The organism is Comamonas sp. Z3, assembly GCF_008121565.1.
GTDB classification, from domain to species: Bacteria; Pseudomonadota; Gammaproteobacteria; order Burkholderiales; family Burkholderiaceae_C; genus Comamonas; species Comamonas brasiliensis.
The window spans coordinates 339,712-395,382 of the sequence record NZ_VOQU01000007.1 but is presented as its reverse complement, the minus strand read 5'-3'; the positions used below and the strand labels follow the sequence as shown (position 1 = coordinate 395,382).

Genomic DNA, 55,671 nt, shown 5'->3' with positions numbered 1-55,671 from the left:
TCGATGCTGCTGTTTGTCCTGGGAGTGTGTCTGACGGCGCTCGGGCATGGCATGTGCATGCTTGCCGGCATGAGCATGGTCGGCCGTCTTGCGGGGCCTGACAACCGGGCAGGGCTGCTGTCCACCTATCAGACCATAGGCTTGCTCGGCTCCATGCTGCCCATGCTGGTCGTGGGCTGGATTGCCGACCGCTGGAGCATCACGCTGGCCGTGAGCTTGTTTGCCTGTTTTGTCATGCTGTTGGCTACCCTGTTGGGACTGGCATTCGCGCGACACCCGCGCATACGGGAGGCTGCGGACTGAGGCAGGGCTTGCAGATAGTTTCTGTAAATAACAGAAAATAACATTCATTAATTAAATGTCACAAATTTGGATAAATTTGTCCTACAGGGATGCGGGAAAAGTTCGTATCCGGGCCAAAATGGGGACTGGTTACAGTTAATAGTCATGTTTTTGCAAGCATTAAGGGAGAAATCGATATGACCACTATGTTCAAGCGCTCCGCTCAAGTTCTGGCCATTACCGCCTTGGCCTTTGGCTTGGCTGCCTGCGGCAAGTCCGAAGACAAGACCGCTGGCCAGAAGCTCGATTCCGCCATTTCCCAGACCGAGAAGGCTGCGGAAAATGCAGGCACCAAGATTGAAGAAGGCACGGCCAAGGCCGGCGATGCGGCTGCCGATGCACTGGCCAAGGCTGGTGAAGCTGCTGGCGCTGCTGTGGACAAGGCTGGCGAGAAGATGGAAGAGGGCGCTGCCAAGGCAGGTGCTGCCCTGGATGACGCAGGCATCACCGCCGCCGTCAAGACCGACCTGATCAAGGCCCCGGAAATCAGTGCGCTGCAGATCAATGTGGACACCAAGGCCGGCGCAGTGACCCTGACCGGCACCGTGCCCAGCGAAGCCGTCAAGACCCAGGCCGGCGATATCGCCAAGGCCGCCAAGGGCGTGACCTCGGTCAACAACAATCTGACCGTGAAGGCTGGTTGATCCCTTTCGGCCTGCATCTCGCATGAAGCCAGAGCGCGCAAGCCCTCTGGCTTTTTTGTGCTCGCATGGCACTAAGATCAGGGCATGACCCAAGCCGACCACAAGCTTTCCACCCATCTGATTCACCATCCCTACAAGGCTCCCACGGACTTCGAAGGCCCGCAGCCGGCCGTGCACAAGGCTTCGACCGTGTACTTCGAGAACGTGCAGGCCATGCGCGAACGCCGCTGGCTGGACAAGAGCAGCTACACCTACGGCCTGCATGGCACGCCCACGACCTATGCCCTGGAAGAGCGTCTGGCTTCGCTGGAGGGGGGCCTGCAATGCCTGCTGGTGCCCAGTGGACTGGCCGCGATTGCCACGGTGTCGCTGGCGCTGCTGAGGACGGGCGACGAGGTACTGGTTCCCGACAACGTCTACGGCCCCAACAAGACCCTGACCGAAGGCGAGCTGGCCCATTTCGGCATCGGCCACCAGTACTACGACCCCATGAGTGTCGAAGATCTTGCGGCCAAGATCACGCCCGCCACCAAGCTGGTCTGGCTGGAAGCTCCGGGCTCGGTGACCATGGAGTTCCCGAATCTCGTCGAGCAGGTGCGCCTGTGCCGGGCCAGGGGCGTGACCATGGTGCTGGACAACACCTGGGGCGCGGGCCTGGCGTTTCGCCCCTTCGACCTGCTGGGCGATGGCAGTCTGGGCGTCGATGTCACGGCCCATGCACTGACCAAGTACCCCAGCGGCGGCGGCGATGTGCTGATGGGCAGCATCATCACGCGCAACCAGCCCCTGCATATGCGCATCAAGCTCGCGCACATGCGCCTGGGCCTGGGCGTGAGTGGCAACGATGCCGAGGCCGTGCTGCGCAGCCTGCCCAGCATCGGCCTGCGCTATCACGCACAGGATCGCTCGGCACGCCAGCTGGCACAGTGGCTGGCCACCCACAGTGCGGTGGCGCAGGTCTTGCACCCCGCCATGGCTGACGCCCCGGGCCATGCTTACTGGAAGCAGCTGTGCGCACAAGGCCAGGGCCAGGATGGCGTGGCTGCCGGTTTGTTCAGCGTGGTCATCGACGAACGTTTTGACCAGGCGGCCGTGGACCGCTTCTGCGACAGCCTGCGCCTGTTCAAGCTGGGCTACAGCTGGGGCGGGCCGGTGAGTCTGGTCGTGCCCTACGAGCTGCCCGAGATGCGCAGCCGTGCCACACCGCATATCAAGGCGGGGACCGTGGTGCGCTTTGCCATCGGCCTCGAAGACGCGACCGATCTGCAGGCCGATCTGGCCCAGGCGCTGCTGAAGGCTTTTGGTTGATGCTATTGAGATGAGAGCTTCTAGCGCCTGCTGATCATTGATTTCAAGGTTATTTTTTATTGAAATCAAGTATGGATGGCTGCTATAAGCTCTTATTTTTATAGTGAAGACCTATGCTTGGGCATGCGGGCTTTCCGCAATGCAGATTCAGGGTCGAGCGGGTAACTTGTTCCTGTCAGCTGCCGCCACCCAGGCGCGGCACGGGCGACAAGGAGGGTCTCGCATGCAAGCTTCCCCTGTTTCCGAAGTCAAGGCCGAGTCCGGCAATCTGCAGATTCTGCAGCTGCGCTGGAGCGAGCCCTGGCAGTGGCTGCTGCTCGGTTTGCGCGATGTGCGGCGCGCACCCATCATTGCGCTGTTCTACGGCCTGTGCTTCTGGGGCATGGCGCGGCTGCTGGCCTGGGTGTTCCGCTCCAGTCCCGAATATGTGATGTCCATGGCCAGCGGCTGTCTGCTGGTCGGACCCTTCATGGCCATGGGCCTGTACTACGTCAGCAAGCAGCAGGAGCAGGGCAAGCCCGTGCTGCTGTCGGAGTCGCTGACCTGCTGGGACCGACACCTGGCCAGCATGGGCATGCTGGTCATGGTGTTGATGGTGCTGGAGATGCTCTGGGGGCGCGCCGCCATGGTGGTGTTCGCCATCTCGTTCGACACCGGCATGCCCAGCACGGCAACCTTGCTGCAGACCCTGCTGCGCCCCGAGAACTGGGAGTTTCTGCTGGGCTACAGCGCGGTTGGCGGGATATTTGCGGCCCTGGTGTTTGCCAGCATGGTGGTTTCGCTGCCCACGATTCTCGATCTGGATACCGATGCGTTGACGGCCTGTATCACCAGCATGCGTGTGGTGGGCGCCAACACGGGCGTGATGCTGCTGTGGGGGCTGATCATCACCGTGTTGATCGCGGCCTCGCTGCTGTTCTACAGTGTGGGTCTGATCGTCATCGGGCCGCTGCTGGGCTGTGCCAGCTGGCATGCGTATAAAGCCAGCGTCCGCGCCGAAAGCAAGGAGGCCGCTGCCTGAGGCGCAATGAGGGGGATGCCATGGAGTTCTGGAACTGGTTGAAAAAAGTCTTCTCGTCTCAGTCCGGCGTGCCGGGGCGCAGCGCCGACTCGCAGCTGGCATGGACTTCGGCGAGCAGCCGCGAAGACGGCAGCGACGTCTTCAACGACAGCTATTTTTGTGGCGCGGGCAGCGGCGAGGGGGCCTGCAGCACGGATGGCGGCGATTCCGGTGGTGATGGCGGAGGCGGCGGCAGCGACTGAGGCCGCGCGGGCACCGCCTATTTCAGCAGCGGCCTGAGCTTGGGCCAGACATTGGCCAGCATCTGGGGCTGCGCCTGGGCATTGGGGTGAATCCGGTCGCTCTGAAACCACTGCTCGGCATCCGCCGCATCGCCGATTCCCGACAGCAGAAACGGCACCAGCGGCAGCTTTTGCGTGTCGGCAACCTTCTTGAACATGCCGGCGAACTGCTCGGTGTAGGTTGCTCCATAGTTGGGAGGCACCTGCATTCCCACCAGCAGTACCTGGGCTCCGGCTTCCTTGGCGGCCTTGATCATGACTTCCAGATTCTGCTGCGTGCTCTGCAGCGCCAGACCGCGCAATGCGTCGTTGCCGCCCAGCTCCAGAATCACGATGCCGGGTTCATGCTGCCTGAGCAGCGACGCCAGGCGCGCTCTGCCGCCAGCCGTGGTCTCGCCGCTGATGCTGGCATTGACCACCTTGCGCGGGTTTTTTTCATCATTCATGCGCTGCTGCAGCAACTGAACCCAGCCCTTGCCGCGCGTCAGTCCGTACTCGGCACTCAGCGAATCGCCCAGCACCAGCACCGGGCCGGATTTAGCTCCGGGCGCGGCCGCCGCTGCAATGTCGCAAGCCCCCGAAATGGCGAGCGTCAGAGCAACAGCGATACAGTGACGACGCTGCAGTGCAAACTGCGGGCTGCGATCCTTGACGTTTTTGCTATCCAATTGATTCATGTCCACAACTCTTGCCATTCCTTTGATTGCCGTTGAGCAACTGTCCAAATCGGTGAGCGATTCCACAGGCGTGCTGGATATTTTGCGGGATATCAATCTGAGCTTCACGGCCGGTGAAACTGTTGCCATTGTCGGTGCCTCGGGCTCGGGTAAAAGCACTTTGCTGTCGATTCTGGCCGGCCTCGATACCCCCAGTCACGGCACGGTCCGGCTGCTGGGCCAGGATTTGTTTGCACTCAGCGAGGACGACAGGGCGGCGGTGCGGGCCCAGAAGATGGGTTTTGTATTCCAGAGCTTTCAGTTGCTGGGCAATCTCACGGCACTGGAAAACGTCATGCTGCCGCTGGAGCTGGCGGGGCAGCGCGATGCGAGGGCGCGCGCCGCGCAGATGCTGGAGCGCGTGGGCCTGGGTCAGCGCCTCAATCACTATCCCAGGCTGATGTCGGGCGGCGAGCAGCAGCGCGTGGCCCTGGCGCGCGCCTTTGTGGTGGAGCCTGCCGTGCTGCTGGCCGACGAGCCCACGGGCAGCCTGGATTTCGCCACGGGCCAGACCATCATGGAGCTGATGTTTGCGCTCAACCGCGAGCGCGGCACGACACTGATCCTGGTCACGCATGACCGCGAGATAGCTGCGCAATGCGAGCGCAGCATCACCATCGAGGCCGGTCGCGCAGTCTAGGAAGCAAAAAGGCCTGTGTGATCACAGGCCTTCTTTCATCTGGCGCTTATCAGAAAAGCGCTTGCAGCTATCAAATCAATGGCTTTCGAGAGGCAGGCCTCATATGCGTGCCACTTCCAGTCCGGCCTTGCGTTCGGCGGCGCGGCAGGCGGCGGCGGTGAACAGCACGTCGGTCGAGGAGTTGAGAGCCGTCTCGGTAGAGTCCTGAATCACGCCGATGACATAGCCGACACCCACCACCTGCATGGCCACATCGTTGGGGATGTTGAACAGGCTGCAGGCCAGCGGAATCAGCAGCAGCGAGCCGCCTGGAACGCCCGAGGCACCGCAGGCGCAGACTGCGGAGACCACGCACAGCAATATGGCTGTGGGGATGTCCGCGCTGATGCCCAGCGTATGGGCTGCGGCCAGCGTCAGCACGCTGATGGTCACGGCCGCACCGGCCATATTGATGGTGGCGCCCAGCGGAATCGAGATGGTGTAGGTGTTCTCGTCGAGCCCGAGCTTCTGGGCCAGGGCCAGATTGACGGGAATGTTGGCGCCCGAGCTGCGCGTGAAAAAGGCGGTTACCGCGCTCTCGCGCAGGCAGGTCAGCACCAGCGGGTAGGGGTTGCGGCGAGTCTGGGTCCAGACAATGGCGGGGTTGACCACCAGGGCCACAAACACCATGCAGCCGACCAGCACGGCCAGCAGATGGGCATAGTCCTTGAGTGCATCCAGTCCGCCCGAGGAGAAGGTGGCGACCACCAGTCCGAATATGCCAAAGGGGGCCAGACGGATCACGCCTTGAATCACGCGGGTGATGGCGTCGCCGAAGTCCTCCACCATGGTGCGGGTGCTGGGGCTGGCGTGGCGCAGTGCAATGCCCAGTGCGATGGCCCAGGCCAGAATGCCGATGTAGTTGGCATTCAGCAAGGCATTGACGGGATTGTCGAACAGGCTCTGGACGACGGTGCTCAGCACCTGGCTGATCTCGCCGGGCACGCTCTGGACTTTGGGCGCTTCACGAAAGTGAATCACCGAGGGGAAGATGGCGCTGGCCGCCACGGCCACGCAGGCCGCCGCCAGCGTGCCGATCACGTAGAGCCAGAGCACGGGCTTGATCTGCGTTTCCTGGCCCGGGCGGTGGCTGCTGATGGCCGCCATGACCAGCAGCAGCACCAGCACCGGTGCCACGGCCTTGAGGGCGGCAATGAACAGGCCGCCCAGCAAGGCTGAGGGCTGGGCGGCAGCTGGCCATAGCCAGGCCACCAGGCCGCCCAGAATCAGGGCAATCACAATCTGCAGCACCAGGCTGGTGCGGTTGAACCAATCGAGCAAGGCTTTGAGCATGCTGGGTATTCGTTAAGGGATTGGAAGGGGATGCAGGCGCGCCAATCTCGTCATGCCGGGCATGAAGAGACCCTGTGCGCGAATGCAGGGGGAGCTGCAGGGCAGGCCTGCTGCCAGTCTTTCTGGGCGGCTGCGCAGCTTCATGTAAAGACTTGCACTCGGCACAAGCCATGCCGGTTCTGCCTGATGAAGCGGGTGCCGCCCGTTGGGGGCGCAGTGTAGCGGCAATGAAAAACCTCAGCTGCCAACCCAGACATGGCCCTGCGAGTCCCAGGTCTGCCGCAAACGCCGGGATAATACGGCCCCATGTCGTCCCCCAAAGTTCTTTTCGGCTTTCACGCCGTCGGCGTGCGTCTGAAGACCGCCCCTCAATCCATCATCGAAGTCTATTTCGAGGCTTCGCGCCGCGATGCGCGCATGCGCCAGTTTCTGGAGCGCGCCAAGGAGGCCGGGGTGCGTCTGATCGAGGCCGATGCCCTGCGCATTGCCAAGCTCGTCGGCTCGCATGGTCACCAGGGTGTGGCAGCACGTGTGGAAGAGGTCAAGGACACACGTACGCTCGACGAGCTGCTCGATGACCTGGAAGATGAAGGCGTGAAGGCCCCGCTGCTGCTGGTGCTCGACGGCGTGACCGACCCTCACAATCTGGGCGCCTGCCTGCGTGTGGCCGATGGTGCAGGCGTGCACGCCGTGATCGCCCCCAAGGACCATGCGGCCGGCATCAACGCCACCGTGGCCAAGGTGGCCAGCGGTGCGGCAGAGACCGTGCCCTACTTCATGGTCACCAATCTGGCGCGCACGCTCAAGGAACTCAAGGAGCGCGGCATCTGGATCATCGGCACCAGCGGCGATGCCGACAGGCATCTCTACCAGATGGATCTGACCGGCCCGACGGCGCTGGTGCTGGGGGCCGAGGGCGATGGCATGCGCCAGCTGACCCGCAAGACCTGCGATGCACTGGTCGGCATCCCCATGCAAGGTGCGGTGGAAAGCCTGAATGTGTCCGTTGCCAGTGGTGTGTGCCTGTATGAGGCATTGCGCCAGCGTCTGGCAGCAGCGGTGGCGATCAAGGCCTGAGCAGGCTAGCCAGGCCGCTGAAAGCGAAAGCAAGGCGCGACTGCGACAGCGGTGGCGCCTTTTTTGCGGGCGGCCGATCCGTTCTCAGGCGGCCGGCAGATCGGCCGGGGTCGTGCAGCCCGGGTGCAGCATGCGCTGTACGGTGCGTGCCAGCTCGCCAATATCCATGGGCTTGCTCAGTACGACATAGCGGCATTCCCGGGCCTGCGGCAGTTCGGCCTCTTCGCTGCTGGTCATGAGGACGAGCGGAATGAGAATCTGCTTGCGGGCCAGCTCCTGCTGCATGTTCGCAATGTTCAAAGGAGCCGGGAATTCATCGGCGGCAATGATGAGGTCCACCTTCATGCCGCTGTTGATATAGCGCAGCGCGACTTCGGGCAGGTAGGCGGTCACGACCTGGTAGTCCAGTCCGTACAGCACCTGGGCCATGGCATTGCGCGCGGCCAGGTCCGGCTCGATGAGCAAGATCGTTTCCTGCCGGCCTGCCGGGGTAGCCGCTTGCGGGACCTGCGCAGCAGCCGGCTGTGCACGCGGGAAGTACAGGCTCACGATGGTGCCCAGGCCCTGGGTGCTTTCGACTTCGATCAGGCCCTGGACATGGTCCATGAAGTTCTTGACCATGGGCAGGCCCAGGCCCGCGCCCTTGCCCTCGGGCTTGGTGGTGAAGAACATGTCGAAGATGCGGGCCTTGATCTCTTCACTCATGCCCATGCCGTTGTCTGCCACGCTGACCATGACATAGTCGCCCGCATGGCCGGCACGCTTGAGCAGCACGTTCTCTGCGGTCAGCGTGATCTGGCCATGTTCTTCGGTGGCATCGCGCGCATTGATGCAGAGATTGATCAGCGAGTTCTCGAAATACAGCTTGTCCACGCTGATGGGCCAGATGCTGGACGCCATGTGCAGCTGCAGTTCAGCGTTCTGGCCGACGGCCTTGCTCAGCAGAGGCTCCAGATCCTGTACCAGCGCACGGGGGTCGGCAGCGGCCAGCTGCATGGATTTGCGGCTGCTGAACCCGGTCAGATGCGATGCCAGGCTGCCCGCTTTCTGAATCGTGTTGAGGATCACGTCCACATGCTCGAGCTGCTCGGGCTCGCCCAGCTGCTTTTCCAGCATGCCGGCATGCAGGCCGGTGATGAAAAGCAGGTTCTTCATGTCGTGCGCAACACCGGCAGACAGCTGGTTCACCATGCCCATTTTCTGGGCCTGTGCGAGGTAGGTTTCAGCCTGATCCAGCGCTTGCTGTTTGAGCCTCAGCTGGTGGCTCAGCGTGGTGATCTGGTCGCGCAACTGGTTCTCGGACTGCCGGATGCTGTCTATGCCCAGATTGGCGCCGACCCAGTAGAGAATTCTGCCCTGCGCATTCTTGACCGGAGACAGCGACGAAAAAAACCAGTGGAACTGGCCGTCATGGCGCTTGATGCGCAGCCGGTATCCCGTCGGCTTTTCGGTGATCAGGGCACGCGACAGCCCGGTGTTGACGGCGGCCAGATCGTCGGGATGCACGATGTCGATCCAGATGCCTTCGCGCAGGCTCAGCGGGCGTACCTCCCGGTAGGCATACTCCTGCAGGGCCTGGTTGAACCAGGTCACTTCTCCATGGGGGGTGGCCATCCAGATCTGATAGGGGAGGTGATCCAGAAAGGCCTCGAAGCGGTTGACATGGCCCAGCCCGAGTTCGTCATCGGGCTCATGCGATGCGGTCTCGGCCTGCAATACATAGCACTGCACTGCGGGGCGCATTCCATCGTCCGGAATCGGTGAGAAATGCCAGAGCCCGGCGAGACCGGGCAAATGGGTCGTGGTTTCCCGGCCTGTTTCCATGCACTGGCCGACAGCCTTCCTGGCCGACTCGAACATCGCCAGCCCCTGCGTGGCAGGGGATTGAATGCCGGCTTGCAGCAGCCGCTGCATTGCGGGGTTGGCAAAGCGAAGTTCCAGCGTTCTGGCATCAACAACAGCCCATGCCAATGCTGCAGGCAGCATGGCTTGCTGAAGTGCGAACAATCGGCCCGATTCGTTCATGTGCTGGTGTGGTGCAATATCAGGCAGGGCAAACGCTCTGCACAGTGATTCAAGTATTCCACGTTGCAACTTGATTTTTGGGGTCATTGCCTTGGTTCAAGCACTTATTGACAATTCTTCGGCCTCCTTGGGTGCGATTGCCTGCGTGCGCCGCTGGCTGGGCGAGGCGCAGCGGCTGACCGTGCTTACCGGGGCCGGCGTCAGTGCCGAATCGGGAGTACCTACTTTCAGGGACACGGAAAACTCTTACTGGTCCCGGTTCAAGCCCGAGGAAATGGCCAGCGAGGCGGGGTATCGCCGCGATCCGGCTCATGTCTGGCGCTGGTACCAGCACCGGCGATCCCTGCTTGCCAGGGCGGCTCCCAACGAGGGACATCTGGCGCTGGCGCGCTGGGCAAGGCAGCATCCCGGGCAGATGACGCTCGTCACGCAGAACGTGGATGGGCTGCACCAGCAGGCGGGCAGCGAAGAGGTGCTGAGTCTGCATGGTGAGCTGAGCAGGAATCGCTGGCTGAATCGCCGCTGTGCGTCATGCGATCTCGAGCATGCTGTCCCTGGCGAGCCGCCGCATTGTGCCGCCTGCGGCAATTTGCTGCGGCCTGCGGTCGTCTGGTTCGGCGAGTCTTTGCCTGGCCAGACCTGGGCCAGGGCAGAGCAGGCGGCAGAGCAATGTCAGCTGATGCTGGTGATAGGCACATCGGGCGCCGTCTACCCGGCCGCAGGTCTGGCCAAGATTGCCAGGCGCAACCGGGCCCGCGTGGTCATTGTCAACCCGCATGCCAGCGAGCTGGACCCGGTGGCTGATCAGATGATCGCGATGCCGTCGGCGCTGGCGCTGCCCTTGCTGCTGGCAAGTCCCGAGGATGGCTTGCAGCCGGGACAGCCCTGCTGACTCCTGCCTCTACTAGACCCAGCCCAGCGCACCCAGCGCCGCACCGGCAGCCAGCAGCCACAGCAGATGAATGCGGGTGCGCCATACCAGCAGGGTGCACGCAAGGCTCAGCAGCCATAGCTTCCAGTCCTTGCCTGGGCTGCCGCTGGCGCTGCCCAGCAGCCAGCCAGTCGCCAGCAGCAGTCCGATCACCAGCGGAGCCATGCCTTGCTTGAAGGCACGCACGCCGCGCTTGTCACGGTTGCGCTGGCCCCAGCGCGAAGCCTGCCAGGTCAGCAGCGAACTGGGCAGCAGAATGCCCACCATGCATACGGCAACACCGAGTGCACCCAGGCCCCAGGCAGCAGGGCCGGTGCCTCCACCTGCATTCAGTCCCACGTTCCAGCCCAGCAGGGCGATGAACAGCACGTTGGGGCCGGGGGCTGCCTGGGCAATGGCGATGGAACTGGTGAACTGGGTTTCCGACAGCCAGTGGTTGCCGTCGACCAGATAGCGGTGCATATCGGGCGCGGCGGTGATGGCGCCACCCACGGCCATCAACGACAGCGTCAGGAAGTAGACAAGCAGATGCAGCCAGTCCACGGTCTGCAGATCGATCACCAGGGTGTTCATTCCAGGCTCCGATAGGTCAGCACGCAGCCGGTCGCGCCCACCAGCAGCAAGGCCCAGAACAGCGGCAGGCGCAGCACGGCAACCAGCACAAAGGCGGCAATGGCCAGCCCTGCGCAATACCATTTGCCCAGCGGGTGTTTGCGCAGCGTGCCGGCCAGCTTGAGGCCCATGCCTGCGACCAGTCCCGCCGCCACGGCACCCATGCCGCGCAGGGCGCCGGCCACGGCCGGATTGGCCGCGAACTGGGAATAGACCAGAGTGAGGCTGATGACCACCAGCATGGGAAAGGTCAGCATGCCGCACAGCCCCACGAGGGCACCGCGCCAGCCGAAGTAGCGTTCGCCCAGCATGATGGAAAGATTCACCACATTGGGGCCGGGCATGATCTGCGCCACGGCCCAGTCCTCCATGAACTCCTCATTGCTCAGCCATTGGCGCTTTTCGACCAGTTCGCGCTGCACCACGGCCAGCACGCCGCCAAAACCCTGCAAGGCCAGAAAGGTCAGCGACCAGAAAAGTTCGCTCAGATGGGCTGGGCGTGGCCGCTGGGCTTGCGGCAAGGATGGTGGGGCGGGTGCGCTCATTGAAACGGCCTTGGGGCCTCTGGAGAAAGTGATGGCGATCAGCCGTGGATGCTAATGCGGGCGCCTCTGCCCGGATAGCTGCCAGCCATCTCCAGTCGAGAAGGGCGTATCGACCACTTTGATGGCTCCCGTTGCCGTATCGCGACGCCGGCTGTGATCAGAGGTCGCCCAGTATCTGTTCCAGATCGGCGTCGTCGGCATCGGCCTCCAGGCGCAGGCTGCCCTGTATGTGATCCAGATGGCTGAGCATCAGCTGTTCTGCCAGCTCGCCATTGCCCGCGACAATGGCATCGACCACGGCTTCGTGCTCGTCCACCAGGCAGCAGGTGTTGACTGCCGACTCATACAGCGAGATCGTCAGGCAGGTCAGCGTGGACAGTTCGCGCATGCTGCGCAGAAGCGCGGAGTTGCCGGCCAGCTCCGCCAGCAGCACATGAAACTCGCCGGACAGCCGCACCGTGGCTCGCTTGTCGGAGTTGGCGCGAGCATCGCGCTCCTGCTTCAGATGGGCCTGCAGACGACGGATCTTGCCATTGTCCATGTGCAGGACGAGGCGGCGCACAATGCCCGGCTCTATCAGCCGGCGTGCTTCGAAGACGTCCAGTGCCTGTTCGATGCTGGGTTTGGCGACAAAGGCTCCGCGTTGCGGGAACAGCTCCACCATCTGGTCGCGTGCCATGCGGGCCAGCACCTCGCGTACGCGAGCCCGGCTGGTGTTGAAGATATTGGCCAGCCGGTCTTCGCCGAGTTTGGTTCCCGGCAACAGGCGATGCTCATGGATGGCTGTGGCAATGCGGGCGGCCATTTCATCCACGGTAATTTCGGATCGAGATGTATTGCTTCGATTGTTCACTTTTGTAGTGCTTTTTGTCGACATGCTGCTGAATTCTAGTGTCACACAGCATGCCGGCTTGCATCATCTCGATGGAGGTTATCCCGCAGCCGCGTGTTCAGGGTAGCTGGCTAAAGAGCTGGGTGAGGCCCGGGGGAAGATTCCTGAACTCCTTGCGCGGCGGCTTGGCAAAGCTGCCGGCGCGTGCCGCTGCGGGTGCCAGCGAGACCAGGCTTTGCGCGTGGTTGACGGCGCTGGAGACGCCATCGACGGCCGGCACCGGCAAGCGCTGCTTGATGGAGCGTGCCAGGCCGGCCAGCGGTGCGCCGGCAATGATCAGGACGTCGGCGCCATCTTCGCTGACCGCTGCTTCGCACAAGGCCTGCAGGCGTGCTGCATGATCGTCCTGTACGCTGGCAATGTCCCGCAGAGGCTCGTCCAGGCAGCGAATGCTGGCCAGCCGGTCCATGAGTCCGTTGCGCTCGACCATGTCTCGGTACCAGGCGGTGATGCGCCTGGAGATGGCAATGATGGAAAAGCGCTTGCCCAGCATGCATGCGCTCATGAGCGCGGACTCGGTCATGCCCAGCACGGGAATGTCCAGGGCCTCGCGCAGGCCTTCGAGACCGGGGTCGCCAAAGGCCGCCAGGATGACGGCGTCATGCCGCGCGGCATGGGTGGCTGCCAGCTCGGCCACCGCGTAGGCGGCAATCATGGCCTCGAAGCGCGTCTCTATATAGGCCACACCCATGGGGGCGGTCAGCATGGTGATTTCCGTACCCGGAGCAGCGGCCAGCCTGGCCTCTTTCTCTATCAAGCAAGTGACGCTCTCGGAGATATTGGGATTGATGATCAGCAGTTTCATGGTGTGTGCTCCGGTTCAGAAGCGGGGTGCGGGTCGCTTGGGCAGCAAGGTGGGGGCGCCACGCTGCAGGAATCGTCCCTGGCCGGCTCTGGCCTGGAATCTCTCGCCATCCCAGACGATCTGGCCGCCCGACAGGGTCAGGCAGGGCCAGGCCTTGAGCAGTTGGCCTTCGTAGGGAGTATGGTCCACGTTGTGATGCAGGTCGCGGTTGCGGATGGTGCGCTCGCCCTCCTGCCAGACGACCAGGTCGGCATCGGCACCTATGGCGATGCTGCCCTTGCGCGGGTGCAACCCATAGACCTTGGCCGGGTTGGTGGAGGTCAGCTCCACGAAGCGGTTGAGTGTCATGCGTCCCGCCAGCACGCCATGGGTGTAGAGCAGGGACAGGCGGGTCTCGATGCCCGGGATGCCGTTTGGAATATGGCTGAAGGACACTTCCTGGCCACCCGGCTTTTTGCCTTCCGGGGCGTCGTAGTTGAATGGCGCATGGTCGGATGAGAATACGGTGAAGAGCCCGTCGTTGAGACCGTTCCAGATGACCTCCTGGTTGGCCTTGTCGCGTGGCGGCGGGCTGCATATGCACTTTGCGCCTTGGTAGCTGTCGTCCAGGCCCAGGTCTTCTGCGCTCAGGAACAGGTATTGAGGGCAGGTCTCGGCCATGATGTTCATGCCATGGGAGCGTGCCCAGCGGATCTGCTCGACGGCCTCGCGGCCCGAGACATGGACGATGAGGATAGGCACATCGGCCAGCTCCGAGAGTGCGATGGCGCGGTGCGTGGCCTCGCGCTCCACCAGCATGGGGCGAGAGACCGCGTGGTAGCGAGGGGCGGTGCGGCCGCTGGCTTCCAGGCGCTTGGTCAGCCATTGGATGCAGTCGGCATTCTCGGCATGGATCATGGCCGTGGCATCGTATTTGCGGGCCACGTCCAGGACATCGAGAATCTGACCGTCATCGAGCTTCAGATCGTCATAGGTCATGTAGATCTTGAAGGAGGTATAGCCTTCCCGAATCAGCGCGGGCAGCTCGTTTGCCAGCACTTCGGGCGTGGGGTCGCTGACGATCATGTGAAAGCCGTAGTCCACATAGGCCTTGCCTTCTGCGCGGCGGTGGTAATCGGCCACGGCAGCGCGCAAGGACTGGCCTTTGGCCTGGGCGGCGAAGGGAATGATCGTGGTGGTGCCGCCGCAGGCCGCCGCACGGGTGCCGCTTTCGAAGTCGTCTGCCATGCGCACCGGCGGCTCCATGGGCTGATCCAGGTGGCAGTGGGCGTCGATGCCGCCCGGCGTGACGATCCGGCCTTGAGCGTCGTATTCGTGAGCGCCGGCGGGCAACTGCTTGCCCAACTGGGCGATCTTGCCGTTGCGGATACCGATGTCGGCTTCAAAGATGTCACTGGCAGTCGCGACTTGTGCATTGCGCACCACGATATCGAATTCGCAGGGGTTCATGTTCGGGATCGGTTTTACGGTGAGTGTGAGAGGCCAGTCGCAGCTGGCATGACTGTGGCGAGGTTTGCAGAACGATGAGGTGTCATCGCTTCCAGCGAGGGGGCGCCTGGTGCCGGGCGGGCAGGAGCGTGCCGCTCCTGCCGTCTTCGGGTCCCAGGTCTACACGGGTACTTTCTTGCTGTAGTCGATTAGCAGGGCCGAGCAGATGAACAAGCCCAGGCCTGCGCCGGTGAACATCATCAGCGCCATGAAGTAGGAGCCTGTGGCCTGCACGATCAGCCCCACGATGATGGGCACGCCGATGCCGGCGCAATTGCCGCCGAGGTTCATGACGCCGCCCAGAAAGCCGACGCGATTGCGGGTGCCGATCAGGGACGGGATGCACCAGAACAGGCCGCACCAGCGCAGGAAGAACAGGGTGATCGACAGCAGGATGACGACCGTGACGGGGTCGGTGATCTGCGAGACGCCATAGATGGCGATGGTGGCGATGATGGATGCAATGCCGAACAGGGTGCGCAGCACGGTGGCCTGGTTGCCACCTTTCTCACGCCATTTGTCGGCGATCCAGCCGCCGATCATTTCTCCCACGAAGCCGGAGAAGAACATGGCGAAAAGCGCACCGCCCATGGCCTTGATGTCCATGCCGTGCACCTTGGACAGGTAGGTGGGCATCCAGGTCAGCAGGCCGTAAAAGAGTGCGTTGAAGCACATCCAGCCAAAGAACATGCCCCATACCGAGCGGTACTTGAAGAAGTCCAGCAGCTTGCCCTTGCTGGTTCCGGCGTCGGCCCTGGCATCTTCGGCATGTGCTGCTTCGATGTGACGGGCTTCGGCCTCGTTCACACCGGAATGCTCGCGAGGGTGGTTGCGGATATAGGACCAGGCAAAGTAGCCCGCGATCATGGTGCCGACGCCGGCGACCACGAAGGAGATGCGCCAGGAGCCGAAGAAGGCGATCAGGCCCGCAATGATGATGGCTCCCAGGGCGGCTCCCAGCGGTGCGCCACCGTCAAGCAGCGTGGCGCCGCGGCCGCGCTCGTTCTGGGACATCCAGATGCCGTTGAGCTTGCCTCCGGCCGGGTAGATGGGGGCTTCGGCGGCTCCCAGCCCCAGGCGTGTCAGCAGCAGAGAGAACCAGCCCGTGGTGAAGGCGGCGATGGTTTGAAACAGACCCCAGCCCAGGGTGGCGCCGGCGATGACGGAGCGTGGGCCGTATTTGTCGGCAAGCATGCCTCCCGGGATCTGCATGAAGGCATAGGTCCAGAAAAACGAACTCAGCAGCAAACCCTGCATGGCAGGACTCAGATCGAATTCCTTGGCAATCATCGGCATGGCCACCGATAGGGAAGCTCGGTCGATGTAGTTGATCGAGATGAGGAACAACATCATCAGGAAGATCTTCCATCGGACTTTGGTCGGAGCCTGCGTGTGCTCCGCTGCGGCTGTGGTCGGGATATGCATCTTCGGGGTCACTCCATCCAGGGTTGGTTGATGTGATGAAAATTTAAATGTCGACAATGTTGTAAACAATATAGAAAACACCTATGTGACTAAATTCGCTTTGAAATATCTGCATTTCCGCAGTGCTACAGACGAATTGGAATGTATTTTCTGGCAACTTTGAGAATTGATGCTTTTATTGTTGTTGACAGTATTGTTGACGTTTTGTGGTGGACTGAGAACAATGTGATCTGGCTGCCGAGACGGCCAGCCCTTCACGGAGAAACACAAGAGATGACTGCAACCAAGACATGCCTGGGCGTGCTGACGCCTTCTTCGAATACGGCGCTGGAGCCTCTGACCAGTGCGCTGGCCGCCAGCGCGGGTCGATGCTCGGCACATTTTTCGCGCTTCACGGTGACGGAGATTTCGTTGGCGCAGGCCGCGCTCAATCAGTTTGATGACAGCAAGATTCTTGCGGCCGCAGAGCTGTTGGCGGATGCCAAAGTGGATGTGATCGGCTGGAGTGGTACCGCTGCTGGCTGGCGCGGCTTTGAATGCGATCGGCAGCTATGCGAGCGCATCGAGCAGCGTACGGGCATCAAGGCAACGACGGCCATCCTGGCGCTCAATGAGCTGATGCAAAAGCTTTCCGTCAAAAAGCTGGCCATCGTGAGCCCCTATACCGCGGATGTGCAGCAATGTATCGTCAACAATTACCGCGCAGCCGGCGTGGAAACCACGGCTCATCGGCATCTGAACATTTCGGTCAATCACCGCTTTGCGCTCGTGGAGCCGGAGCAGTTGCTGGGGCTGATCGAAGAGGTGATCGAGGAGGGCGCCCCCGATGCGGTGGTGACTTACTGCACCAATCTGCATGCAGCGCAGTTGGCGGATCAGGTGGAGCGGCGCTGGAATGTGCCGCTGCTCGATACGGTCAGCACCACGGTGTGGGGGATGCTGCGTGCGGCAGGACGCAGTCCGGCAGATATCAAGGGATGGGGGCGCTTGTTTGAAGTGGCGTGACAGCCGGTGGCTCAAGCAAGGGCTGCCGGCAGGCTGTGGTGAAAGACGAGTCGGGGATGGCGGCGCTTGGTGAAGAAAGACCCGGGCTTGCGCCGTGCGCCCGAAAGTGATGTCCGAGGAATGGAGAGACTATGAAACTGGTTCGATTTGGAGCTGCCGGAGAGGAAAAGCCCGGTCTGCTGGATGCGCAAGGGGTGTTGCGCGATGCTTCGAGCTGGGTGGCCGACTGGCGCGGCGCCGAGCTGCAGCCTGAAAAGCTGGCGCTATGGCGCGACCGACAAGCGGAGGAGCTGCCGGCCGTGTCAGGAGCCCCCCGACTGGGCTGCCCGGTGGCGCAGGTAGGCAAGATCGTCTGCGTGGGCTTGAATTATGCAGACCATGCGGCAGAGGCCGGGGCCGCGCCACCGGCCGAGCCGGTGCTGTTCATGAAGGCGGTCACGGCCATCAGCGGGCCCAATGACGACATACAGATCGTGCCGGCGGCGACCAAGGTGGACTGGGAGGTGGAGCTGGGTGTGGTCATCGGCAGCCGCGCCACGCGGGTGAGCGAGCAGGCCGCGCTGGGGCATGTGGCCGGCTATGTGCTGGGCAACGATGTGTCCGAGCGTGCCTGGCAGATGGAGCGCGGCGGCACCTGGGACAAGGGCAAGAGCCATGACAGTTTTGCGCCCCTGGGGCCCTGGCTGCTGACGGCCGACGAGGTGGCCGATCCGCACTGCATTGCGCTGTGGCTGGAAGTGAACGGCCAGCGCATGCAAAGCGGCAATACCCGCAATTTCATCTTTGGCGTGCCCAAGGTCATCAGCTATATCAGCCAGTTCATGACCCTGGAGCCGGGCGATGTGATTCTTACCGGCACGCCTGCAGGCGTGGGTCTGGGGCAAAAGCCGCAGCCTGTCTTTCTCAAGCCCGGCGACGTGGTGCGGCTGGGTGCCGACGGACTGGGCGAGCAGCGTCAGGTCTGCGTGGCCGTGAGCTGAGCTGCATTCCTTCCGGAGAGCTGGCTTTCAGAGCTTTCCTGGAGAAACCGGAGCGGAAGGCGCGCGCCTTTCTTTGGCCCGCTACGGATGCTGGGCCTGCTTGATGTCGATTCGCCTGGCCGTGATCTTGGCCACGCATTCGAGCTTTTGCAGATCCTTGGCTGTCAGGCTTTCATCGGCGGCCTGACTGAAGCAGCACAGTGTGCCGTAGACCTTGCCGCTGGCCAGCACGATAGGTGTGCTCAGATGGGCACCTACGCGAAAAGGCGTTGCCGGCAGCTTGGAAAAGGCCGGATGGGTGGCAGCGTCATGGACCAGGCCGGGCAGAACGCCGTCGAGCACGCACTGGCAAAACGACTCTTCCAGAGGGCCGCCGCCGCCGGTGGCAATCAATTCCTTGCCGGGGGCAGTATCGACATGCTGGAACATGCGTTGGCCGTTGCGGATCTCGGAGACAAAAATCACCTCCATATGCAGGTGCTGGCGCAGCTCCTGCAGGACCAGGCGCACGTTTTCATCGACCAGTTCGTCGCTTTGATCTGCCGTGGCCAGCAATAATTCGCTGACCTGTACCTCCAGTGCCTCGGGTGCGTAGTCCCAGTTGTGAATCGCCATCTCTCAAACCTCTGCATATCGCGCAAAAACTCGGCCCATTTTGGCCGAGCCAACAGGGTTCTCAAGTTAACAATACGTAAGACTTCAAAGTGAATCCTGGCCGGCTTGAGTCTGGATGAGCGCCAGCACCTGGGCATGCAGCTCGGCGGGCACGGCGATCAGCTCCATATTCAGCACACGGGCCATTTCCTGCAGGGTGGAAAAGCGCGGGTCGACATCGCCGGTTTCCGTGCGTTGCACTGCCATGCGCGACAGACCGGCGCGTTCGGCCAGATCGGCCTGGGTGATGCGGGCGGCCTTGCGGGCCTGGGCCAAAGTCGTGATGAGTTCGGAAGTCATGCGTATCAATATACTCTTTGTAGCGCGGTGCAAAAGCGTGGCGCCTGCTGGAGGGTGTTTCCCCGGGGCAGGCCGGGCGCCGCAGTCTGCCACGCCACTGCCATACTGCGAGGGCATGGTGGCGATGGTTCACGGAACAACAGGAGTGCGCAATTGGACTGGATAGCAATGCAGCTGAGCCACGAGAGCGTCAAGCTCTGGCTGTCCGTGGGCTGGTCGCTGTATGTCATCGTGGTGGGCATCTGGATCTTGCTGCAGCGCAGCCAGCCGATTGCCACACTGAGCTGGCTGCTGTCCATGGCAGCGCTGCCCGTGGTGGGTCTGCTGGTCTATTACTACTTCGGCCCGCAACGCATGAAGCGCCAGCGCATCAAGCGGCTGCGCTCGCGAAAGCGCTCGCGTGTGCGCAACAGCATGCAAAAGCTCCGGGAGCGCATTCCGGCCCAGCAGGAGCGCCTGCGCCAGGTGGCGCGGCTGGTCGGCATGACCAGCGACTTCCCGGTAAGCACGGCCACCTCCATGCAGTTGCTGGTGGGCGGAGCCGCGACCTTTGATGCGATTGCGGAGGCTGTCAGCGCCGCACGTCACCATGTTCATCTGGAGTACTACATCTACGAGCCCGATCAGACCGGCACGGCCCTGCGTGATTTGCTGATCGATAAAGCACGTGCAGGTGTGCAGGTGCGTCTGCTGGTGGATGCTCTGGGCTCCAAGAAGCTGGGGCGCAAATTTCTGGAGCCGCTGCTGCAGGCCGGGGCCGAGGTGCTGCGCTTTCACGACGCCAAGATAGGGCGGCGGCTGCGGCCTGTGGTCAATTTCCGCACCCACCGCAAGATTCTGGTCTGCGATGGCAAGGTGGGCTTTACCGGCGGCGTGAACGTCACCGATGAAGAGAACGAGCGCATCTGCGACGATGCCTATCACGACGTGCATCTCCGGGTCGAAGGCTCCGTTGTCAACTGGCTGCAGACGGTGTTTCTCGAGGACTGGACCTACACCCGCAGCGATGATCCGTACCGCCTGCCCGACGATCTCGATGACCTGCTGCCCGACTGCGAAGACGGCCCCATCCCCATGCAGGTCGTGACCTCGGGGCCTGACGACCAGCTGGACGCCATCTACCGTGCCTATCTGGCGGCCATCAATGCAGCCCAGCAGCGCATCTTGCTGACCACACCGTATTTTGTGCCGACCGAAGGCGCACTGACGGCTCTCACCAATGCCGCGCTGCGCGGTGTGGAGGTCCGCATCCTCGTGCCCAAGAAGTCGGATTCGCTATTGGTGACGGCCGCTGCGCGCTCCTATTTTGACGAGCTGATTCGCTGCGGTGTGCATATCTATGAATATGCGGCCAGCATGTTGCACTCCAAGACGCTGGCGGTCGATGACAATATGGCCATGATTGGCACGGCCAATTTTGACTATCGCAGCTTTTTCCTCAATTACGAGGTCTGCGTGATCGGCTATGGGCCGGAGCTCAATCAGGCCATCGCTGCCCAGTTCGAGGCCGACCTGGGCCAGGCTCGAATGGTGCAATATCGCAGCGAGAAAGGTCTGCGGCGACGGTTGTTCGGCTCCATGGCCCGGCTGACATCGCCGCTGCTGTAATGCGTGAAACCGTGAATCATTGTGTGGACGCTCTGGCGCTGTGGCGCCTGCAGGACTGGCTGCATGCGCATCCGCGCGTGGTGGTCATTGGTGGTGCCGGCTGCAGCACCGAAGTCGGCATTCCCGACTACCGTGACCGCAACGGGCAGTGGAAACGTCCGCAGCCCGTGACCTATCAGGCCTTCATGGGCGATGCGCTGGTGCGTCAGCGGTACTGGGCGCGATCCATGCTGGGCTGGCGCGTGATGGGCCAGGCGCGGCCCGGTGCCGCCCATCAGGCGCTGGCGCGGCTGGAGCAGCAAGGCCGGCTGGAGTTGCTGATTACCCAGAACGTCGATGGCCTGCATGATGCGGCCGGCAGCCTGAACACCGTGGACCTGCACGGTCGCATCGACACTGTGCGCTGCATGGACTGCGGCAAGCGCTCTGCCCGCGCCGATCTGCAAGTGCGGCTGCTGGCGCTGAACCCCGCCTGGGCCGAACTGTATGCGGCTCCTGCCCCTGATGGCGATGCCGATCTGCAAGGGCAGGACTTCAGCCGCTTTGCCGTGCCGGCGTGCCCGCATTGCGGCACGGGCCTGATCAAGCCCGATGTGGTGTTCTTCGGTGAAACCGTGCCGCGTGAGCGTGTGCAGGCCTGCATGGCTGCCGTCGCCAGGGCCGATGCACTGCTGATCGCCGGCTCTTCGTTGATGGTGTATTCGGGCTACCGCTTTGTGCTGGCAGCGCATGCGCAGGGCAAGTCCGTCGTCGCCATCAATCAGGGGGTGACGCGAGCCGATGCCTTGCTGGATTTCAAGCTCGAGGCCGATGTGGGGCAGGTCTTGACGAGCCTGAGCCTCTAGCCGCTCCTGCAAGGGGATCAGCCCGGGGCGATCCGCACCTGATGGGCATGCGCCCCGGGCTCCGTCGTGATCCGCACAGGCAGAAAGCGCTGAATCACCGCGAAGTTGCTCAATGCGTGGGGCGTCAGCTCCGTGCAGCTGTAGCTGGCGGGCTGGTCGCGCAAATGCACGGCCAGCGCCAGCGGCAGCACCCACTGGTCAGCCAGGTGCGGGCCCAGAGCGCCATCGCTGCTTTGGTAGCGGCGCATTTGCTGTGCCAGCTGGGTGGCCACGGCTTCGGCGGTTACGCCTTTTTCGCCGAATTCGGTAAAGACCTCGGTCACCTGCTCGTGCACCAGCGTGCCCAGCAGCGCATTGCCAGGGCCCTCGTTCTGGCGCACGCCGGCTTGGCGCAGCTGCCCGGGCTGCCAGGCCATGAGGGTGGCCAGCTTGTTGAGCTCGCGCCGGGCAATCGACGAAGGAAGGGCCGGGGCCAGGCAGTCCGCATACGCCTCAAGTGCGCTGCCTCGTTCGTTAAGGTCAAAAGGAGTCAGCACCTCTCTGGCGCCGCCGATCACGGCCTCGAACTCGCCGCCTCCGGCAGGGTAGAAGCCGTGGCGCTGCAGGCTCAGTTGCACAGGCGCACCAAGGCGGCGCAGCAGCGGTGCATAGCTGCGCTCCAGAAAATGAAAGGGCGGAGCCATGGGGTTGTGCGTGCCGCCCCTGAGCTGGACACGGCTGTCGCCAGCGGCCAGCATCAGCGCGGGCCACACGGTCTGCAGCACCAGGGTGCAGCTGCCGGCCGAGCCCACATTGAACGTATAGCTGCCGCAGCGCACGGTGCCGGGCGTGAAGTGCAGTGTTTGCGAATGCAGCGCTGCACCTTCCACCCGGGCGCTGCTGATTTCGGTGGCTGCGTGAACGCAGGTCAGGTGCTGGCGCATCAGCCCGGGCTTGGAGCGGCCCGCACGGATCCGGGTCAAGGCAAAAGCCTGGCCCGTGCACATGGACAGGGCCAAGGCGCTGCGCAGTATCTGGCCGCCGCCTTCACCCTGGGAGCCGTCGATTTCTATCATGGTTCTATTCCTCTTGTTCTTGATTTTTTCTTAATGATTGGGTGTTGAAGTGCGTTACGGCCTCCAGCAAAAACGCATCGGCGGCTTGCACCGTTTCGGCGCTCAATGGCTTGGCCTGCGGCGCATATTGCTCGGCCAGGGCCAGCTCGGTCCGCAGAAAAGCCTGTATGCGAGGCCAGGGTGCGCTGGTAGCCGCTTCGCCGGCGCGCATCTTGACCGTCAGCAAGGCATTGAGTTCGCTGAGCAGCTCGGCATCATGCAGCAGCGCCGTCGCGAGCTCGGCAAAGCGCATCGGCGGCACGCCGCCGATCTCGCGTATCCAGCGTGCGGCCAGCAGGGGGCGCAGCGCGTAAAAGTATTTTTTGTACTTCACGAGCTCGCTGTCCGGGCGCAAGTGGTTCTTCATGGTCTTGCGCGCCATGGACAGATAGTGGTGATAGCCGCGCACGGGCGAAAAGCTCTGCAGCGCCAGCTCGTGCAGGCGCTTGACCCAGGCGGTCTCGCTGCAATAGACCACGGGCGAGCGCAGCCACTCCAGCAGCACCGGGTTGGACGCCTGCATCAGCTGCAGCGCCTTGCGCAGTTCCCAGCCGCTCACGTCCAGCTCGGCGCTCACAGGAAGCTCGATCACATCGCGGCCGGCGCGGGTGCGCAGATACCAGGGCAGGCGTGGCACATAGACAAAGCGCACGTCATAGTCGCTGTCGGGCGAAGCAAAGCCCCAGCCGCGGCTGCCTGATTCGCAGGCAAACAGCACCTTCACATCGTGTTCGCGCTCGAGTGCCTTGAGCTGGGCTAGCACGGCACTGCGCATGGCGCCGGATATCGGGTGCGCGCTCAGCACGCTCTCTTGGGGTTTGAATGCTTGTTCAACGGTTTGCATGATGGTTCTCGTTCTTTTACCGGCAGCGAGAACCCATGCTCCCGCTGCATTTGCTAACCCTTGACGCAGATCACCTGCTTGAGGATATGGACCACTTCCACCAGGTCTTTCTGGGCGGCCATGACGGCGTCGATGTCCTTGTAGGCCATGGGGATCTCGTCGATCACGCCCTCGTCCTTGCGGCATTCCACGCCTTCGGTGGCCTTGATCTGGTCAGCCACCGAGTACAGCTTCTTGGCCTTGGTGCGGCTCATTACGCGGCCCGCGCCGTGGCTGCAGCTTTCAAAGCTCTCGGGGTTGCCCAGGCCGCGCACGATATAGCTGCGCGCGCCCATGCTGCCGGGGATGATGCCCATCTCGCCGCGCCTGGCGCTCACGGCACCCTTGCGGGTGACGAACACATCCTCGCCAAAGTGGTGTTCCTTTTGCACATAGTTGTGGTGGCAGTTCACGGCCTCCACATGGGCCTCGAAAGGCTTGGCAATCACCTGGCGCACGGTGGCGATCAGGTTGGCCATCATCACCTCGCGGTTGCTCATGGCGAACTTCTGCGCCCACGAAACTGCGCGCACATAGTCGCCAAAGTAGCGGGCTCCTTCTTCAAGGTAGGCCAGGTCCCGGTCGGGCAGATTGCGCTGATGCAGCTCGGCGTCTTTTCTGGCCAGCTCGATGAAATGGTTGCCGATGGCATTGCCCACGCCACGTGAGCCCGAGTGCAGCATGAACCAGACAAAGCCCACCTCGTCCAGGCACACTTCCACAAAGTGATTGCCGCTACCCAGAGTTCCCAGGTGCTTGCGGTTATTGGTCTTTTCCAGGCGCGGGTGCAGCTCGCACAGCGCGTCGAACTCGTCGGCCAGCGTGGCCCATTTCTGGTCCACCAGATCGGGAGGGTTCTCCCAGGCACCAGGGTCGCGGCCACGGCTTTTGGGTGCCGAGCCATGGGGCACGGCTTTTTCAATGGCCGAGCGCAGCGTGGTCAGGCTGTCGGGCAGGTCTTCGGCGCGCAGCGTGGTCTTGGCGGCCATCATGCCGCAGCCGATATCCACGCCGACGGCTGCGGGGATGATGGCCTTGACGGTGGGAATCACCGAGCCGATGGTGGCACCAATGCCCAGGTGCACATCGGGCATGGCGGCAATATGTTTGAAGACAATGGGCAGGCGAGCGGCGTTGGCCAGCTGTTGCCGGGCCTCGGCTTCCACGGGAACGCCCTTGGTCCACATCTTGACGGGCACGCCGCCGGCGACTTCCAGCAGTTGGTAATTCTGTTCGGACATCTTGATTTCCTTTAGGACTTGCGCAAACAGGAAGGCAACAGCTGACTGCCGACTGAGGCAGTCGTCTTGCCTGAACCCGTTTTGCGCAAGTCGTTTCCTTGTTGTTCCTGTCATGGATGACGGCCCTGCAGCGACAAGGGGTGGTGAAACATCGTGCTCTACCAGGCTGAGCTACAACAGCTTTGCAACTGCTGGCGGGATTCGAACCCGCGACCACGAGATTAAAAGTCTGTAGTTCCACCGGCATTCGCTACAAGGCAGCCAAACCGATAATTCATTTGGACTCACGCTTGCGCAAGTCGCGTTCAAAAAAAGGCGGCGCGACCAGAGAAGCAAGACATAGCCGTGACCGGTTTCCCGGCTTGGGAGTCGAACCCGTGGCAACCGATGTAGTCCTGCTGGCATTCGCGCCAAACGCAAACCATGGTGATGAATGTCTGGCTGCGACAAGGGTTGGGTGAAACATAACCCGTGCTGTACCTTTGGCTACCGCTCGTTGATCTTCCGATCCGACGAGGCGGGCAGGAATCGAACCTGCAATCCGGGCACCCATGTAGTTCCACCGGCATTCGCAGCCAGTCATTCAAACCGCTTAACTTCATTCAGGACATCCGCCGCAGGCGACAAGGGGGTGGTGAGACGGGACAGTTTGGAGATGTAGTCCCACCAGCATTCGCCAGCAACAGATGATCACTTCAAATCACTGAGGTTCGAGAGCGATCTTCTCGATCTCGCCCACCCAGTGCTCGGCACCAAGCCTGCCTTCGGCAAAACTTGTCACCACATCGAATACCGCATCGCTGAAGCCGCCGACATTCAGAATGTCGTCACGCTCCATGGCCTGCGTCGTGCCATAGGGCTGGATGTCTATGCAGACCAGCCGGGCAGCGGGGTTGCGCTGCTTGATGCGCTCCCACTGCCGCATGGTCTCGGTAGCACCGCGGCGCACGCCATCGACCCAGGACTCGTTGTCCGAGACCATGATCACCATATCCACCCGGGCCTTTTCATCGGCCAGCTGCTTCAGTGGCGCGCTGCAGTTGGTGCCGCCGCCGCCGATCTTTGCCAGCCTGGTCGCATTGGTCATCACCGAGTCGCGGCCGTTGAGCTCCAGCTTCACCACCTTCTGCTCGAAGGGCAGCACGCGGGCCGTCCTGTTCTTGCGCAGCACGGCGGCGGCCATCAGGCCGGCCACATCGATGCAGCGCACCGCCGAGGTGGCTCCGGCGCGATAACCCGTCACAGGGCTGTGCATGGAGCCCGATACATCGGGGCAGACCACCACCGCTCCTGCAAAGCAGGGCACGTTGGCAATCGCATGCTCCATGGCATCCTGCAGCGCATCGCGCACCTGGGCCGGTACCTGCTCGCCGGCAGCCTGGTAGGCCGACAGCAGCTGGTAGGGCATGGCGCGGGCCCTGGCCACGGCGCCGGCATCCGCCAGCTTGCGGGCAATCAGCGCCGCCATCCCCTGGATCTCGAACACGCCATGGCGTGCAAAGGTGTTCAGGTTCTGGCGCACCATCTGCCATGAGCCGTTGCGGGCGATCTGCGCCCATTGCTGGGCGTTCAGCTCCAGCGCGGTCAGCATCTGAAACGGCATATCAGGCAGCTCGGCACTCAACAGGCCCTGGGCCGCATCGCGCTTGAAGCGCTCGAAGGCCTGGGTGATGGGCGGCAGCGCTGCCTCATCAAAAGGCTTGCCGATCAACCAGGCAAACCATGCGGAACGCCAGGCCTCCCGGGGCTTGGGGTGGACCATCTTCACCACGTCGGCCAGCGAAGGGGTATTGCCCACGGCAGCGCTGAGCAACTGCTTCTCGCTCGCGTTCAGCAGCCAGTTCTGCACCAGCTTCTTGGGTGCCGAGCCCAGGGACTTGCGACCCATGGCGCCGCTGCGCACGATCTGCACAAAGTTGCGCAGCATCTTGCCGTTGTCGATCACGCGGCCGAACACCTGGCTCAGCAGCGCGGTATCCCAGACAGCCAGCGCGGCAGCCAAGGTAGCTGGCATGTCCTTCATATAGCCGCGTTGACGGGCGTAGATGGCCGTCTGGGCTGTAAAACGCGTGTCCACTTCAAGCACCAGATTGCCCAGCTGCTCCAGCTGATCCTGACCGTTGGCATAGAAAGTCTGGCTCAGGCAGCCGGTCACGGCCATCTGGGCCAGCTGGTGGCGGGGGCTGAAGGCATAGGCTGCGGCGCCTTCCTGATTGATCGTGTTGGCAGCTGCAGTCAGTGCACCGCGGCTGGTTTGAAACAATTGCGTGTTGACCATTCTTCTTCTCCTGTTTGCATTCAACTTGCAGATGCTTTGGTTATTGCAAGCGGTGTGCCAACTTCTCGAAGATCAAGTGATTAAATTCCAAGTCATTGAATTGATTGAGTAAATTCCATATTCATCGCTCTGGGTGGCAGTTGAGAGGGATGAGGTATTGAAAGATTATTAGAATCAAAGATAGATATTTATCTGGAAAGATATGTCCAAAAAGAATGTGGTGATTGGCTTCATGGGCACGCAGCTCGATTCAGGGCAGGGAGCGGGGCGCTGGAACAAGTGGCGGCCCACGGTGTCTCTGACCCAGCATGAGGACCAGGTGATAGACCGGCTGGAGCTGCTGTACTCCAGCCGCTACGACAAGCTGGCGCAGACCCTGGTGCAGGACATTGCCAATGTCTCACCCGAAACCCGGGTCAATCTGGTGGAGTCCGAAGTCCGGGACCCCTGGGACTTTGGCGAGATGTATGCCGCGCTTTACGACTGGGCGCGCAATTACCGCTTTGATACCGAGCGCGAGAATTACTGGGTGCACATCACCACGGGCACCCATGTGGCCCAGATCTGCATGTTCCTGCTGGTGGAGTCGCGCCAGATACCGGGCGTGCTGCTGCAGACCTCGCCACCGCGCAAGCAGCAGGCGGGCTCGCCGGGCAGCATGATCCTGATCGATCTGGACCTCACGCGCTACGAAGCCCTGGCCCAGCGCTTCCATCAGGCCCAGACCGAGGCGCTGGACTTCCTCAAGAACGGCATTGCCACGCGCAACCCGCAGTTCAACCAGTTGATCGAGGAGATAGAGCGCGTGGCGATTCGTTCGCGCGCACCGATTCTTTTCACCGGGCCCACGGGTGCGGGCAAGTCGCATCTGGCGCGGCGCATCTTCGAGCTCAAGAAATCGCGCCACCAGGTGGCCGGCGAGTTTGTCGAGGTCAACTGCGCCACCTTGCGTGGCGACGGCGCGGCCTCCACCTTGTTCGGCCACAGAAAGGGAGCGTTCACCGGGGCGGCGGCAGACCGTGCCGGCCTGCTGCGCACGGCGCATGAAGGCGTGCTGTTTCTCGACGAGATCGGCGAGCTCGGTCTGGACGAGCAGGCCATGCTGCTCAAGGCCGTGGAGGAAAAGCGCTTTTTCCCCATGGGCAGCGACAAGGAGGTCAGCAGCGACTTCCAGCTCATCGCTGGCACCCATCGCGATCTGCGCGTCGATGTGGCCGAGGGGCGCTTTCGCGAAGACCTGTTTGCGCGTATCAATCTCTGGTCCTATACCTTGCCGGGTCTGGCCCAGCGGCCCGAGGATCTGGAGCCCAATATCGACCATCTGCTGTTGCGCGCCGTGGCCGAGACCGGCAGCTCCGTGCGCTTCAATGCCGAGGCCAGGGCGCTGTATCTGCAGTTCGCCAAGTCTGCCCAGGCTCTCTGGAGCGGCAACTTCCGCGACCTTGCGGCCAGCATCACGCGACTGGCCACGCTGGCCGACAGCGGCCGCATCACCACCGCGCAGGTGCAGGCCGAGATCAAGCGCCTGGACTGGCTGTGGCAGCATGCGCAAAACCATGTCCTGCCCAAGGCCGAGGTGGATCTGGGCGACTATCTGTCCGAAGACGCCATCGCCCAGATCGATCTGTTTGACCGTTTGCAGCTGCAGTCCGTGATTGCCGTGTGCCGCGCCTCCACCACGCTGTCCGATGCGGGGCGCAAGCTGTTTGACCAGTCACGCCAGCAGAAGGTCGTGGTCAACGATGCAGACCGGCTGCGCAAATTTCTGCACAAATTTGGTTTGAATTGGGAGCAGTTCAAACAATCATATTGATAGCTGCCTACGCTTTATCCATAAGGGGTAAAGGCCAAAAATGCTTTAAGTTGATAGGGCTGAGTCGTAAGCTGTGCCGGTTCGCAGGCATACTTCGGGCCCATGGCTCATACCTTCTTCTGGCACGACTACGAAACCTTTGGCGCTCAGCCGCGCTATGACCGTCCCGCGCAGTTTGCGGGCATACGCACGGATGACCAGCTCAATGAAATCGGCGAGCCCGTGATGTGGTATTGCCAGCCGGCCAATGACTATCTGCCCGACCCGCAATCCTGCCTGATCACGGGCATCACGCCCCAGCGTGCACTGCAGGAAGGCGTTGCCGAGCATGAGTTTGCAGCGCTGATAGAGGCCGAGCTGGCCCAGGCCGGTACGGTGGGCGTGGGCTACAACACGATTCGGTTCGACGACGAGATCACGCGCTTCATGTTCTGGCGCAATCTTACCGACCCTTATGCGCGTGAGTGGCAGAACGGCTGCGGCCGCTGGGATTTGCTGGATGTGGTGCGCATGGTCTATGCGCTGCGTCCCGACGGCATTCAGTGGCCGACCAAGGAGGACGGCACGCCCAGCTTCAAACTCGAGGACCTGGCCCGCGCCAATGGTCTGCTGCACGAGCAGGCACACGATGCGCTGAGCGATGTGCGCGCCACGATTGCCCTGGCCCGGCTGATCCGCGAAAAGCAGCCGCGCCTGTTTGACTTTGCCTTTGGCCTGCATAAAAAGGATGGTGCTCTGCGTGAGATGGGCCTGCCTGCCACGCAGGAGCACGCGCGCCCCTTTCTGCATGTGACCGGCATGATCAGCCCCGCGCGCGGCTGCCTGGCCGTGATGTGGCCGCTGGCTACCCACCCCACCAACAAGAACGAAGTCATCTGCTGGGATCTGGCGGCCGACCCGACCGAGCTTTCGGGCATCAGCATCGAGGAGCTGCGCCTGCGTCTGTTCACGCGTCAGGCCGAGCTACCCGAGGGCGTGAGCCGTCTGCCCATCAAGAGCATCCACGTCAACAAGTCGCCCATGGTGGTGGGCAGCCTCAAGACCCTGAGCCCGGCCATGGCCGAAAAATGGGGCGTGGACATGGAGCTGGCGATGCGGCATGCGGCGATGGCCCGCGACCTGCCCGATATGAGCGCGCAATGGAAGGCCGTCTTCACGCGCGAGGCGGGTGAGCCGCTGGACGCCGACCAGGATCTGTATGGCGGCTTTGTAGGCAACGAGGACCGCCGCCGTCTGGAGCGCATCAAGCGCCTCTCGCCTCAGGAGCTGGCGCTGGACAAGACCGGCTTTGATGACGCGCGCCTGACCGAGCTGGTCTGGCGCTACCGTGCGCGCAACTTCCCGCAGACGCTTGATGCCGGCGAGCAGCAGCGCTGGGAGCAGCACCGTGCTGCCTGCCTGATCGAAGGCCAGGGCGGGGCACGCACGGCCGAGCAGATGTTCGCCATGATCGACAGCCTGTCCGAAGCCGCCGACGAGCGCGCCGAGGAGATTCTGGGCGAGCTCTACGACTATGCCGACGCCATGGTGCCCGAGGCCTGAGGCCTCGGCGGTGGCGCTCGCTGACTCTATGCAGGCCTAGCGTTTGGGCAGGATGTCCAGCTCTGCTGCGGTGGGCAGGAAGCTGCCGTTCCATACGGCGTTGGCCGGCACCGGGTTCTTGGTGGCATAGGCCTTGGCGACCTGCTCGGCCATCCTGGCCAGGCGCTCGGTGCGCAACTGGCCAAAGCCTTCTTCACGTGCGCCCTTGCTGTCGATGGCGGTCTCGATCGTCAGCTTCAGGCGTTTGACTTCCTGTGGCACGTTGACCAGTCCGTCCTTGGCTTTCATGGATGCAATGGCGGCTTCGGGATTGGCAATCCCTTCCCTGGCACCCCGCGCAAAGGCCTTGAGGAAGGCACGCACCGCTTCCGGCTTTTCGGCAATCAGCCTGGGGCTGGCGATGATCACATTGCCGTAGAGCTGAACGCCGTGCGTGGCGTAGGGCAGGACCACCACATCCTCGCGCTTGATGCCGCGGGCCTCCAGATTGAGCAAGCTGGTGAAGGTATAGCCGGTGACGGCATCCAGGTCGCCGCGCGCCAGCATGGTTTCTCGCAGCTGCGGCTCCATGGTGCTCCATTGCACCTCGCCCACGCCATTGGCCTGGGCGAAGATGGGGAAGGTGCGGCGGCCAGCGTCAAAGATGGGGGCTCCCATTTTCTTGCCCGTCAGGTCGGCGGCCTTGGTGATGCCCGACTTCCTGAGTGCCATCACCGAGGCCGGCGTGGTGTTGTAGATCACCATGATCGCCACGGGCTTGATGGGCGCGTCGGGGTTGTTGGCGTGGAATTCCATCAGTGCGGCGAGGTCGGCAAAGCCCAGATCATGGGTGCCTGAGGCCACGCGCTGGATGGCGCCTGCGCCGCTGGCGGCCTCCACATTCACATCCAGACCGGCCTGTTTGAAATAGCCTTTTTGCTCGGGATGGACGAACAGGGCTGCAGGTCCTTCGAAGCGCCAGTCCAGCTGGAACTTGAGCGGCGTGTCCGCTGCCTGGGCAGTGCCCCAGCTCAGGGCTGCAGCGACCGTGGCGGCCTGAAGAAAGGTTCGTTTGCGCATATGACTCCTTGGTTTATCGATGGCGAAGGGACTGCTGCCTGTGCGCAAGATCGATGCCAATGTGTATACAAAGCGTGAACCGCTGGAGAGGGCACTGCGACGGTGCGTCCCGGACCTGCATGTCCGGCTCTGGTGCATGGGGCGCCAGCGATGGTGCGTGGCCGTGCGCAGATCGAGCGCGGGTCAGCTGGAGGCGTCCGGCATGAATATTGCACTCCTGTACAGCTTCAGGGCTGCTGCTGATTGCGCAGCCTGCTATCGAATCCATACCAGATCCGCCGCCAGGGCGAGAACGGCCGCAAGGGCCGGGAGAGACTGCAATGACCGAAATTGACTTTGCGCAACTGGACACCTATGCCCGCTACAAGCTGATGGCCAGCCTGATCGTGCCGCGCCCGATCGCACTCGTGACCACGCTGGGTGTCGATGGCACGGTGAACGCGGCGCCTTTCAGCATGTTCAACATGATGGGCGAGGACCCGCCGGTGGTCATGCTCAGCGTCAACAAGCGCCAGGATATGGCGCAGAAGGATACGGCCACCAATATCCTGCGCACGGGCGAGTTCGTGGTGCACATCACCGACGAGGCCATGGCCGCCGCCATGCATCGCTGCGGCGACAGCCTGCCGCCCGAGCACAGCGAGCTGCAGCACACCGGCCTGACAGCGACCCCGTCGCAGAGCGTGCAGCCGCCGCGCATTGCCCAGGCGCCAGTGGCCTTTGAATGCGTGTTGCACGAGACGCTGGAGACCGAGAGCCGCTATGTCTTTATCGGCCGCGTTCAATGGCTGGCCGTGCGCGAAGGGCTGGTGGACACCGAGAAATGGCGGGTGCGTCTGCAGGAGTTCTTCCCCGTGGGGCGTTTCGGGGCCAGCTTCTACGTCAACTGCCGCGACCGCTTTGCCGTCGAGGCCCATGAGGGCAGGGCGCCTGCGCTGAGCGCCACGGCCAGCACGGTCATTGACGAGATGTAGACCTGTTCAGGTGATCCGCCGCAGATTGCTGCGGGCCCGGGCCTCCAGCAGTTGCCGAAAGTGCGGTGTGGCATAGATGAAGGCCTGATCCAGAAAGCCGCGCAGCACCTGCTTGCGCTTGAAGCCATAGACCAGCGGCGGCACCCAGGCATATTCGGCGGCGACCTGGCGGTCGTACTCGGCAAAACGTACAGGGTCGGCACCCAGAATCGCCAGATCGATATCGACCAGCAACCTGGCATCGGCCTGCGTGGGTGTGGCGGTGTGGCAGGTCGCCATGATCAGCTCATGCACCCGGCGCCAGCAGGCCTCAGGCGCGCCACTGTCCTGCAGTGCCTGAGCTGCCCAGTCGGCGCTGCGCAGCTCGTTGTCGCTGGCCTTGATGTCGTAGACGGCATCGTGAAACCAGAGTGCCACAGCCACTTCGCCGGGCCGCTGCGCCTGTGCCCAGACGCAGTCGAGTTGGCCCAGGCATTCGGCCAGATGCTGCTGGGTGTGATAGTGGCGCTGGGGTTCGGCCCAGGCCGCGAGCAGGCGTTGCAGCAGATCTGCGGGCGGCGTCAGCCTCAGGGCCTGCCATGTGCGCTGCCAGGAGGTCTGGAACAGGGAAGCTGCGGTGTCCATGGCATTGCTCTTTCCGGTTGACTTGATGAAAAATGGCTTGCAACGACCGCCAGTTCAGGGATTCATCCAAAAAACTGATAGCAAACCACGATGGCTGCGACCACGCCGGCCAGCTCGGCCACCAGCGCGCAGGGCACGGCATGGCGCGCGCGCTGAATGCCCACGGCTCCAAAGTACACGGCCAGCACATAGAACGTGGTTTCGGTGCTGCCCTGAATCGTGGCTGCAGCCAGAGCCGCAAAACTGTCCACGCCCTGGCTTTGCATGGTCTCGATCAGCATGGCGCGCGCTGCGCTGCCGGAAAAGGGCTTGACCAGCGCCGTGGGCAGGGCATCGACAAAGCGGGCATCCATGCCCAGAACGTCCACCGTCCAGCGGATGGCCGACAGCGCATATTCCAGTGCCCCCGAGGCGCGAAACACGCCAACGGCGCAAAGCATGGCAACCAGATAGGGCAGCAGGTTCTTGGCTACATCAAAGCCCTCCTTGGCGCCCTCGATAAAGCTGTCGTACACGGCCACCTTGCGCAATGCGCCCAGACCCACGAACAGCACGATCAGCGCAAACAGCGTGAGATTGCCCATGAGCGCGGAAAGCTGGGCCAGCGCCGCCGCGCTGAGCGTGGCCAGAAAGGCCATGAAGGCTGCCAGCGCCAGCCCCACCGGCAGCAGATAGGCCAGCACCACGGGGCTGAAGAGAGGCAGCCGCTGCACGAGTGCGACGCTGAGCAGGCCCACCAGCGTGGAGGCGGAAGTGGCCAGCAGAATCGGCAGGAAGACCAGCGTCGGATCGGCCGCGCCCTGCTGCATGCGGTACATGAAGATGGTGACCGGCAGCAGCGTCAGCGACGAGGCATTGAGCACGAGAAACAGAATCTGCGCGTTGGTCGCGCTGTCGGGCTGGGGGTTCAACTCCTGCAGCGCGCGCATGGCCTTGAGCCCCATGGGCGTGGCCGCATTGTCCAGCCCCAGGCCGTTGGCGGCAAAGTTCAGCGTGATCAGACCGAGCGCGGGGTGGCCGCGCGGTACCTCGGGCATGAGCTTGGCAAACAGCGGGCCCAGCATTTTTGCCAGCCATTCGACCACACCCGCCTTTTCTGCGATGCGCAGAAAGCCCAGCCACAGCGTGAGCGTGCCAAACAGCAGCACCATCACTTCGACCGACAGCCTGGCCATGGCAAACAGGGCCTGCACCATGGCCGAAAACACCTGGGCCTGACCGCCGAGCAGCCATTGCGCGAGCGCCGCCACGGCGGCCACCAAGAAAAAACCGAGCCACAAGGCATTGAGCATATGAGCGCCTGTTCTGTACTGCTGCCGATTGTGGCGCGAAACCAGAGGGGAATGATGCTTGGCGTCCGCTATCCAGCGCAGATGCGAAGGCCGGTTTGCGAGAAGCATAGAGCGCTGGTCCGGCGGCTTGGGCTCGGCAGCCTCAGGTGTTCAATGGCGGCCTGCAGCCGCAGTCGCTCGAGCCTTGCGTGGCACGCCGGTTGCGGCCAGTCCAGGCAGCCACTGGCACAAGCCGCGACAGGGTAATAACCGTACCGTACCGACTTGTTATGTCACGAGGGTTTCATGGTTGGTCTTGAACATGGCGAGCTTTCGCCCATAGAGATCCGTTAGCGTATGCAAACTTCCGTTCATTTTTCGGCGCCCAGGACAAGCTTCGCGCTCCGCGCCGTCGCCCTGGCAACTCTCCTGACTCTGGCAGCATGCGGTGGCGGCGGGGGTGTCGAAGAGACCGCCGAGGGCTATGTCATCCCCGGCCCGCCCGCAGGACTGGGCTCGCAGACATTCAACACCACACCACAAGCCGCCACCAGCATGCCTGCGTCGCGCACGGATGTGCCCAAGTACCGTGAAGATGCCACGGTCTACAACTCCGGCAGACACGATGCAACGGCCGACGGCAACAACTCCTGCTACGCCGATCACACCACCAACAGCACGCTGCGCATCCTGTCGGGCTTTCTCGACATCTGGGAGCCTTCCGAGAGGAAGATGAACGGCTTCAAGGCCTCCGACTATGCCGGCATTTTTGCCGCCGGTGCGACCACGCCGGACAAGAACGTGGCCGGCAGGGAAGGCTGTGATGCGTTCGCCTTGACCAGCTGGAATGGCGTCTGGCATGTGCTGACTGCCGACAACACCAATGGCACGCCAGGTCAGGCGCCAACGGCCGGGACTACGGGATCGGTCAAGAGGAACGATCTGTTCCTGCAGAACATGGCGTATTCCTCCAAGCTGACCACGCAGACCAGCTACACCGATGCGCAGAAGGAAGATATCAAGCTGGACGATACCGGCAACAAGGTCACTCGCACCGTCATGGGCGGCTCGCTGGGCCCGCTGGGCCAGGCCTGGGACGATCTTGCGAAGAATCCCAAATCGGGATGGGGCGACACCAGCACGCAGACCAATCCCGAATTCGGCGCGGTGCTTCAGTTTGTGGACAATGCCACGGTGGGCAACATTGCTTCGGACAACGGGCCCAAGGGCTTCTACAAGTTTGCCCGTCCCTATCGCTGGTCTGCTGCAGACAGCAGCCTTCCGGTGGTCAAGGTGCTGCCTGAACTGCTGGCGCGCCGCGCGGCAGGCGATGACGCGGCGGCAGCCCAGACGAAAGCACAGCAGGACTCCGATTTCCCCAGTGGTCACACCGCCGAATTCGTGCGCTACTCCATGGCCGTTGCATATGTGGCACCGCAGCGCTTCCATGAAGCGGTCGCCCGTGGACTGGAGGCCGGAGAGAACCGCATCCGCGCAGGCATGCACTCGGCATTGGGCGTCATGGGTGGGCGCATGCTTGGCTCCTCCGTCTGGATGCCATTCCTCAAAGGTGCCGGGGATCGAGGCCTGGCCTATACCGAAGCCCAGCGTGCGGTCGTTTTCCAGCAGGCACAGGATCAGCTGCGGACCAAGCTCGGCGCGAAGACCGGGGTCGAGCTTTGGAATATCGCCCACTCGGCCAGTGTCAGCGAAGACCGTTTTGCGGATTTCCAGGCCGCCAGAGCCGATTATCTGCGCCGCCTGACCTTTGGCTTTGCCAAGGACAGTGCCAAGGCAGGCAAGCCTGCCGTCGTGCCAAAGGGAATGGAAACTCTGCTGGAGACCCGCTTCCCCTATCTGAGTGCCGACCAGCGACGCGCAGTGCTCAAGACCACTGCCATCGATTCGGGCTATCCGGTGCTGGATGACGAGGAAGGCTTTGGCCGCCTGAACCTGTTCGATGCGGCCAGCGGCTATGGCCGGTTTGAGGCCGACGTCAGCGTCACCATGAACAACCGTACCGACGGCTTCTGCGTCTCAGGTTTCTGCTCCTTTGATCGCTGGCGCAACGACATCAGCGGCGGAGGCAAGCTGACCAAGCGCGGAGACGGCACGCTGGCATTGACAGGTGCCAATACCTACAGCGGTGGCACCGTCATTGCTGCGGGCACATTGCGCGCCGACTCTTCGTCCGCGATGGGCAAGGGGGCGGTCTATGTCGATGGCGGCACGCTGGCCACCAACGGCCTCCAGGTCAATGTGGCAGGCAGCTACACCCAGAAATCCGGTACGCTGAATCTGGCTCTGTCCGCAAGCAGCGCCGGTACGCTGGTGGTGAGCGAGCACGCAGCGCTGGCCGGTGCGCTGAAGGTGAGCTTTACCCAGGGCTACGTTCCCAAGGCTGGCGACCAGATCGTTGTGCTAACCGCCAAGGGCGTACACAACAGGTTCGATAGCGTTGCCGTGGATGGCTTTGCCAAATCCACCGTGAGCTATGGCGATACCAAGGTGACCATCACGCTGGCCAGCTGAGCCGGCATGCCAGTCAAGGGCCTGCGCGGTTCGACCGCGCAGGCCTTTTTGCTTTCGGGGTGCCTGATGGTGCCGGGGCGCATGCATGCTCTCACTGGCCAGCCTCGATGGCCAGATATCGCCCGACCTGAGCATGGGCGTCTTTGAGTACCGTCGCCCGGCATTGGACCGCGAAGCTGGCCGCAGTAGGATATCGGCGGTCTGGCAGCCTATGTCGAGGGACGGCTGCGCGCCGTCACGGCGGTCACGCCGATTCGCAGGATCAGACGGGAAGCCTTGCATTGATGAAAACAACGAAGACGCTTTGGGAGCAGCCACACGGCAAAGGCCTGTCGCTGCTGATGTGCCTGTTCGGAATTCTGGGTCTGATGAGCGGCTGGATGCTGCTGGAGGCGGATTTTTCCGACGGCTGGCAGTCTTCAGGACGAGCCTGGTGGGCGCTGTTACTGCAGGCCCTGTTGGCGCTGAACTCGGCTTTGTGCTTCACGCTGGTGTGGCTGCTGTGGACTCGCAATCGCGCAGCGGTGTTGGTGGGCGCTCTTTATGTGGCTCTTGGCATTGCCAGCCAGGGCGCCATGTCCTGGTATGTCTCCAGGCTGGGCAGCCGTGTCGATGCGTTGTCCATCGGCTTCTGGCTTGCCGAGGCCTTGTTCTGGTCGGCCATTGTGGCTTATCTGTACTGGCTGCGGCGACGGGCTGTGCTGTGCTGAGCGTCGTCGCAGCTGCAGGGAGGCGAGGGCTGCTCAGGGCTTTGCCAGCACGCGCAGCAATTGACCATCGGATGAATCGGTGAGCAGGTACAGCAGACCGTCCGGACCCTGGCGCACATCGCGTACGCGCTGGCCCAGGCGCGGCAGCAGCACTTCGGTGGCGGTGACCCTGCCATCGGCAATCTGCAGGCGCTGCAGTTGCATGGCCTTGAGCGCACCCGTGATGAAGGAGCCTTTCCAGGCCACGCCATAGCGCTCGCTGCTCAGATAGGCGAGCCCCGAGGCGGCGATGGACGGTACCCAATAATGCCGGGGTTGCTCCATGCCTGTTTTTTCGGTGATGCCGGCACCAATCTTGCCGCCTCCATAGTTTTCACCATAGGTGATGACGGGCCAGCCGTAGTTCTTGCCCGGCTCGATACGGTTGAGCTCGTCACCGCCCTGCGGGCCATGTTCTGTCATCCAGAGCTCGTCTCCTGGCCCCAGTGCGGCACCCTGGCTGTTGCGGTGGCCATAGCTCCAGATCTCGGCCAGCGCATCGGGCCTGCCCGCAAAGGGGTTGTCGCGAGGCACGCTGCCATCCTTGTTGACGCGTACGATCTTGCCCAGATGGGTCTGCAGGTTCTGGGCCTCCTGCATGGCCTTGTAGCGCTCTCCGAGCGTCAGAAACAGCGAGCCGTCGGGTTTGCCGTTCACCTTGCGTTCCACGATGCGGCAGCCGAAGTGCAGGGCCGAATCGATCTTGGGGCGCTGGCTGAACAGAATCTGCACGTTTTCCAGGGTGCCGGAGTCGGCTGAAAGTCGGGCTTTGGCCATGGCCGTGCTGTTCTTGCCTCGGTCTGGTCCTTGCCCCGGCTCCGAGAAGCAGAAATAGAGCTGACGGTTGCTGGCAAAGTCGCTGTCAAGCACCACGTCCAGCAGGCCGCCTTGCCCGGCTGTGGCGATGGCAGGAAGGCCTTTGAGAGGGGCGTTGAGCCTGCCCCCGGCCTCCACAATGCGCATGCGGCCAGGGCGCTCTGTCACCAGATAGCGTCCGTCCGGCAAAAAGGCCAGTGCCCAGGGGTGCTCCAGTCCTGCTGCCACGGCTTGCGTGCCCAGCTCGGCGGCAGCCAGGGCGTGCGAACCGAGCAGGGCCAGCACGCTGCAACTCAGGGCTTGAATGGTGGTGCGATGCATGTTTTCTCCTCTTGGGTGGCTGGGTGGCAATGTGCTGTTTGCCTGTGCTTATGACCCGGGCTTGATGCAGTTTGCCAACAAAAGATTGCGCGCAGGTGTATAAATCCGGCTTTTGCTCGCCGCAGTTTGGCGAGCGGCCTGTGTGTGCACAACGCAGGCTTGGACCATATTCAACAAGGAACGCAGCCATGGGCGCGCAATGGAAAGCAAAGGGCAAGGCGCTGGTCGCCGATGCCAAGGGTAAGCTGTTTGGCAAGCTGGTCAAGGAAATCATGGTTGCTGCGCGCCTGGGCGGCGGTGATCCTGCAGCCAATTCGCGTCTGCGCATGGCGGTGGAAGCGGCCCGCAAGGCTTCCATGCCCAAGGACACGCTGGATCGTGCCATCAAGAAGGGGGCCGGCGTTGGCGCCGACGCCGTGAACTACTCCAGCGTGCTGTTTGAAGGCTATGCCCCCCATCGCGTGCCCGTGATGGTGGAGTGCCTGACCGACAATCCCAATCGCACGGCTCCCAATATGCGTGTCTGCTTCCGCAAGGGCCAGATGAGCGCCGTGGCCTGGGATTTTGACCATGTAGGCATGATCGAAGGCGAGCCTGAAAACGGCGCCGACGTCGAAATGGCCGCCATCGAAGCTGGCGCGCAAGACTTCGAAGCTGGCGAAGAAGAAGGCACCACCCTGTTCATTACCGATATTGCCGATCTGGACGCCGTGAGCAAGGCTTTGCCCGCGCAAGGTATCAAGGTGCTGTCGGTCAAGCTGGGCTACAAGGCCAAGAACCCCATCAGCATGAGCAGCCTGTCTGCCGAGCAGCAGGAAGAAGTTCAGGAATTCCTGGCCGGTCTGGAAAACGACGACGACGTGCAGCATGTCTACGCCGGTCTGGTGGACTGAAGCCATTGCAGCATGTCAAAGAGGGCGGCCCTGGGCCGCTCTTTTTTTGCCCTGAGTCGTCCCGGGCCTGCGGGCAGGCAGCAGCTTTCTATACTGCAAGTCTGCTGAACTGTCTTGTGGATCGACTTCATGGTTTTTTTGCCGCGCATCCCCGCGCCTGTTTCCCTGACCGCCATGGCGGTGGCCTTGCTGCTGGCGGGCCCTGCGCCGCAGGCGGCTGAACCTGCAAGGCAGACGGGGGCTGCCGGACGGGCGGATTTGCCCGCCGAACAGGATTCGCCTTTTTTGAGGCTGCGCCGTGCCGTCGTCGAGGCCGCACAGGCCAGGCGCTGGGACGATGCGACCGCGCAGGCGCGCAAGCTGCTGGACATGACGCTGCCGCGTGGCAATCCTTACGAACAGCTCGATGCTTCGGGTTTGCTCTACGCCTTGCTCTATCAGCAAGGGCAGTACCCGCAGGCCGTGTTGCAGACCGACCAGATGATGGCTCTGGCCGCCGCCGACGGCTACGACCCGGTCAGCGGGCAGATGCAGGCGCTGATACAGCGCGGTCTGACGGCCGCCATGATGGCCGGCGATCAGGGCGCACTGGCTCGCTATCTGCAGGCGCTCCAGCAGGAGTCCAAGGCTTTTGCGCCACTGTGGCAGTGGAATACGGCAGACCAGCAGCTGAGCTACCAGGCCGCGCAGCTCACCGTGCCGCTGGTGCAGGGGCGCTGGGTACTGGTCCAGCTGGAGCCGGCCAGGGATCGCAAGGAGGCCGCGAATCTGGAGTATGTCTATCTGAAACCCGATGGCAGGCGCCTGCGGGTCCGCATGCGGCTCGGCTATGACGTTGGTCTGAAAGACATGGACGCAGCAGCCAGGCAGAAGTCGTTGCAGCAGGAACGCAGCTTTTTTGCCAGCGAGCAGACGCCAGAGCCTGGGCTGAGGCTGCCGGCCCTGCCGTTCGCTGACGTCGTGCAAAGCCAGCAGGCCAGCCGCGAGAAAAGAGAAGAGGGGAGGCCCGATGTCCTGCATCTGGACTGGGGGCTGGTGCGCGGTAACTGGAAACTGAGCCTGCACGCCGAGCAGATGGACAGCGAGAGTGACAGCGCGCTGCAGCAGCTGCCCCAGCTGTGGCAGGCCATGCAATGGCCCAAAGCGCCCGAGCTGCCGCCCGAGCTGCCGCGCCAGGAGCGCGAGGTGAGCCATGCCTGGCGGGTCGATGACGATTGGTCCAGGGCCGGTCAACTGGCCCGCGCGGCCTTGGCCGATGCGCAGTTCCCCGCCGAGCTGGCACGCCTGAATACGGTGGCTGGCATCTCGGCCTTCAAGGCCGCTCAGCAAGCCGAGGCCGGCCGCTACCTGGAGCAGGCACTGCAGGCCTGGCCCTATGTCAGCCTGTTCAGGCTGGAGTCCGAGCTGGTGGACCTGGCCCAGCAATATGGGGCCGAGCTGGCGGCGCAGCAGGGTCGTGACGCCGATGCCGCGCGACTGATGCGCCAGTACCTGCGCAATGCCGGCGGGCTGCAGAACATCTGGGTGCAGGCCCGGGACCCGAAGGTGGCCGACCTGGAAAATCGGCATACCGGCATGGTGCTGCCCATGCGTGCGGCCGGCTTTCATCTGCAGGAGCCGCAGGATTCGCAGCGCATGATGTACCGTGATCTGATGACGGGACAACTGCTGGGCCTGACCACGGGGCTGAAGATCCCCGAGTCCGACGAAGCGCAGGAGAAGCTGTTGCGCACCGCGCTGGAAAAGCAGTTCCGCTTGACAACGGGGAGCTTGAAGAAGCGCAGCTTCACTGCGCAGACGCGCTCCAGGGACCGTCGGCCTGAAGGCCGGCAATGGACGTTTGAAGTGAGCCTGCAGGAGAGCAGGCCGGGCGCAGCTTCCGTCAAGCGCGTCGTCTTCTGGATCGTTGACCAGGGCGCAAGCCGCGCCATCCTGCGGGCTCCGGTGGCGAGCCCGCGCGAGCAAACCCGGGCCGAGCAACTGGCCCAGGCGCTGAGTTGGTAGCCTTTTAACTATTGATACTCATTTGATAGCTGCTTTCGAAGGCTGGGCAAGGGATTGCTGCTTATTTCTCTGAAATTCATCGGCAATCAGCGCCAGCCCCTGCCGGTAGCCGGTGACGGCAAACCCCGGAAATGCCTGCTTGAACTTGCTGGAGTCAAACAGATTGTCGTGGGCATAGCGGGTCAGCAGCTCTTGCAGCTCGGCCACGGGTTTCGAGATCAGGCCGGCTACGCCCAGTGCCCAGCGGGGCAGTCTGTGAAGGCGGGAAGAGCGGCCAAAGCTCTGGCTGGCCCAGTCGATCAACTGCTTGTAGTTGGGGCGTGCATCGTCGCATGGCAGATGCCAGGTCTGGTCGTAAGCATCGGGTGTGTTGCCCAGCAAAGCCAGTGAGCGGCTGGCATCGGGGGTCCAGATCAGGGTGCGCAGACGGTCGTCTCGCACCGGGGCCAGCGGTGTCTTGCCGGCCCTGAGTCTGTCAATCACCAGAGTGTTGGTAATGCTCTGCGTCTGGGCAGGGCCGTAGAACTCGGGCGCCCGTGCGATCAGCACGGGAATCTCCCCGCGTGCCATTTCGGACAGCACCATCTCGGCCATGGCGGCGCGCACCCGGCCTTTGCGTCCCAAGGGGGCGAATACCGTCTGCTCGGTCTGCAGCTGTGCGTCCTGCGGGTACATATAGGTGTTGTCGAAGTAGACAAACGGGGCCCCCGCAGCGCGGCTGGCCGCCAGGGCGTTGCGCAGCATGCCTGGAAACTGCTGCTCCCAAAGCTGGGTATCGGGAGGCAGGCCTGCGGTGAAATAGACCACACTGCTGCCCTGAACGGCTCTGGCTGTTTGCGCGGCATCGAGTAGGTCGGCGGCTTCGAGCAGGTCCGAGTCATGTATCTTGCGCGGCCTGCGGCTCACCAGCTTGAGCTCATCGGTGTAGTGGCGCTTGAGTTCGCGCGCCAGCTCGGTGGCGATCTGCCCGTTGGCGCCCAATATGGTCTGCATTCCTGCTCCTTGATGAATAGCTTCACCAGCCTTGATGGCCGGGAATGGTGCAAGCGTAAGCTTGAAGCTTGGTTCAAGGTCAAGCGCAGATTACGCAGGAATGACGGGCCCTCCCGCTCAGTCCGGAGGGAGAGCAGGCTTGAGCGAGGCATAGCGCGCTTCACCAGCAGCTCCCATCAGGCAGCCGTCTACTCACAGCTTTGCGCTCAGTTCAACTGCTGGATATGAACCAGTCGCAATGCCCTCTGGAGTTCCTGAGCCATGGCAGAAAGAGCCTTGCCCCGTCGCGAGATCAAACCGATGCTGCGCAATACCTGCGGCTCTACCAACGGGATGCCGCAGAGATCGGTTCCGCTGATTGCGTGCTGAGGGACAGCGCCCACGCCCACCCCGCGCCGAACCAGGCTGAGCAGGCTGGGGACATGTTGAACTTCGCATACCCAATGGGGTCGGGTGACGGTGTTTGACAGAGCCTGGTCGATGAGCAGGCGATTGCCGCTGCCTTGCGCTTGAGTGACACAGTCCTGATGCGCCAGCTCACTCCAGCAAATGCTGCTGCGGGTGGCCAGAGGATGGTCTTTGCGGCAGGCCAGCACAAAGGACTCCGAAGCCAGTTCTTCGAAGTCGAGGTCAGGCTCGCTGGCTCCGAGATAGCCGATTCCGAAATCCACTTCGGAGCGTGCCACGGTCAGCAGGATGTCTGCAGCGGGTTGGTCCAGGATGCGCAGCCGAATGCGAGGGAACTGCTTCTTGATCTGATGGATGGCGCTTGCCACCACCGTATCCACGACCGAAGGGATGCAGGCAATGGTCACCAGGCCGTGCAGCCGTTCGTTGAGTTCGGTCATCCCTATCAACGAGGCCTCCAGTTCGGCCAGTACATGCTGGGCACGAGGCAAGAAAACACGTCCCATGGCATTGAGTTCCACTTTGCGAGTGGTTCGCTCCAGGAGCTTGAGCGACAGGGCTTGCTCCAGTTTTTCGACCCGTCTCGATAAGGCCGGTTGGGAGATGTGCAGCAACTCGGCTGCGCGCTTGAAACTGGCCAGCTCTGCCACAGCCACAAAGGCTTTGAGATCAGCAATGTCGAAATTCATTTGAAAAACGCATCAATGAGAAGATTTTTTGCAATTTACTGCATTAATTAAATCACTGATCATTCGCCCAGAACATAAGAAACGGAGACGAAATGCGAGGCTTGGGTGATTTCAGAAAAGCGTGGCTCGCCGCAGCCGCTGGATTGATGCTGGTGAGCTCGGCAACAGCTCAGGGAAAGTGGCCCGAGCGTCCTATTACGCTGGTTGTTCCTTTTGTGGCCGGTGGCGGTACAGACAGCATCGCACGTGACATAGCCAGCCAGTTGTCAAATCGCTTTGGCCAGCCAGTTGTCGTTGACAACAAGGGTGGGGCAGGTGGCTCCATAGGCGCGAACTTTGTGGCAAAAGCCAAGGCCGATGGTTACACGCTGCTGTTTGCGACATCCACTTTTGCGACGAACGCAGCCATTGATCCCAAGCTGCCCTACAAGCCGGAAACTGACTTTGCTCCGGTGGCAATGATCGGTCGTGGGCCTCTGCTTCTGGTAACCAACAAGGCTCTTGGGGCGAAGTCGGTCGCGGATCTGCCAAGGATTGCCAGAACACGCGAAGGCGGCATCAATTACTGTTCAGCTGGCGCAGGCAGCATCAACCACCTGTCTGGCGAACTTTTCAGGCAGCAGGCGACGCTTCCAATGACGCATGTCCCTTTCAAAGGCAGCGGCCCTGCTGCGCTGGAACTGCTGGCAGGTCGTGTGGATGCATTCTTTGCCACGGTGCCGACCATTCTTCCGCACCTCAAGACCGGCAAGCTGGAGCTTCTGGCCGTCACCAGTGCTCAGCGCTCCAGCCTGTTTCCGCAGGTGCCCACCATGGCAGAAGCCGGGATCAAGGGCTATGACGTGACCACATGGTGGGGTGTGCTTGCGCCCGCCGGGGCGTCACCAGAGATCGTGAATCAGCTCAATCAGGCCGTTAATGCAGCCGCCGCTGCTGAGCCAGTGCGCTCGCGTCTCAAGCATGAAGGCGCAACGCCTATTTCCCTGAGCCCGAAAGCCTTTGCCGCGGAACTTCACGATGAGTTGGGCAAATGGAAAGCTGTGGCAAGCAAGCCCGGCATGGAGCTCTGAGCATGTTGCCATCCCACGACCCATCAGGCCTGGTGTCGAGAAGACAGGTGCTGGCTGCCATCTGCGCTGGCTCTGCAGCGGCGGCCGCGAGCATGGCAAGAGCGCAGGCAGGCTTTCCCGGGCGGCCAGTTACAGTCGTCGTTCCGTATGCGCCAGGAGGACAGGGCGATGTATTCGCACGACTGATTTCCAGCGATCTGGGCAAAGCACTTGGGCAATCCGTGATCGTTGACAACCGTCCTGGCGCCAGTGGAGCGCTGGGTACACGCATGGTGGTGCGCGCTGCCGCTGATGGCCTGACACTGCTGCTGGGCCAGACCGGAGAGATCGCCATCAACGGTGCGGCCATGAAGAGCCCAGGCTATGACAGCCTGAAGGATCTGCAAGGTGTGGCCCTGGTTGGTGACTCTCCGCTGGTGCTGGCGGTTCCTGCCAGCGCACCATGGAAATCGCTGGACGACCTGATCGCCGCAGCCAAGGCGGCGCCAGGCAAGGTGGCATACGCTTCGTCCGGTACGGCAACGCCCGGGCACCTGGCCGCAGCAGCCCTTGCAGAGGCCGCCAAAGTGCAAATGGTTCATATTCCCTACAAGGGAGCCGGTCAGGCGATCACCGACCTCATTGGCGCGCAGGTGCAGTTCTTCATGGCCAGCACGCCATCCATCCTGTCACATATCAAAGGCGGCAAGGTGCGGGCATTGGCGGTCACCGGTCTGGAGCCCATTGCGGCGCTGCCTGGGGTGCCCACGGTTGCAGAGAAATTTCCGGGCTTCGAATTCAGTCTCTGGGGTGGTTACTTCGCTCCCAGGCAGACGCCGGCGCCGGTGGTGCAACTGCTGTCGCAAAGAATCAACCAGATCGTGCAGCAGCCCGCGTTGAAGGCACGCTTCGAGGCAGAAGGCACTTTGGTCAAAAGCTATACGCCGCAGGAGGTGGATGCTTTTGTCCGCAAGGAAATCACCAAATACCGGCAACTGGTCCGAAGCACTTCCGTATTGATTGACTAAGCGTTGAAAAAAGAGAGTTGAGTATGAAACTGGTTGTATTGCCCGGCGATGGAATCGGCCCGGAAACCATGGCCGCCACAGTGGAGGTGCTGGAGGCTGTATCTCATAAGTTTGATCTGAATCTGGCCCTGGATCACGATATCGCGGGCCACGAGAGCCTGCGCAAATATGGTGCGACGGTCACGCCGGAACTCCTGGCCAAGGTCAAGGCTGCTGACGGCCTGATGCTCGGCCCCATGGCCACCTACGACTTCAAGGACGAAGCCAAGGGGGAGGTCAACCCCTCCAAGTTCTTTCGCAAGGAGCTGGACTTGTTTGCCAACATCCGGCCTGCGCGAACCTGGGCTGGCGTGCCACACAAGGTGAACGACTTCGATCTGGTCGTGGTTCGTGAGAACACCGAAGGCTTCTACGCAGATCGCAACATTGCATCGGGCGGCAGTGAAATGCTGATCACGTCCGACGTGGTCGTCTCTCTTCGCCGGATCACCCGCGAATGCTGCGCACGCGTGGCGCGTTCGGCCTTCGAGCTGGCCCAGCGCCGGCGCAAGCATGTCAGCATCGTCCACAAGGCCAATGTGCTCAAGCTGGGCGACGGCATGTTCATTGAAGAATGTCAGCGTGTCGCCAAGGATTTTCCCGAGATTGAGGTCGACGAGTTCATCGTCGACGCCATGATGGCCCATGTGGTGCGTGCGCCTCAACGCTTTGACGTCATCGTCACGACCAATATGTTCGGCGACATCCTTTCTGACCTGACGGCCGAGCTGTCCGGCAGTCTGGGCCTGGGAGGATCCGTCAACGCCGGCCAGCAATATGCGATGGGGCAAGCGGCTCATGGATCTGCGCCGGACATCGCAGGCCAGGACATCGCCAATCCGTTTTCGCTGATCTTGTCGGCCAGCCAGTTGCTGAACTGGTACGGTCAGCGCAGCAATGACATGCGTTTTGTGCGGGCCAGCGAGGCCATCGTCACCTGTGCAGGCCAGGCTGTCGAGCATGGCGAGGCCACACGCGATGTGGGCGGTCAGCTCGGCACGGCCGCCACAGGCAGCAAGCTGGCACAGCGTATCGCTGCGTTGACGCTGTGAAGCCGGGAAAGGCGAAGTCATGGAGGTAGTTGAACGAAGTTCAAGGACGGAGGCCGGGCCTCCGGCTTTCCGCTGCGACACGCACACCCATGTATTCGGGCCGCAGCATCAATATTCCATGGATCCGATGCGGCACTACACACCGCATCAGGCATCTGTGCAGGCGCTGCGGCAACATTTGCAGGCTATCGGCATGCAGCGCGTGGTGCTGGTGCAGCCAAGCGTTTACGGATTTGACAACCAGTGCCTGCTGGATGCCCTGACCGAGCTCGGCGACAGTGCGCGTGGCGTGGCAGTAGCACCGCGCGACGTCAGCGAAGCTCAGCTGAAGGTCTGGCATGCAGCAGGTGTGCGAGCAATCCGCGTGAACCTGCAAAGCTCGGGCAACGAAGACGTCGCCTCGGCTTGCAACGAACTCTCTTACTGGAGTGAACGCGTCTGTCACCTGGGCTGGAGTATCCAGCTGTATATGGCATACCCGGTGCTGCAAGCCGTGAGCACGCACCTGAGTCGGTTGCCGGGGTCTTTTGTCCTGGACCATTTCGCAATGGTGCCGTTCTCGGCTACAGCCTCTCAAGATGACGGATTGCTGCTGCGGCTTGCTGAAAGTGGCTGCATATTTGTCAAGCTTTCCGCGCCTTATCGTCTGGCTGATGCGAAATGGGCCCGCGCATGGGCAAGACATCTGGTGAGCCATGCTCCAGAGGCGATCCTGTGGGGCAGTGACTGGCCGCATACAGCCAGGGATGCTGGCGTCCCCGCCTTGGAGCCTAGTCAGTTTCGCACGGTGCCTACCCAGACCATCCAACAGGACATCGCTCATTGGCTGATGGATGACGATGATCAGCAACAGGTGCTGGTGAAAAATCCTGCGCGCCTGTTTGGCTGGGCTTCAGGTTGAGTGCTTCATCGGGCTTGAGATCTCAGCGGCGTTAAGTCGAAGAGCTTTTTGCTGGAGTGTCTGAAGTGCTGTGGAGTTGCATTCATAGATTGCTGCGGGGGGCTATAGTGGCTCGCTTGCTGCCGGAAGTAGCAGCCATTTCAGTGCGGAATGCAGCTCAAGCAAGCCTGGTGCTCACAACCGGGTAGCAACCGCTTGGCTGCTTCACAGACAAAGCGCTTGAGCGCTTTGCCGAGGAGGAAGGCCGAGCAGAAAGGCCGAGCGGGCCGCGACACTTGCCCAGAACATGCCCTGGTGCTGCCGGGCGATTTTGCGCAGACATACAAGCTTGGTATCTCAAGGCCGCCAAGGGCTCCCTCACTTGGGCGCAAGCCGGCACATGCCCGTCAACCAGAGCCGTGTGAGTACCGGACTCAGTCAAACTTCAGTGCAGCGCAGCGCCCGAGGGGACGACGACACCGTACAAATCGGCAATGGTCGCCAGCGCGCAATGATGCAACTGCTTTGCCTCTACGTCTGCCACGGCACTGCGCAGTGGGCGTGTGGCGCAGGCATCGGCCACGATGGTTGGCTGGTTGCCGCGCAGAAAGGCTCCCTCGGCCGTGAATGTCACGCACATATGTGTCATGAAGCCGATGATGATGAGTTGCTGGCGGCCTGCTGCGTCCACCAGCTCGCCGAGATTGGTTCCAACAAAACTGTTGGGGGCCTGTTTCACCACCACGGCTTCGCCGGCCATGGGCGCCACGCTGGCGTGAATCTGCCCGATGTCCTCCGTGATGTCGTAGGCAGAGCCCGCGCCGCCGTCATGCATCACATGAATGATCTTTGTTCCCGCTGCACGTGCGCGGGCAAGCAGGGCTGAGGCTGCTTCCAGCGCAGGCTTCCAGCCCGTGAGTTCCATCACGCCGTGTGTGTAGGTGTTCTGGTAGTCCACCAGCACCAAGGTGGCGTTGGCCAGGTTGGCAGGCGAGGCGTCGAGAGCGTTGAGTTCTCTCAGGGTCTTGGAGGGCGTCATGGTCCGGCTTCCTTGTCAATGTTGAGCGATGAAGGAATGGTAGGAATGCGGGGGAATGTCTGCAATGTCATATAACATGCAGATTCAGACATTCTCTGCAGGCAGCACATGGAACGCCTCATCGTCATCGTCCTGTTCAATCAGGTGGATCTGCTGGACATGACCGGTCCCGCCGAAGTGTTCTCGCTACTCGAGCGTGAGATGGATCAGCCCACAGGCTATCGTGTGGTGCTGGCGGCCGAGACATTGGAGGCGGTGCAGACCTCCGCAGGAGTGCGTGTGCTGCCCGACATCACCTTTGCCCAGTTGGCGCGCAAGCGCATCGACACGCTGGTAGTGCCTGGTGCGGTGCAAAGGAATGCGGCGCGCGAGTTGCGCGCCGTGGTCGACCCGCAGGTCGTCTCTTGGGTGAAGAAGCTGGCTGCCCGTACCCGCCGCGTTACCTCTGTCTGCGTGGGCGCACATGTGCTCGCCGCGGCAGGGCTGCTGGATGGCAAGCGTGTCACCACGCACTGGTCCACCGCGCAGCAGCTGGCGGCAGAGTACCCGGCCGTGACCGTGGATGCCGAGCCGATCTTTATCCGCGAGGGCAATCTGTGGACGGGGGCGGGTCTGACAGCCTGTCTTGATCTGGCTCTGGCCCTGGTGGCAGACGACTTCGGTGAGGCAGCAGCACAGCGTGTGGCCCGGCAGCTTGTCATGTTCCTGAAGCGGCCCGGCGGGCAGAGCCAGTTCAGCGTAGCCATAGCCCAGCCTTCGACCACACGTCGCATGGACGCGCTACGTCATTACATAGCGCAGAACGTTGCTAGACCGCTCACGCTGCCGGTTTTGGCCGAGCGAATCCATGTCAGTGAGCGACAACTGGCCCGCCTGTTCAAGACCGAGTTGTGCACCACACCTGCCGCGTACATAGAGTCCGTGCGTGTGGAGATGGCACGCAACCGCCTTGAGACGTCCGATGAGTCATTGGTGCGCATCGCCACTGCCTGCGGCCTGGGCACCACCGATACACTGACTCGCGCTTTCCGCAGGCAACTGAACACCACGCCTGCCGAATACCGCAGCCGATTTCGCACCCATGAATAAAGAGGCTGGCCACAGAACCGGGCAACTCATGCGTAGCTACTGCTCAAGCGTTCAGACCAGGTATCACCGGCTCGCAGCTTGCAAGCGCTGCCGCTCAGATTTTCTTGCTTGCTTTGCTCTGGCAAGCTTCCAGTTGAAACGGACATCGGATGCCGGGTCAGGCATAGTGGCTGTCTCTGTCAGAGACTGGCATCAATCTCTGCATCGATACGGAAGCTCAGCGGGCGAGCAGGTATCGCAGAATTGCTTTTTGCACGGGCAGCAATAACGACTTTTGACTGTACCCGGAGAAGCGTGGATATTGCACCGGGTCAAATGCAATCTCGCGCCCAATGGAAAATGGCGGTGTCGCAAGCAGCATGGGCATGCCCATGCAATCCAGATCTGCCACAGTGAGTGACTTAGCCATTGCTTCGGCACCGCTTGGCCAGCCATCGGTAATGACAATGTCAGCGACCCGGGGGGGAGTTGATGCAAATTCAACGTATGGAAGGGTCTCATGCAGCCGTTCATCGCAGATATGCATGATTGGCAGTTGCAGCGAGAAAGCCAGCTCGTGCCACGACCGCAGCACATTGGTCGTCGGGCCCCACAAACAGATGCGGGCTTGCTCAATGGGCGCGATCGACCTATCAATGTAGAAAGCGTCAGTTAGCACCTCACATGGATGCCCCATGCCGGACATGGCAATGATTACCGGGCGTTGTGACGCAAGGGCAAACTCCGCGAGGCGCTGATGATTGGATTCCCTCACGACATAGACATCGTAAAAAGGGTCGAGATAGCCGGCCAGATCGGCAGCTCTCTCGGGCGTTTTGAGCAAATTGGGCAACTCGACAAATGATAAGCCAAGCTCTTGAAACGCCTGGATGAAGCTTGTGCGAGTGCGAATGCCGTTGCGTTCAAACGACCAGGCCACCTTGCCCTGGAGAGATTGGCAGGACGTATCGACAAGCGCCCAAATGGCACGCACTCGCTCAGCGTTCAGTTGCGAAAGGTCGATAAGGTTTATGACATGCCGCTCGACGAGACTCCGGGCAGTATCTCAGAGACTTTGCCTTCAAGATCACGCGTCTGGCTAGCCACCCCAATGCCACACTTCGTCAGCATCTGGGTTTGACCGAGAGTGGCGATTGACCTGCCGCGGCTTTCTAGCCTAAGCAGGCATACACCCGAACATTCGTCTCGATGAATTTATTGAGACTGCTCGCCCTGCACAAGAATTTTCAGCCATGACCAGCGTGCTTGATAGGACTCGGCCTTGCGTTGAAAGAGATCACGGTGCGGCGTCAATGGGTTGGGCGCCAGAATGCCGTCATAGATCAAGCCGAGGTTATTCGGAGCATAAAGTTCATCTGGGCGAACTCCCACGCAAGTCGCTGGAATAAGAAAGCGATCTATTCCGTCGGAAGAGCTGCGTAGTGCCTTGTAAGGATGACCGAAATATGACTGATACCACAGGTGAACCCGGGCTTGGTTCGTTACTTCGACCCTGATACCTAAATCATGTAAAACATGATCAGCATGCGCTTGTACTTTCTGTTCGGCAGTTTCAGAGGTACTAGATGAATCAAAGTAAAAAAGATCGTAATCCTTGATGGAATCCTCAGGATTCCTTTGTGCCTGCAAATTCCACACTGTCTGGAATAGGCAGCCTGCCACAAGCCATCCATCTGGGAGATTCAAATCCTTCCACCGTTCAAGAATCGTACGGTTGTTGACGTTTTGGAGGATATCCGCAACAAATCGCTCAGGGGTAGGCATCTAGACAGGCAATCCAAAGGTGAGAAGGAGGCTCTGATCGATTGTGCCCCACATACCCAAGATCGTTTCTGGCCGGGAGGCTAGTGTCTCAGAACGACCCATTGCGGTCGCTCGCAAGATCACTCGCCAGTGTCTGCTTTCGGCGGTAGTGGTCGCTCGACACTGGAAGCCGGATGACTTTTCCTGACTTTTTGATTTAAGCGTACTTGTTACCATTTGCTCATAACGGCCTGGAGGGTGTACGTGAGCAAGGCATTTCCGCAGCAAGCTCAGCACAGACGGTCCATGCGATCCACCGTGCGCATGGTGACTCTGGGGGGGGCGCTCGCCTGGCTGGCCTTGGTGGCCAGTCTCGGGTGGTGGATGTCACAGAGACTTGTGGCGTCGGAATTGGACCGTTTGGCGGACAGCGCTGAGTACGAAGCCAAAACAACCGCACGCATCATGGATCGGCTTTTCACTGAAATGGTGAGTGTGGCCAACATGGTGGCACGTCAGGGACTGGTGATCCAGCTCGCCACCCGCTATCGCACGGATCCGCCAGGCCTGGTTCAGCTCACACGCCAACAGCGCGCAGCTCAGTTCACGCAAGACCCGTTGGTGCGCAAAGTTGGTGACTTCATGAATGAGCTGTCCAGCGATCTGCGCTATGCCCGCATCTACATGAACAATATGTCGGACGACACGATCACAGCCAGCAACTGGGCTGAGTCCGACAGCATCGTGGGAATGATCTATTCAGGTCGGCCTTATCTCGTTGACGCATTGCGTGAAGGCAATGGCCATTCGTTCGGTATCGCGCGCCTGAACAAGACGCCATCCTATTTCGTGGCTAGCCGTATTGAGAGCGAAGACGATAAGCCCCTAGGTTCCGTCACCGTCAAGTTCGATGCCCCAGATATTGTTCCCTACTTATCAGGGAGCCACATTGCGCTTATCCTGGATCGCCAGGGTCGCGTGACCACAGCGTCGTCCGCGCCATTCATGCTACGCAACGCGCAAGCGCTTCTACCGCCAAGTTTCGCAGTTGCTGATGGAAGGAGCACCTTCCCGGAAAGTGGCGAAAGTCCAGGCGAGCCACTGAATGCGCGCGCAGTCTCCAACACAGATCAGTGGATCATTGACGGCAAGTCCTACCTGCTACGGCATGAACCGCTCTCCAATACCCAATATCAACTGATCACACTGGCGACTGTGGATCACTTGCCACTCATGCGTAGGCAGCACATCGGGTTAGCTGGGCTGGTAGCGTCGGTGGGTCTGCTTTTCATTCTGCTTAGCGGTCATGCGATTGGACTGATGGTGGAGCGACGGCAGGACGAGTGGTACGCGGCCAATCATGATGCACTAACCAATCTGCCAAACCGACGCAACGTGCTGGGTCAACTGGAGCAGTTGTTCGCTCAGGCGAAGCAAATGCAGCAATGGGTAATGGTGGCCTTCATCGATCTGGATGGGTTCAAAGCGATCAACGACACCTATGGCCATGAGGTCGGCGACCAATTCCTTGTCGAAGTCGGTCGACGCATGAGTACCGGTTTGCGTAAGAGTGACATGCTGGGACGATTAGGTGGTGATGAGTTCGTCGTCATTGGACTGATTGCCCCGCCAAGCCTCGCAGACCAGGACAAGACCCTGGAGGCTATGCGCAGCCGCCTAGCCCCGCTGCTGATCGGGCGGTATGAATTTCCTGAATGCAGCCTCGACTATCCCGGCGCTAGCTTCGGCATCGTGATGGTCGATCCATCCATCAGCTCGACACAGACCGTGCTCAAGGAGGCTGATCTGCGTATGTATGCGGACAAACAAGCAAGGCGGAGGTCGCAAAGGGAGTCGGCAAAGAGTGACGCAGCCGGTGAAACATGGAAACTGCCAGAGCACAGTACACGGATGCCGCTGCCAACCTAGCTCCAATGAACGCAGGATGTCGGCCCAATGCACTCGAAAGTGCGTCTAGGATGTTGGCCGTCATTGGCATATATGAGCTAAGCGACTACAGATAACTGCAGCAGTCGTTCGGAGGTGCCCCGCGGCTGTCCGCTAATGGCCGGTAGCAGCCTGCCGCCAAGGAGTGCTCACTATCCGTCGCTGTCGTTTGCTGCACCTCGATCAACGCCTGCAGTTTTTGATTGCCACATCACCATCGGCGCGACTCCAACGCCAGTATCTGCTACCGGGCTGTCGCCTATTCATCTTCCTAGGGGCTAATGCCTCCTCAGAATCTGGAGATGGTCCAGTGCAGGTTTTTTACTGGGTCGCCACATCAGTTCGAATCAGCCTCTGGGTGGTACTGAGGGGGTCTTCGAAAATTCCCGATTTTCAGCGAGCGAGATTGTTACGACGATGGGTCCACTCAGTTCAAGTGGAGACAAAAATGCGATTCGAATTCCGTTCAATTGCCACACGGGCCCGATATGCCGGACATGGCTTGTTCATCGCAGCGGCCTTGTCTGGCGCGCTGGCGCAGGCGGGCTCCTTGCCTTTTGACATGGCAACCACCTCCGAACAGCGATTTCAACTGGCCTTGGAAGCCCAGACTGCAGGTGACTACACCCCTATGCTCGCGTTGCTGCGCCAGGCGGCCCGAGATGGCGAAGCTCAAGCGCAGGAAACACTGGCATGGGTTCTTCTGGCCGGCCCAAACTTGTACGGTAATGCGGTGAAGGCGGATCGCTGCGAGGCAGCTCACTGGCTGCGGCAAGCCGTCGCAAAGGGGAGTCAAACGGCCAGAAGCCAGTTGAATTTTCTGAACCGCCTGCGAAATGCACCGAGCGGCCAGACGGCCTGCGCATCCGAGTGGAAGGGGTGACACGCACAAAATCCCTTTCAGATCGCAGCGTCATCTTCAAGGATGTGCCACGTGCCCAACGTGACTGGGGGCATGGCACTGTGTGACCGCTACCGTCCGATCAACGACGGTCAAAGATCGGCCGGTAGCTTGCTTTCCAGTTTTGCGCTTGCTTGGACATGGCCTTGCTGGAGCTAAGGAGGAATGTACTGAGCTTGATCCTCGAAGTTCATTGACCACTCAAGCGCTTGCCAAATGACACCGCATAGGCCCGGGAGCGAAAGTGGAGCACCGGATCATTGGTGGGCGCAATGCCGTCGGCCATCACCATCGGATCAAAGTTGATCGGCTCGCACAAGCCTCCTTTTTGAGTCGAAGCGCTGGTGATCGTCAGGGTGCCGGCCTTGAACTCAGGTCGCTGTGCGGGCCATGACTGCGTGGGGTCGTCCTGCGCATCACCTGGCTGTCCGACTGTCACCAGCATGTCCCAGCGAGCCGTTTTTTTCGATGTGCTGCTGATCAATGCGGTTTCCAGAAAGTCCGACCCAGCCGTCTTCAGTGCCTCGTTGCTTAGCGGCTTCTCTCCTTCCTGCGGTACGAAGCGCCAGCGCACCAGAGTCACCTTGTCCTGTGCATTGATGAACTTGAAGGTGTGAATGCCGAAGAATGCGCTGCGGGTGTAGCTGTCGGGAGGGTTGTGGCTGGCCAGGTATTGCGCCTGAGCCAGGTTGTCAGGATGGGAGGCCCTGAATGCTTTGAGCTTTTCCGGGTCCGGCTTGCCGGTGGCTGGATCGGGGCGCTGAGCCTCGATCAAGTCCAGGAATGTTCCTGGGTGGGCGGCACCGAACATGGGGGTGTTCAACATGGACATCTGGTGCAACTGTCCCTTAGGGAGCTTGAACTGCAAGGCCATTCCACGCGCGCTTTGGGCAACATCTGGCGCCTTGGGGTTTCCTCCTGCCAGCGAGAAGCGCGCAATCACCGGAACGGCTTGGCCGGAAAACAGTGTGGAGCGCGAATATCTGGCAGCCTCGGCGGTAGCGGTGAATTCGCCCACCGCGCAGCTCCCCTTGATGTGATTGCGACGCTCTCCCTGGTGAACGCCAAAGGTCGCTTCCAGGGCCTGGACCACCCGCGGTGCAGTCACCTGCGGCTCGGCTGCCTGGGTGAAAACCGGCGCCACCACCATGGCATAGCTCAGCGCAAGCTTCATTTTTCGGAGCTTCATTGTTTCTTCCTCTTGATGATCCAGGCTTGAGTTCTCAGGGCTTGGCGATGTGCCA

Annotated in this window: 52 protein-coding genes (3 of these 52 running past the window's edge); 26 read left to right on the top strand and 26 right to left on the bottom strand. The window is 61.7% G+C overall.

Features of this window, described 5'->3' with window-relative positions; genetic code table 11:
- The 5 genes from FSY59_RS21545 to FSY59_RS21525 form a co-directional block, all read left to right on the top strand.
- Positions 1-303 carry the 3' end of an MFS transporter gene (locus tag FSY59_RS21545; RefSeq protein ID WP_019042202.1) on the top strand. 963 nt of this gene lie to the left of the window's left edge, so 303 of the gene's 1,266 nt are visible here — the last part of the coding sequence; its start codon lies off the left edge, out of view; it ends in the stop codon at positions 301-303.
- Positions 304-479: 176 nt separating this feature from the next.
- Positions 480-986: a BON domain-containing protein gene (locus FSY59_RS21540; RefSeq protein ID WP_003053758.1), complete on the top strand. Its 507-nt coding sequence runs from the start codon at positions 480-482 to the stop codon at positions 984-986.
- An 84-nt stretch (positions 987-1,070) separates the two neighbouring features.
- Complete coding sequence (locus FSY59_RS21535; protein WP_148729640.1) at positions 1,071-2,294, top strand: PLP-dependent transferase; 1,224 nt, start codon at positions 1,071-1,073, stop codon at positions 2,292-2,294.
- 223 nt (positions 2,295-2,517) lie between these two features.
- Positions 2,518-3,315, top strand: coding sequence for a DUF2189 domain-containing protein (locus FSY59_RS21530; protein ID WP_019042200.1), 798 nt, complete (start codon positions 2,518-2,520; stop codon positions 3,313-3,315).
- Positions 3,316-3,335: 20 nt separating this feature from the next.
- Positions 3,336-3,557 carry a hypothetical protein gene (locus FSY59_RS21525; protein ID WP_003053761.1) on the top strand — a complete coding sequence of 74 codons (222 nt, stop codon included), beginning with the start codon at positions 3,336-3,338 and terminating at the stop codon, positions 3,555-3,557.
- A gap of 17 nt (positions 3,558-3,574) precedes the next feature.
- On the opposite strand, the gene FSY59_RS21520 is transcribed toward FSY59_RS21525, so the two are convergent.
- Positions 3,575-4,273, bottom strand: a complete 699-nt coding sequence (locus FSY59_RS21520; protein ID WP_029158318.1) for an arylesterase — start codon at positions 4,271-4,273, stop codon at positions 3,575-3,577.
- On the opposite strand from FSY59_RS21520, the gene FSY59_RS21515 reads away from it, so the two are divergent.
- A complete protein-coding gene (locus FSY59_RS21515) occupies positions 4,272-4,952 on the top strand; it encodes an ABC transporter ATP-binding protein (RefSeq protein WP_029158317.1) in 681 nt (226 codons plus the stop codon). The two genes, FSY59_RS21520 and FSY59_RS21515, sit on opposite strands and share 2 nt — an antisense overlap.
- Positions 4,953-5,051: 99 nt before the next feature.
- On the opposite strand, the gene sstT is transcribed toward FSY59_RS21515, so the two are convergent.
- Positions 5,052-6,284, bottom strand: coding sequence for a serine/threonine transporter SstT (sstT, locus tag FSY59_RS21510; RefSeq protein ID WP_043373707.1), 1,233 nt, complete (start codon positions 6,282-6,284; stop codon positions 5,052-5,054).
- 306 nt (positions 6,285-6,590) lie between these two features.
- Between sstT and rlmB the strand changes: the two genes are divergently transcribed.
- Positions 6,591-7,361, top strand: coding sequence for a 23S rRNA (guanosine(2251)-2'-O)-methyltransferase RlmB (gene rlmB, locus FSY59_RS21505; RefSeq protein WP_019042196.1), 771 nt, complete (start codon positions 6,591-6,593; stop codon positions 7,359-7,361).
- A gap of 84 nt (positions 7,362-7,445) precedes the next feature.
- Here the strand turns inward: rlmB and FSY59_RS21500 are convergent, their stop codons facing one another.
- On the bottom strand, positions 7,446-9,386 hold the full coding sequence (locus FSY59_RS21500) for a hybrid sensor histidine kinase/response regulator (RefSeq protein WP_034400445.1): 1,941 nt from the start codon (positions 9,384-9,386) through the stop codon (positions 7,446-7,448).
- A 91-nt stretch (positions 9,387-9,477) separates the two neighbouring features.
- Here FSY59_RS21500 and FSY59_RS21495 point away from each other — a divergent pair, with 91 nt between their 5' ends.
- Positions 9,478-10,278 (top strand): NAD-dependent deacylase, encoded by an 801-nt coding sequence (locus tag FSY59_RS21495; RefSeq protein ID WP_187427955.1) that lies wholly within the window; start codon positions 9,478-9,480, stop codon positions 10,276-10,278.
- Positions 10,279-10,290: 12 nt separating this feature from the next.
- On the opposite strand, the gene FSY59_RS21490 is transcribed toward FSY59_RS21495, so the two are convergent.
- The 6 genes from FSY59_RS21490 to FSY59_RS21465 all read right to left on the bottom strand — a co-directional run bounded on the left by FSY59_RS21490 (position 10,291) and on the right by FSY59_RS21465 (position 16,084).
- Complete coding sequence (locus FSY59_RS21490; RefSeq protein WP_019042193.1) at positions 10,291-10,890, bottom strand: chromate transporter; 600 nt, start codon at positions 10,888-10,890, stop codon at positions 10,291-10,293.
- The gene (locus FSY59_RS21485; protein WP_003053770.1) at positions 10,887-11,474 is read right to left on the bottom strand and encodes a chromate transporter; all 588 of its coding nucleotides are present in this window, start codon (positions 11,472-11,474) and stop codon (positions 10,887-10,889) included. The genes FSY59_RS21490 and FSY59_RS21485 overlap by 4 nt, the downstream gene beginning before the upstream one ends.
- A 157-nt stretch (positions 11,475-11,631) precedes the next feature.
- Entirely contained in the window at positions 11,632-12,279 is a 648-nt protein-coding gene (locus FSY59_RS21480) for a GntR family transcriptional regulator (protein WP_003053771.1), read from the bottom strand.
- A gap of 145 nt (positions 12,280-12,424) precedes the next feature.
- A complete protein-coding gene (locus tag FSY59_RS21475; RefSeq protein ID WP_019042191.1) occupies positions 12,425-13,171 on the bottom strand; it encodes an aspartate/glutamate racemase family protein in 747 nt (248 codons plus the stop codon).
- A gap of 15 nt (positions 13,172-13,186) precedes the next feature.
- Positions 13,187-14,620: a dihydropyrimidinase gene (gene hydA, locus FSY59_RS21470; protein ID WP_148729638.1), complete on the bottom strand. Its 1,434-nt coding sequence runs from the start codon at positions 14,618-14,620 to the stop codon at positions 13,187-13,189.
- Positions 14,621-14,779: 159 nt separating this feature from the next.
- The gene (locus FSY59_RS21465; RefSeq protein WP_003053774.1) at positions 14,780-16,084 is read right to left on the bottom strand and encodes an MFS transporter; all 1,305 of its coding nucleotides are present in this window, start codon (positions 16,082-16,084) and stop codon (positions 14,780-14,782) included.
- Positions 16,085-16,357: 273 nt separating this feature from the next.
- Between FSY59_RS21465 and FSY59_RS21460 the strand changes: the two genes are divergently transcribed.
- Together FSY59_RS21460 and FSY59_RS21455 are read left to right on the top strand one after the other, a co-directional pair.
- Positions 16,358-17,089: an aspartate/glutamate racemase family protein gene (locus FSY59_RS21460; RefSeq protein WP_003053777.1), complete on the top strand. Its 732-nt coding sequence runs from the start codon at positions 16,358-16,360 to the stop codon at positions 17,087-17,089.
- Positions 17,090-17,220: 131 nt separating this feature from the next.
- Positions 17,221-18,069: a fumarylacetoacetate hydrolase family protein gene (locus tag FSY59_RS21455; RefSeq protein ID WP_148729637.1), complete on the top strand. Its 849-nt coding sequence runs from the start codon at positions 17,221-17,223 to the stop codon at positions 18,067-18,069.
- An 81-nt stretch (positions 18,070-18,150) separates the two neighbouring features.
- On the opposite strand, the gene FSY59_RS21450 is transcribed toward FSY59_RS21455, so the two are convergent.
- Both FSY59_RS21450 and FSY59_RS21445 read right to left on the bottom strand, forming a co-directional pair.
- Complete coding sequence (locus FSY59_RS21450) at positions 18,151-18,684, bottom strand: GAF domain-containing protein (protein WP_050874144.1); 534 nt, start codon at positions 18,682-18,684, stop codon at positions 18,151-18,153.
- An 84-nt stretch (positions 18,685-18,768) separates the two neighbouring features.
- Positions 18,769-19,023, bottom strand: a complete 255-nt coding sequence (locus FSY59_RS21445) for a helix-turn-helix transcriptional regulator (protein ID WP_003053782.1) — start codon at positions 19,021-19,023, stop codon at positions 18,769-18,771.
- A gap of 168 nt (positions 19,024-19,191) precedes the next feature.
- On the opposite strand from FSY59_RS21445, the gene cls reads away from it, so the two are divergent.
- Both cls and FSY59_RS21435 read left to right on the top strand, forming a co-directional pair.
- Positions 19,192-20,631, top strand: coding sequence for a cardiolipin synthase (cls, locus tag FSY59_RS21440; RefSeq protein ID WP_003053784.1), 1,440 nt, complete (start codon positions 19,192-19,194; stop codon positions 20,629-20,631).
- Positions 20,631-21,476, top strand: a complete 846-nt coding sequence (locus FSY59_RS21435; protein ID WP_148729636.1) for an NAD-dependent protein deacetylase — start codon at positions 20,631-20,633, stop codon at positions 21,474-21,476. The genes cls and FSY59_RS21435 overlap by 1 nt, the downstream gene beginning before the upstream one ends.
- A gap of 17 nt (positions 21,477-21,493) precedes the next feature.
- Here FSY59_RS21435 and rtcA read toward each other — a convergent pair whose 3' ends face one another.
- The 4 genes from rtcA to FSY59_RS21415 form a co-directional block, all read right to left on the bottom strand.
- Positions 21,494-22,531: an RNA 3'-terminal phosphate cyclase gene (gene rtcA, locus FSY59_RS21430; protein ID WP_148729635.1), complete on the bottom strand. Its 1,038-nt coding sequence runs from the start codon at positions 22,529-22,531 to the stop codon at positions 21,494-21,496.
- A 4-nt stretch (positions 22,532-22,535) separates the two neighbouring features.
- Positions 22,536-23,414 carry a nucleotidyltransferase domain-containing protein gene (locus FSY59_RS21425; RefSeq protein WP_029158316.1) on the bottom strand — a complete coding sequence of 293 codons (879 nt, stop codon included), beginning with the start codon at positions 23,412-23,414 and terminating at the stop codon, positions 22,536-22,538.
- Between the two features lie 53 nt (positions 23,415-23,467).
- Positions 23,468-24,694 (bottom strand): RtcB family protein, encoded by a 1,227-nt coding sequence (locus FSY59_RS21420; RefSeq protein WP_148729634.1) that lies wholly within the window; start codon positions 24,692-24,694, stop codon positions 23,468-23,470.
- Positions 24,695-25,394: 700 nt separating this feature from the next.
- Complete coding sequence (locus FSY59_RS21415) at positions 25,395-26,972, bottom strand: RNA-binding protein (protein ID WP_148729633.1); 1,578 nt, start codon at positions 26,970-26,972, stop codon at positions 25,395-25,397.
- 202 nt (positions 26,973-27,174) lie between these two features.
- On the opposite strand from FSY59_RS21415, the gene rtcR reads away from it, so the two are divergent.
- Together rtcR and sbcB are read left to right on the top strand one after the other, a co-directional pair.
- Positions 27,175-28,785 (top strand): RNA repair transcriptional activator RtcR, encoded by a 1,611-nt coding sequence (gene rtcR / locus FSY59_RS21410; protein ID WP_148729632.1) that lies wholly within the window; start codon positions 27,175-27,177, stop codon positions 28,783-28,785.
- A 102-nt stretch (positions 28,786-28,887) separates the two neighbouring features.
- Positions 28,888-30,327, top strand: coding sequence for an exodeoxyribonuclease I (gene sbcB / locus FSY59_RS21405; RefSeq protein ID WP_019042179.1), 1,440 nt, complete (start codon positions 28,888-28,890; stop codon positions 30,325-30,327).
- Between the two features lie 36 nt (positions 30,328-30,363).
- Here sbcB and FSY59_RS21400 read toward each other — a convergent pair whose 3' ends face one another.
- Positions 30,364-31,386, bottom strand: coding sequence for an ABC transporter substrate-binding protein (locus FSY59_RS21400; RefSeq protein ID WP_003053799.1), 1,023 nt, complete (start codon positions 31,384-31,386; stop codon positions 30,364-30,366).
- 320 nt (positions 31,387-31,706) lie between these two features.
- Between FSY59_RS21400 and FSY59_RS21395 the strand changes: the two genes are divergently transcribed.
- Positions 31,707-32,360, top strand: a complete 654-nt coding sequence (locus tag FSY59_RS21395) for a flavin reductase family protein (protein WP_019042177.1) — start codon at positions 31,707-31,709, stop codon at positions 32,358-32,360.
- Between the two features lie 6 nt (positions 32,361-32,366).
- On the opposite strand, the gene FSY59_RS21390 is transcribed toward FSY59_RS21395, so the two are convergent.
- A complete protein-coding gene (locus FSY59_RS21390; RefSeq protein WP_148729631.1) occupies positions 32,367-32,984 on the bottom strand; it encodes an N-methyl-D-aspartate receptor NMDAR2C subunit in 618 nt (205 codons plus the stop codon).
- Between the two features lie 62 nt (positions 32,985-33,046).
- A complete protein-coding gene (locus FSY59_RS21385) occupies positions 33,047-34,276 on the bottom strand; it encodes a nucleoside recognition domain-containing protein (protein ID WP_019042175.1) in 1,230 nt (409 codons plus the stop codon).
- Between the two features lie 336 nt (positions 34,277-34,612).
- Here FSY59_RS21385 and FSY59_RS21380 point away from each other — a divergent pair, with 336 nt between their 5' ends.
- Positions 34,613-36,787: an autotransporter-associated beta strand repeat-containing protein gene (locus FSY59_RS21380; RefSeq protein ID WP_148729630.1), complete on the top strand. Its 2,175-nt coding sequence runs from the start codon at positions 34,613-34,615 to the stop codon at positions 36,785-36,787.
- A 284-nt stretch (positions 36,788-37,071) separates the two neighbouring features.
- A complete protein-coding gene (locus tag FSY59_RS21375; protein ID WP_019042173.1) occupies positions 37,072-37,497 on the top strand; it encodes a hypothetical protein in 426 nt (141 codons plus the stop codon).
- Between the two features lie 33 nt (positions 37,498-37,530).
- Here the strand turns inward: FSY59_RS21375 and FSY59_RS21370 are convergent, their stop codons facing one another.
- Complete coding sequence (locus FSY59_RS21370; protein ID WP_003053808.1) at positions 37,531-38,673, bottom strand: PQQ-dependent sugar dehydrogenase; 1,143 nt, start codon at positions 38,671-38,673, stop codon at positions 37,531-37,533.
- A 188-nt stretch (positions 38,674-38,861) separates the two neighbouring features.
- Here FSY59_RS21370 and FSY59_RS21365 point away from each other — a divergent pair, with 188 nt between their 5' ends.
- Together FSY59_RS21365 and FSY59_RS21360 are read left to right on the top strand one after the other, a co-directional pair.
- Positions 38,862-39,566, top strand: a complete 705-nt coding sequence (locus tag FSY59_RS21365; protein WP_003053809.1) for a YebC/PmpR family DNA-binding transcriptional regulator — start codon at positions 38,862-38,864, stop codon at positions 39,564-39,566.
- Between the two features lie 129 nt (positions 39,567-39,695).
- Positions 39,696-41,570: a hypothetical protein gene (locus FSY59_RS21360; protein WP_255439634.1), complete on the top strand. Its 1,875-nt coding sequence runs from the start codon at positions 39,696-39,698 to the stop codon at positions 41,568-41,570.
- A gap of 18 nt (positions 41,571-41,588) precedes the next feature.
- Here FSY59_RS21360 and FSY59_RS21355 read toward each other — a convergent pair whose 3' ends face one another.
- Positions 41,589-42,563 (bottom strand): NAD-dependent epimerase/dehydratase family protein, encoded by a 975-nt coding sequence (locus tag FSY59_RS21355; protein WP_148729629.1) that lies wholly within the window; start codon positions 42,561-42,563, stop codon positions 41,589-41,591.
- 206 nt (positions 42,564-42,769) lie between these two features.
- Positions 42,770-43,660 carry a LysR family transcriptional regulator gene (locus tag FSY59_RS21350; RefSeq protein WP_003053812.1) on the bottom strand — a complete coding sequence of 297 codons (891 nt, stop codon included), beginning with the start codon at positions 43,658-43,660 and terminating at the stop codon, positions 42,770-42,772.
- A 92-nt stretch (positions 43,661-43,752) separates the two neighbouring features.
- On the opposite strand from FSY59_RS21350, the gene FSY59_RS21345 reads away from it, so the two are divergent.
- From FSY59_RS21345 to FSY59_RS21330, 4 genes are read left to right on the top strand one after another with little or no spacing between them, the layout of a single operon-like run.
- Positions 43,753-44,730, top strand: a complete 978-nt coding sequence (locus FSY59_RS21345; RefSeq protein WP_003053813.1) for a tripartite tricarboxylate transporter substrate binding protein — start codon at positions 43,753-43,755, stop codon at positions 44,728-44,730.
- A gap of 2 nt (positions 44,731-44,732) precedes the next feature.
- Positions 44,733-45,737, top strand: a complete 1,005-nt coding sequence (locus FSY59_RS21340) for a tripartite tricarboxylate transporter substrate binding protein (protein WP_187427954.1) — start codon at positions 44,733-44,735, stop codon at positions 45,735-45,737.
- Positions 45,738-45,760: 23 nt separating this feature from the next.
- Positions 45,761-46,828, top strand: coding sequence for an isocitrate/isopropylmalate dehydrogenase family protein (locus FSY59_RS21335; RefSeq protein ID WP_019042166.1), 1,068 nt, complete (start codon positions 45,761-45,763; stop codon positions 46,826-46,828).
- 19 nt (positions 46,829-46,847) lie between these two features.
- The gene (locus FSY59_RS21330; RefSeq protein ID WP_148729628.1) at positions 46,848-47,729 is read left to right on the top strand and encodes an amidohydrolase; all 882 of its coding nucleotides are present in this window, start codon (positions 46,848-46,850) and stop codon (positions 47,727-47,729) included.
- Between the two features lie 424 nt (positions 47,730-48,153).
- Here FSY59_RS21330 and FSY59_RS21325 read toward each other — a convergent pair whose 3' ends face one another.
- Complete coding sequence (locus tag FSY59_RS21325; protein ID WP_148729627.1) at positions 48,154-48,747, bottom strand: isochorismatase family protein; 594 nt, start codon at positions 48,745-48,747, stop codon at positions 48,154-48,156.
- 108 nt (positions 48,748-48,855) lie between these two features.
- Between FSY59_RS21325 and FSY59_RS21320 the strand changes: the two genes are divergently transcribed.
- A complete protein-coding gene (locus FSY59_RS21320; protein WP_003053824.1) occupies positions 48,856-49,836 on the top strand; it encodes a GlxA family transcriptional regulator in 981 nt (326 codons plus the stop codon).
- A gap of 217 nt (positions 49,837-50,053) precedes the next feature.
- Here FSY59_RS21320 and FSY59_RS21315 read toward each other — a convergent pair whose 3' ends face one another.
- Together FSY59_RS21315 and FSY59_RS21310 are read right to left on the bottom strand one after the other, a co-directional pair.
- Entirely contained in the window at positions 50,054-50,809 is a 756-nt protein-coding gene (locus FSY59_RS21315) for an ornithine carbamoyltransferase (RefSeq protein ID WP_370458239.1), read from the bottom strand.
- 221 nt (positions 50,810-51,030) lie between these two features.
- Positions 51,031-51,600, bottom strand: coding sequence for a nucleotidyltransferase family protein (locus tag FSY59_RS21310; RefSeq protein WP_003053827.1), 570 nt, complete (start codon positions 51,598-51,600; stop codon positions 51,031-51,033).
- Between the two features lie 285 nt (positions 51,601-51,885).
- Here FSY59_RS21310 and FSY59_RS21305 point away from each other — a divergent pair, with 285 nt between their 5' ends.
- Positions 51,886-53,508: a sensor domain-containing diguanylate cyclase gene (locus tag FSY59_RS21305; RefSeq protein WP_187427953.1), complete on the top strand. Its 1,623-nt coding sequence runs from the start codon at positions 51,886-51,888 to the stop codon at positions 53,506-53,508.
- Between the two features lie 466 nt (positions 53,509-53,974).
- Positions 53,975-54,409, top strand: coding sequence for a hypothetical protein (locus FSY59_RS21300; protein WP_003053852.1), 435 nt, complete (start codon positions 53,975-53,977; stop codon positions 54,407-54,409).
- Between the two features lie 208 nt (positions 54,410-54,617).
- Here FSY59_RS21300 and FSY59_RS21295 read toward each other — a convergent pair whose 3' ends face one another.
- Positions 54,618-55,671, bottom strand: the 3' portion of a protein-coding gene (locus FSY59_RS21295) for a catalase family peroxidase (protein ID WP_255439628.1). 47 nt of this gene lie beyond the right edge of the window; 1,054 of the gene's 1,101 nt are visible here — the last part of the coding sequence; its start codon lies beyond the right edge, outside the window; it ends in the stop codon at positions 54,618-54,620.
- Positions 55,651-55,671, bottom strand: partial view of a hypothetical protein gene (locus tag FSY59_RS21290; RefSeq protein WP_019042853.1) — the end only. The gene runs 369 nt beyond the window's last position; only the last 21 of its 390 coding nucleotides appear in the window; its start codon lies beyond the right edge, outside the window; it ends in the stop codon at positions 55,651-55,653. The genes FSY59_RS21295 and FSY59_RS21290 overlap by 68 nt, the downstream gene beginning before the upstream one ends.

What these genes read in the sequence shown, in the direction of transcription:
- FSY59_RS21530 (WP_019042200.1), top strand. Translation starts at nt 2,518, where the DNA reads ATGCAAGCTTCCCCTGTTTCCGAAGTCAAGGCCGAGTCCGGCAATCTG.
- FSY59_RS21320 (WP_003053824.1), top strand. Translation starts at nt 48,856, where the DNA reads ATGGAACGCCTCATCGTCATCGTCCTGTTCAATCAGGTGGATCTGCTG.
- FSY59_RS21380 (WP_148729630.1), top strand. Translation starts at nt 34,613, where the DNA reads ATGCAAACTTCCGTTCATTTTTCGGCGCCCAGGACAAGCTTCGCGCTC.
- FSY59_RS21435 (WP_148729636.1), top strand. Translation starts at nt 20,631, where the DNA reads ATGCGTGAAACCGTGAATCATTGTGTGGACGCTCTGGCGCTGTGGCGC.
- FSY59_RS21425 (WP_029158316.1), bottom strand. Translation starts at nt 23,414, where the DNA reads ATGCAAACCGTTGAACAAGCATTCAAACCCCAAGAGAGCGTGCTGAGC.
- FSY59_RS21330 (WP_148729628.1), top strand. Translation starts at nt 46,848, where the DNA reads ATGGAGGTAGTTGAACGAAGTTCAAGGACGGAGGCCGGGCCTCCGGCT.
- sstT (WP_043373707.1), bottom strand. Translation starts at nt 6,284, where the DNA reads ATGCTCAAAGCCTTGCTCGATTGGTTCAACCGCACCAGCCTGGTGCTG.
- FSY59_RS21535 (WP_148729640.1), top strand. Translation starts at nt 1,071, where the DNA reads ATGACCCAAGCCGACCACAAGCTTTCCACCCATCTGATTCACCATCCC.
- FSY59_RS21355 (WP_148729629.1), bottom strand. Translation starts at nt 42,563, where the DNA reads ATGCAGACCATATTGGGCGCCAACGGGCAGATCGCCACCGAGCTGGCG.
- rlmB (WP_019042196.1), top strand. Translation starts at nt 6,591, where the DNA reads ATGTCGTCCCCCAAAGTTCTTTTCGGCTTTCACGCCGTCGGCGTGCGT.
- FSY59_RS21450 (WP_050874144.1), bottom strand. Translation starts at nt 18,684, where the DNA reads ATGGCGATTCACAACTGGGACTACGCACCCGAGGCACTGGAGGTACAG.
- FSY59_RS21375 (WP_019042173.1), top strand. Translation starts at nt 37,072, where the DNA reads ATGAAAACAACGAAGACGCTTTGGGAGCAGCCACACGGCAAAGGCCTG.
- rtcR (WP_148729632.1), top strand. Translation starts at nt 27,175, where the DNA reads ATGTCCAAAAAGAATGTGGTGATTGGCTTCATGGGCACGCAGCTCGAT.
- FSY59_RS21540 (WP_003053758.1), top strand. Translation starts at nt 480, where the DNA reads ATGACCACTATGTTCAAGCGCTCCGCTCAAGTTCTGGCCATTACCGCC.
- FSY59_RS21490 (WP_019042193.1), bottom strand. Translation starts at nt 10,890, where the DNA reads ATGAACACCCTGGTGATCGATCTGCAGACCGTGGACTGGCTGCATCTG.
- FSY59_RS21325 (WP_148729627.1), bottom strand. Translation starts at nt 48,747, where the DNA reads ATGACGCCCTCCAAGACCCTGAGAGAACTCAACGCTCTCGACGCCTCG.
- FSY59_RS21460 (WP_003053777.1), top strand. Translation starts at nt 16,358, where the DNA reads ATGACTGCAACCAAGACATGCCTGGGCGTGCTGACGCCTTCTTCGAAT.
- FSY59_RS21445 (WP_003053782.1), bottom strand. Translation starts at nt 19,023, where the DNA reads ATGACTTCCGAACTCATCACGACTTTGGCCCAGGCCCGCAAGGCCGCC.
- FSY59_RS21465 (WP_003053774.1), bottom strand. Translation starts at nt 16,084, where the DNA reads ATGCATATCCCGACCACAGCCGCAGCGGAGCACACGCAGGCTCCGACC.
- FSY59_RS21365 (WP_003053809.1), top strand. Translation starts at nt 38,862, where the DNA reads ATGGGCGCGCAATGGAAAGCAAAGGGCAAGGCGCTGGTCGCCGATGCC.
- FSY59_RS21515 (WP_029158317.1), top strand. Translation starts at nt 4,272, where the DNA reads ATGTCCACAACTCTTGCCATTCCTTTGATTGCCGTTGAGCAACTGTCC.
- FSY59_RS21475 (WP_019042191.1), bottom strand. Translation starts at nt 13,171, where the DNA reads ATGAAACTGCTGATCATCAATCCCAATATCTCCGAGAGCGTCACTTGC.
- sbcB (WP_019042179.1), top strand. Translation starts at nt 28,888, where the DNA reads ATGGCTCATACCTTCTTCTGGCACGACTACGAAACCTTTGGCGCTCAG.
- FSY59_RS21350 (WP_003053812.1), bottom strand. Translation starts at nt 43,660, where the DNA reads ATGAATTTCGACATTGCTGATCTCAAAGCCTTTGTGGCTGTGGCAGAG.
- FSY59_RS21415 (WP_148729633.1), bottom strand. Translation starts at nt 26,972, where the DNA reads ATGGTCAACACGCAATTGTTTCAAACCAGCCGCGGTGCACTGACTGCA.
- FSY59_RS21300 (WP_003053852.1), top strand. Translation starts at nt 53,975, where the DNA reads ATGCGATTCGAATTCCGTTCAATTGCCACACGGGCCCGATATGCCGGA.
- FSY59_RS21500 (WP_034400445.1), bottom strand. Translation starts at nt 9,386, where the DNA reads ATGAACGAATCGGGCCGATTGTTCGCACTTCAGCAAGCCATGCTGCCT.
- FSY59_RS21420 (WP_148729634.1), bottom strand. Translation starts at nt 24,694, where the DNA reads ATGTCCGAACAGAATTACCAACTGCTGGAAGTCGCCGGCGGCGTGCCC.
- FSY59_RS21395 (WP_019042177.1), top strand. Translation starts at nt 31,707, where the DNA reads ATGACCGAAATTGACTTTGCGCAACTGGACACCTATGCCCGCTACAAG.
- rtcA (WP_148729635.1), bottom strand. Translation starts at nt 22,531, where the DNA reads ATGATAGAAATCGACGGCTCCCAGGGTGAAGGCGGCGGCCAGATACTG.
- FSY59_RS21385 (WP_019042175.1), bottom strand. Translation starts at nt 34,276, where the DNA reads ATGCTCAATGCCTTGTGGCTCGGTTTTTTCTTGGTGGCCGCCGTGGCG.
- FSY59_RS21520 (WP_029158318.1), bottom strand. Translation starts at nt 4,273, where the DNA reads ATGAATCAATTGGATAGCAAAAACGTCAAGGATCGCAGCCCGCAGTTT.
- cls (WP_003053784.1), top strand. Translation starts at nt 19,192, where the DNA reads ATGCAGCTGAGCCACGAGAGCGTCAAGCTCTGGCTGTCCGTGGGCTGG.
- FSY59_RS21480 (WP_003053771.1), bottom strand. Translation starts at nt 12,279, where the DNA reads ATGGCCGCCCGCATTGCCACAGCCATCCATGAGCATCGCCTGTTGCCG.
- FSY59_RS21360 (WP_255439634.1), top strand. Translation starts at nt 39,696, where the DNA reads ATGGTTTTTTTGCCGCGCATCCCCGCGCCTGTTTCCCTGACCGCCATG.
- FSY59_RS21305 (WP_187427953.1), top strand. Translation starts at nt 51,886, where the DNA reads ATGCGATCCACCGTGCGCATGGTGACTCTGGGGGGGGCGCTCGCCTGG.
- hydA (WP_148729638.1), bottom strand. Translation starts at nt 14,620, where the DNA reads ATGAACCCCTGCGAATTCGATATCGTGGTGCGCAATGCACAAGTCGCG.
- FSY59_RS21485 (WP_003053770.1), bottom strand. Translation starts at nt 11,474, where the DNA reads ATGAGCGCACCCGCCCCACCATCCTTGCCGCAAGCCCAGCGGCCACGC.
- FSY59_RS21335 (WP_019042166.1), top strand. Translation starts at nt 45,761, where the DNA reads ATGAAACTGGTTGTATTGCCCGGCGATGGAATCGGCCCGGAAACCATG.
- FSY59_RS21310 (WP_003053827.1), bottom strand. Translation starts at nt 51,600, where the DNA reads ATGCCTACCCCTGAGCGATTTGTTGCGGATATCCTCCAAAACGTCAAC.
- FSY59_RS21370 (WP_003053808.1), bottom strand. Translation starts at nt 38,673, where the DNA reads ATGCATCGCACCACCATTCAAGCCCTGAGTTGCAGCGTGCTGGCCCTG.
- FSY59_RS21390 (WP_148729631.1), bottom strand. Translation starts at nt 32,984, where the DNA reads ATGGACACCGCAGCTTCCCTGTTCCAGACCTCCTGGCAGCGCACATGG.
- FSY59_RS21525 (WP_003053761.1), top strand. Translation starts at nt 3,336, where the DNA reads ATGGAGTTCTGGAACTGGTTGAAAAAAGTCTTCTCGTCTCAGTCCGGC.
- FSY59_RS21400 (WP_003053799.1), bottom strand. Translation starts at nt 31,386, where the DNA reads ATGCGCAAACGAACCTTTCTTCAGGCCGCCACGGTCGCTGCAGCCCTG.
- FSY59_RS21345 (WP_003053813.1), top strand. Translation starts at nt 43,753, where the DNA reads ATGCGAGGCTTGGGTGATTTCAGAAAAGCGTGGCTCGCCGCAGCCGCT.
- FSY59_RS21455 (WP_148729637.1), top strand. Translation starts at nt 17,221, where the DNA reads ATGAAACTGGTTCGATTTGGAGCTGCCGGAGAGGAAAAGCCCGGTCTG.
- FSY59_RS21340 (WP_187427954.1), top strand. Translation starts at nt 44,733, where the DNA reads ATGTTGCCATCCCACGACCCATCAGGCCTGGTGTCGAGAAGACAGGTG.